This is a genomic window from Microcoleus sp. Pol12B5 (assembly GCF_036701335.1).
Classification (GTDB): Bacteria; Cyanobacteriota; Cyanobacteriia; order Cyanobacteriales; family Microcoleaceae; genus Microcoleus.
The window spans coordinates 1-40,523 of sequence record NZ_JAUBQQ010000054.1 but is presented as its reverse complement, the minus strand read 5'-3'; the positions used below and the strand labels follow the sequence as shown (position 1 = coordinate 40,523).

The window sequence follows — 40,523 nt, the reverse complement described above, 5'->3', positions numbered from 1 at the left end:
GTTTTAGGTCGGGGAGTTTTTCCATTCCTTGATCTAATGTCTATCTTGTCTTCTTGTCAAGGGGGTTGAGCAATTACGATTATACTTAGTCAAACCCCGATTGTAGTAAGGATGAGGATTGTAGTAATTAAGCTCGATAGCCTTAGTATAATCTGCGAGCGCCTCTGCTTTTTCTCCTAGAGCAGACTTGGCATTACCCCGATTGTTGTAGGCAACAGCTAGTTTGGGATTCAGCTCGATCGCCTGATTATAATCTTTGATCGCCTCTGCTTCTTCCCCCAGAACATACTTGACATTACGCCGATTGTAGTAGACATCAGCATAGTAGGAATCAAGGTTAATCGCCTTAGTATAATCTGTGAGCGCCTCTGCTTTTTCTCCTAGGGCAGACTTGGCTAGCCCGCGATTTAAGTAGGCATCAGCATAGTAGGAATCAAGGTCAATCGCCTTAGTATAATCTGCGATCGCCTCTGCTTTTTGCCCTAAATCAGAGTTGGCTAAACCGCGACTGACGTAGGCAACAGCTAATTTTGAATTAAGGTTGATAGCCTGATTATAATCTGCAACCGCCTGTTCTTTTGCTATTTCATACTTGGCTAAATCACGATTTAAGTAGGCCTCAGCATAATAAGAATAAAGTTCGAGCGCCTGATTGTAATCTACGATAGCCTCTTCTTTTCTTCCTAGGGCAGACTTGGCTAAACCCCGACTATAGTAAGCATCAGCATAATAGGAGTCAAGGTCGAGGGCCTGATTGTAATCTGCGATCGCTTCTTCTTTTTCCCCTAATTTATACTTTGCTAAACCCCGATTTAAGTAGGCAACAGCATCATTGGGATTTAGGTCTATCGCCTGAGTATAATCTACGAGTACTTCTTCTTTTTTCCCTAGGTCAGACTTGGCATCACCCCGATTGAAGTAGGTATTAGCAGAGTTTAAACTAAGGTTGATCGCCTGAGTATAATCTACGAGTGCTTCTTCTGTTGTCCCTAGGGCAGAGTTAGCTAAACTCCGAGTGTAGTAAGCATCAGCATAGTTGGGATTAAGTTTGATCGCCTTCGTATGATCTGCGATGGCCTCTTCTGTTTTTCCTAGGGCAGAGTTAGCTAAACCCCTAGTGTAGTAGGCATCAGCATAATTGGGGTTTAGCTCGATCGCCTGATTATAATCGGAGATCGCCTCTTCTTTTTCTCCAAGATCGTACTTGACATAACCCCGCTCGACGTAGGCAACAGCTAATTTGGGATCGAGGTCTATCGCCTGATTATAATCGGAGATTGCCTCTGCTTTTTGCCCAAGCTCATACTTGGTACTACCCCGATTGACATAGGCAAGAGCTAATTTGGGATCGAGGTCTATCGCCTGATTATAATCGGAGATCGCCTCTGCTTTTTGCCCAAGCTCATACTTGGCAGCACCCCGCTTACAGTAGGCATCAGCATCGTTGGGATTAAGGTCTATCGCCTGATTATAATCGGAGATCGCCTCTGCTTTTTGCCCTAGGCTAGACTGGGCAGCGCCCCGATTGACATAGGCAAGAGCATATTTGGGCTCGAGGTCTATCGCTTTATTATAATCGGAGAGCGCTTCTTCTATTTTCCCTAAGGCAGCATTGGCAGCGCCCCGATTGACGTAGGCTAAAGCCTCTTTGGGATTCAGGTCGATCGCTTTATTATAATCGGAGAGCGTTTCTTCTATTTTCTCTAAGGTATAATTGGCATTACCTCGATTGTTGTAGGCGTGAGAATCTTTGGGATTGAGGTCTATCGCTTTATTATAATCGGAGAGCGCTTCTTCTATTTTCCCTAGGGCATAATTGGCAGCGCCCCGATTGACGTAGGCATTACTATTTCTGGGATTAAGGTCGATCGCTTTATTAGAATCGGAGAGCGCTTCTTCTATTTTCCCTAAGGCATTATTGGCAGCGGCCCGATTGACGTAGGCATTACTATTTCTGGGATTAAGGTCTATCGCTTTATTAGAATCGGAGAGCGCTTCTTCTATTTTCCCTAAGGCATAATTGGCAGCGCCCCGATAGAGGTAGGCATCAGAATAGTTGGGATTGAGGTCGATCGCCCGATTATAATCGGAGATCGCCTCTTCTATTTTTCCTTGGTTATAGTTGGCATTACCCTGATTTAAGTAGGTCTCAGCGTCGGTATCGTGTTGATTGTAATAGACAGCTAAACCAGCTATTAGCCCAAACAGGAGCAAAAAGACTATCAAAAAGACTAATGTAGAGGTGGCGAGCGACCTATAAAAATCTATGCTCCAGTCTTCTTTTTTCCGTAATTGACCTCCCCGTAATTCATATTCGATCTCACTCCAACGGTAGGTAATAGCATAGTTGGGATTAAATTCAATTTTCTGATTATTATCAGCTACAGCACCCTTGAAATCGCCTTGATTGGTGCGAGCCATTCCTTGACTCAAATAGACAGGGGAACAACCCGCCGCCCCAAACAGGGTCAAACCAGCAGCCAGAACTTGCGGAATCAAGCGATGCGGTTTTTTAGTCATAGCCTTTGCAGTTAGTGAATTTTAATGAAAGTGCTTTTTTAACGGTTTAAAAAACTACGCCCAATTATATCTGAGTGTGTGAAATTATCAAAATATCGTAATAAAACAAAGAGTGTAGAACTATTGGCGGATATTAGTACACAACCATTTTATGAGATCGATGTTGATTGTGCGAGACATACCTAACAGGCGATCGACATCTACCACACGATCGCTTGAGTCTCTTCCAGAGACTCAAGCCACTGTCCCATGGAACATTTATCCTGCTGACAGAATAACGGCTGTTTCCAAACGAGTCTTAAATCTATACAACAATTAACATTCTAAATAAATAAAAATTTATATTTGGGTGCGTCAGATCGCGTTATATTATCTGGGGATTCAATAACTCTTGGCTGACACACCATCCAAGTTTTAGCTACTGTCAATCTCTGTGAAACAAGCATCCCGCCTGTCAATCTCTGCGGTTCAATTCCCCTTACTTAGCCCGCACCACTAACACGGAACAAGGAGCCTCAGCCACAACCTCCGCACTCACCGAACCCTCCAAAATCCGCTTTAAACCCGTCAAACCCCGACAGCCGATCGCAATTAAATCCGCTTTATAAATATTAGCCAAACGCAAAATTTCCTCTGCTGGGTCCCCGGACACAATTTCTAAATCGCTCTGGCAAGGCAACTTTTCCTGATAAGATTGCAGTAACTTCTCCACTTCTCGGTAAGCAATCTCATCCCCCTGACCGTGAGGTCGATCGACAACTGCGTCAAAATCCGACATACCAGAACTGACAACATGAACTAGAATCACTTTTGCCGTCGGTTCTAGCTGAAATTGTCCTACAACTTGCAAAACCCGTTCTGCAAGCTCTGAATTGTCGATCGCTACCAAAACAGTATTCAATACCATGGACCTTTAAATTTCAGATACTAGACTTTAAAATTTTCGATGATTCTCGCCTACTGTCTACAATTTAGCGCTCCCCACCAACATCATTATTACCTACCCAGAAACCCGGTTTCTTAACTTAATTGCGTCATTTCAGCAAGATACTTGAAGAAACCCGGTTTCTTAACCCCAGAGTGCGTCAGTAGATAGCTGGAAATAAACTTTGCCGCTTGTCACAGAAAGTAAAGCTAGGAATAATCGCCAGCGAATTGTTTCGTTTCACTGGCTTTTGACTAATTATGTATTTTGCCGCTCATCAACTTAAATCTCGATCGCCAATCTCAAATCTACCATCTAAAACTCACCCTCTCCCTCATTTTCAGTCCGCAGCCGCACCGAATCAGCGTGAGAAGGAAGCCCCTCTGCTTCCGCCAAAACATTAATCGCCCTACTCACCTTCTTAAGTGCAGCAGGTGAATATTGAATCAAACTCGAATGCTTCATAAAAGTTTCGACACCCAGCGGCGACGCATAGCGCGGAGCCCCAGAAGTCGGCAAAGTGTGATTCGGGCCAGCCAAATAATCACCTACAGCTTCCGGCGTCGAGCAGCCCAAGAAAATCGCCCCAGCGTGGCGAATTTGGTCGAGCAAAGCCCAGGGATCTGCAACTTGCAATTCCAAGTGTTCCGGGGCAAACTCGTTAGAGAGTTCCGCCGCCGCTTTGAGCGAGTCAACTACTACGACTAAACCATAGTTGGCGATCGCCTTTTCTGTTAAAGTTCGGCGCGGGTGATTTGCCAACTGTCTGTCTACCTCAGCCACCACCTTCCTAGCCAGCACCGAATCCGCCGTCAGCAAAATTGCCGACGCCATCGAATCGTGCTCAGCTTGAGCCAACATATCCGCAGCCACGTGTACAGGATTCGCCGAAGCATCCGCAATAATCAACACCTCCGACGGGCCAGCCAGAGAATCGATCCCCACAGTCCCGTAAACCAGTTTTTTAGCCAGGGTAACGTAAATATTCCCCGGCCCAGTAATTAAATCCACCTTCGGAATAGTTTCCGTACCGTAGGCTAAAGCTGCGATCGCCTGCGCCCCGCCTACCCGATAAATCTCATCAACTCCCGCTTCCTGAGCCGCTACCAGCACCGCAGGATTCATTTTCTTCTCCTGTCCGGGGGGAGTACACATCACCAGTCTCGGCACCTTGGCGACCTTCGCAGGAACCGCATTCATGATCACCGAGCTCGGATAGGACGCCTGACCGCCAGGAATGTAGATTCCCGCTCGATCGACAGGGGTGTAGCGCTTGCCCAAAACAATCTCGTCATCGCCAAACTGCACCCAAGACTTGGGTACGCGCTGTCGGTGAAACGCCTCCACCTGTTTGCAAGCTAGCCGGATGGCATTTAATAATTCTTTCGACACCTGCTGGTAAGCAGCATCCAATTCGGCGCCGGTCACGCGTAAATCTTCCACATTTAGGGTCATGCGGTCAAATTCAGCAGTGTAGTGCAGCACAGCCTGATCGCCTCTGCGCCTTACAGCTTGCAGCACCTCCCGCACGGTGGCTTCTTTGTGAACGACAAGTTCGTCATGGGTGCGATCGCAGATTCGTCGCAGTTCAGCTTGTGCCTCAACCCACTGAGTAATGATTCGCAGCATGGAGATTAGGAATGCCGTCTATAACTTCACTAACATTTGCTTGACAATTGGGGATTTTTGTGGGGGTTCTCCTAGAGAAGTAGGCCACCACCAGTCCACAAGCTTAAACCGCCAGAGTCGCGACATTTTCCAAGGCTTCAGTGCAGCGTTTAAATCTCTGTCGAGGATTTTGCAACACTGAGGACAAGTCACAACCTTCTCTAGGAATTGCCCGCCAGAGAACCGGGTGCGGAGGGAGAGGGTTGGAACGCAGAGGGGGAGAGTGTCCGACCCCGATAATATCTGAGAGGGAGAGTGTTTGATCGGGAGAATTTTGGTTCTGCCTTCTACCTTCTACCTTCTGATCCGGCTGTCTTCTACCTTCTACCTTCAGCTTTTTACCTTCTACCTTCGGTAAGTGCTTCTTGCCGAAGCTCAAATAACCCGTATTCTTTGTTATAGCTTAACTTGGATTTTTCAGAGAATGGGATTTTAAGCAGAATAGGTGCTATATTAGTTTTTCCAACACCTGATAATTTTTTTATAAAAAAACGCCAAATTATTGTATACTTGAAAATTGCGCGCAAGAAACCGTGACTTTAACTCGTGACGGTGGGAACACCGCAAAACGCCTCTGTAACACCCGTGTCATACCTTTGGGTATTGTCAGGGGTAAAAAACAGGCAGTTAGATGAGTCAATAAAAAATTATTGCGCGGGCGTCGCCAAAAAGTAGCCACAGACTCAGCTCAATCTGAGCGAAGGGAGAGTGGCTGTCTCACTCCGCCATTAAAAATCAAGCTTTTTGTGGATCGATCCCGAAAAGGTTGTCCTTCAAAATCCCCGTGTCTTGAGACTAGGGTGTATCAATGAATACCTACTTCCAGCAACAGAACTATGGCAAATATTAAGTCCGCCGTCAAACGAGTCAAAATCGCCGAACGTAACCGCTTGTACAACAAATCTTACAAGTCAGCGGTCAAAACTCTGATGAAGAAGTATTTCGCTGCCGTAGACAAGTACGCCGCAGCTCCGAGCCCTGAATTAATGCAAGAAGTCCAGCAGCGAATGTCTGAGGCATACAGCAAAATTGACAAAGCTGTCAAAAAAGGTGTACTCCACCGCAACAACGGCGCTCGCAAAAAGTCCCGCTTGGCAAGAACCCTCAAGCCACACGAAGTATCGGTAGCATCTTAAGGAAGCAGAAAGTTCGGCAACGAAGCAGTTTACAAGATTGAAGGGATGGATGTTGAGGGAAGAAGTCAAGCGTGAAGAAGTCCAGCGTGAAGCAGGAAGAAGGAAGAAAGAAAACGGAAGATTTTTCCCACACACTCTCTCCCACTCCTACTCCCAGACTCTCTCACTCCCCCCTCGCACTATCCCACCAGGACTCTCCCGTATCACCTCTAATCTGCTTCCCCCATGCAGCTCATCGACACTCACGTTCATATCAACTTTGAGACCTACAAATCTGAGTTAGAAGCCATTCGAGAACGCTGGCGCGAAGCTGGTGTAGTTCGGCTGGTTCATTCTTGTGTAGAGCCAGAAGAGTTTGCCGGCATTCAAGCAATCGCCAATCAGTTTGCAGAAGTCTCGTTTGCGGTTGGACTCCACCCCCTAGATGCCGAGAAGTGGAAAGACGAGACTGCGAGCCAGATTAGGGAATTAGCAAGTTCGGACTCTAGGGTAGTGGCGATCGGCGAAACCGGACTGGACTTTTATAAATCTGACGATCGAGAACACCAGTTTAAAGTGTTTGAGGCACAGCTTGCAATCGCCCAGGAACTAGACAAACCAGTCATTATCCACTGTCGCGACGCCGCCGCCCCAATGGCCGAAATGCTGAGAAACTTTTGGCAAACACGCGGGCCAGTGCGCGGAGTTATGCACTGCTGGGGAGGCACACCCGAAGAAACCCAGTGGTTTTTAGACCTAGGTTTCTACATTAGTTTTAGTGGAACAGTCACCTTTAAAAAAGCCTTGCAAATACAAGAATCAGCTTGTATGGTAAATAGCGATCGCATCCTAGTCGAGACAGATTGCCCTTTTCTCGCCCCGGTACCCCAGCGGGGAAAACGCAACGAACCAGCCTATGTCTACTACGTAGCCGAGCAAGTTGCTAAATTGAGAGGAGTTTCTCTCTTAACTTTGTCCCAGCAGACAACCGAAAATGCCTGTCAGCTATTCGGCTTTTCAGTTTAGTTATAGCAGAACAGAGAAACTAGGAAAACAGGTCGATTTAGGAGCCAGCGCTCAGGATAATCCCATTTCTATCCTGCCAGAAAAACCGGATTCATCCTTTATTGGAGATTCTTTTGGCGTTGCCTGTTGCGATCGGATTTGCGTCCTATAATAAAAAGAACCGACCGATCGGACGTTGGCTCAGTATCCGCGACTGCGATGTCGCCCACGAACTACCAACACAACGCGAGTACGCTAACCTTCGGGATCGGTCAAAACTTCACGCAATACCTCAAACTTACACATCAGAAGAAACTTGGAACCTCAGCAATTTGGCAATAGCTGTCAAGTCAATTTTAGGAGTCAAAAGTGTAGGGAATTAACCCCGGGATACCACGAGATCAGAGCTGAAAGCATCTCGATCGAAACTAAAATCCGCACAAAAATACTGCGAGCCACCAGCAAGAATAACCGTTGCATCAGTTGGCAGGCGATCGAAAACATCATATAAATTCTCTCACACAATCCATCAAAAAAACGCAACAAGGTAAAAAAGCCCAGCCTTGGCGCCATGTAAAAAGCTAGAGCCACTGCGGAAAAAGGACCCCCATGACCACTAAAGATTACACAGAATTCGCCTTCACCTTGCCCGATTTGATCGAAATCCAGCGGGCAAGTTTCCGCTGGTTCCTAGAAGCCGGACTGATCGAAGAACTCGACAGCTTCTCCCCGATTACAGACTACACGGGCAAGCTGGAACTCCACTTCATGGGCAAAGACTTCAAACTCAAGCGCCCCAAATATGATGTGGACGAAGCCAAGCGCAGGGACAGCACCTACTCGGTGCAAATGTACGTCCCCACCCGCCTGATTAACAAAGAAACAGGGGAAATCAAAGAACAAGAAGTCTTCATCGGCGACTTGCCCTTGATGACCGAGCGCGGCACATTCATCATCAACGGCGCAGAACGGGTAATTGTCAACCAAATCGTGCGTTCCCCCGGCGTCTACTACAAATCCGAAACCGACAAAAACGGTCGCCGTTCTTACAACGCCAGTCTGATCCCCAACCGCGGCGCTTGGCTGAAATTTGAAACAGACAAAAACGATTTAGTCTGGGTCAGAATCGACAAAACCCGCAAACTCTCAGCCCAGGTGCTGCTCAAAGCTTTGGGACTCACAGACGGCGAAATCTACGACTCCCTGCGGCACCCGGAATACTTCCAAAAAACGATCGAGAAAGAAGGACAATTCGGCGAAGAAGAAGCTTTGATGGAGCTCTACCGCAAACTTCGTCCAGGCGAACCCCCCACCGTGGCGGGAGGCGAACAGCTCCTCAACTCGCGCTTTTTCGACCCCAAACGCTACGATTTGGGACGAGTCGGCCGCTACAAACTCAACAAAAAATTGCGCTTGACAGTCCCCGATACCATGCGGGTACTGACATCCCAAGATATCTTGACGGCGATCGACTATTTAATTAACCTCGAATTCGACATCGGCTCCACCGACGACATCGACCACTTAGGCAACCGTCGCGTCCGCAGTGTCGGAGAACTGCTGCAAAACCAAGTGCGCGTCGGACTTAACCGCTTAGAACGGATCATCCGCGAAAGAATGACCGTCTCGGATGCCGACTCCCTCAGCCCCGCTTCTCTGGTCAACCCCAAACCGCTGGTAGCAGCAATCAAGGAATTCTTCGGTTCCTCCCAGCTATCGCAGTTCATGGATCAAACCAACCCTCTCGCAGAACTGACTCACAAACGTCGGCTTTCCGCCTTGGGCCCTGGAGGTCTGACTCGCGAACGCGCCGGGTTTGCAGTACGGGACATTCACCCGTCCCACTACGGCCGGATTTGCCCGATCGAAACACCAGAAGGCCCCAACGCCGGTCTGATCGGTTCCTTGGCAACCCACGCCCGCGTCAACCCCTACGGCTTCATCGAAACTCCTTTTTATCCAGTAGAAAAAGGACGGGTGCTGCGCGACAAAGCCCCTGTTTACATGACAGCCGACGAAGAAGACGATTTGCGCGTGGCCCCTGGAGACATCAGCCTCGACGAAGACAACAACCTCTTGGGCGAAACCGTAGCCGTCCGCTACCGCCAAGAATTTACTACCACCACCCCGATGCAGGTGGACTACATGGCGATTTCGCCGGTGCAAATCGTCTCCGTAGCGACATCGCTGATTCCGTTCTTGGAACACGACGACGCCAACCGAGCTCTGATGGGATCGAATATGCAGCGGCAAGCTGTGCCGCTACTGAAACCAGAACGGCCCCTAGTCGGTACGGGCTTAGAAGCTCAGGCGGCGCGAGATTCCGGGATGGTTGTAGTTTCCCGGATCGACGGCGAGGTGATTTACATCGACGCTACCCGGATTATTGTCAAACCCCTGGCTGTAGATGCCGAATCGAATTCCAGTGAAGAACATTTCCTGATTAAGGAATACGACGATCTCAAAGTCAAACAGCCCTCGGTTTGGAAGCAAAAATATGCTGGCTGCATCGAACATGAACTGCAAAAATATCAGCGTTCTAACCAGGATACTTGCTTAAACCAGCGTCCGCTGATTTATGAGGGCGATCGCGTCGTAGCAGGTCAAGTGCTCGCTGACGGTTCCTCCACCGAAGGGGCAGAACTCGCTCTGGGTCACAACATCCTCGTAGCTTATATGCCTTGGGAAGGCTACAACTACGAAGACGCGATGCTAATCAGCGAGCGTTTGGTGTACGAAGATGTCTACACATCGATTCACATTGAAAAATACGAAATCGAAGCCCGTCAAACTAAACTCGGCCCCGAAGAAATCACCCGTGAAATTCCTAACGTCGGCGAAGACGCGCTGCGCCAGCTAGACGAACAAGGAATTATCCGCAAAGGTGCTTGGGTAGAAGCCAGCGACATCCTAGTCGGCAAAGTCACCCCCAAAGGCGAATCCGACCAACCGCCGGAAGAAAAACTGCTGAGGGCAATCTTCGGCGAAAAAGCCCGCGACGTGCGCGACAATTCCCTCCGCGTCCCTAACGGCGAAAAAGGCCGCGTGGTGGACGTGCGGGTGTTTACCCGCGAACAGGGCGACGAACTGCCCCCCGGCGCCAACATGGTCGTCCGCGTCTACGTGGCTCAAAAGCGGAAGATTCAAGTCGGCGACAAAATGGCCGGCCGCCACGGAAATAAGGGTATTGTGTCCCGGATTCTGCCGATGGAGGATATGCCTTATTTGCCCGACGGGACTCCGGTTGACATAGTGCTCAATCCCTTGGGCGTACCGTCGCGGATGAACGTAGGTCAGATTTTTGAGTGTTTGCTGGGATGGGCGGGCGAAAATCTGTCGATGCGGTTCAAGATGGTGCCTTTTGATGAAATGCACGGCGCTGAAAAGTCGCGCGAAACCGTACACGGCAAGCTACAGGAGGCGCGCGAAAAAACCGGCAAGCCTTGGGTGTTTAATGAAAAGCACCCCGGCAAGACTATTGTCTACGATGGCCGAACTGGGGAACCGTTCGATCGCCCGATCACAGTCGGCATCGCTTATATGCTGAAGCTGGTTCACTTGGTAGACGATAAGATCCACGCCCGCAGCACAGGCCCTTACTCGCTGGTAACGCAGCAGCCTTTGGGCGGCAAAGCGCAGCAGGGGGGTCAGCGGTTCGGAGAAATGGAAGTCTGGGCTCTGGAAGCGTTCGGTGCAGCTTATACTTTGCAAGAGTTGCTGACTGTCAAGTCGGACGATATGCAGGGACGGAATGAAGCGCTGAATGCGATCGTCAAAGGCAAAGCCATTCCGCGCCCCGGTACGCCGGAATCTTTCAAGGTGCTGATGCGGGAGTTGCAATCTTTATGCTTGGATATTGCCGTGCACAAGGTGAATACATCTGACGAGGGCAGCGAGCACGTTGAGGTGGATTTGATGGCAGATGCTGGGGGCAAGCGATCGCCCTCCCGGCCTACTTACGAATCCCTTTCTCGTGACGAACTGGACGAGGATTAGGCATTAAAGATTTTAGATTAAAGATTAAAGATTTTTTGACAGCATTCAATTCTTTAATCTTTAATCGACAATCTCAATCAAATTAAAATGCCTCAGCAGTGTTCGTACCACTGCTGAGGCGAATCAACGCTCTTAAGAGGAGAGACGCTGACATGACTATTGTAACAGTTGGCCCGGGAATAGAAGGAGAATTTGACCTGAAGACTGGCTGTATTAATTGGCAAGGGAGTAAGCTCAAAAATGGTTACGGGCGCAAGTGGATCGAGGGCAAAACGGTATTAGTCCACCGATTAGTGCTCGAATCAAAGATACCAGGATTTCTAGATTCCGGTTATTTTGCTTGCCACACCTGCGACAATCCAAGCTGCATTAACCCATCACATCTCGTACCTGGAACTGCGGCTGAGAATACAGCGCAAATGATGGGGCGCGTTCGCAAAACTCCCCGACGCAAAAGTATTCCCGGTATTGGTAAACTATCGATCGAACAACTGCGGGAAATTCAGCGTAAATATTTAGCTGGAACCATCAAAAGCCACCTAATAAAAGAGTATGGCGTACAGTATGACACTCTTACTAAGATACTTCAGGCAAAAATTCCCTATAACTTCACTACAGTTCCCCCCGGTTTTGTAGGAGAAATTCAAGACAGCGGCTGCATAATTTTTCAAGGTGCAAAGGATGGTCAAGGTGGTTATGGCAGGTACTTTAAAAATGGGAAATCCCAATCAGTTACTCGTGCTGTTTTAGCAGAGAAATTAGGATGTGAAGTTCCCACTTCGATGGATGCTTGTCATACCTGCGATACTCCCAGTTGTATTAATCCAGAACACCTTTGGGGTGGAACTCGCACTCAAAATTTATTAGATGCTTCTAAGAAAGGACGCACTCAAGGCAAAAGTCATCCCCTTTCTAATGCCAAATTAGACTGGGAAAAGGTGCGAGAAATTAGGCAAAAACTAGCAGCAGGAGAGAGAGTGAAGGATGTAGCTCAAGAATACAGTGTTGGTCGCAAAACCATACACGATATTAAGTATCACGTCACTTGGAAGGAAGCAGGCGAAGAGGTTCCAGTTCCTCGCATGGGCGGATATCTTGATCGCAAATTGACTTTCGAGCAAGCTCTTGAGGTACGAAAAAGAATTAGAGGTAGAGAATCAATCTCTAAAATCGCTGATGACTTTGGAGTATCGTCAAGTGTCATCTCTGATATTAAAAACCACGTCACATATAGAGGAGTATAACATTGATTTAAGCAGTGAAACACGCAACCCAAAAAGATAAACAACAACAAATAATCGACTGTAAATTATTAATTGGAGTCAAAAATGGCTAAAATAGAACAACGCTTTGATTACGTCAAGATTGGGTTAGCATCACCAGAAAGAATTAGACAGTGGGGAGAGAGAACTTTACCCAACGGTCAGATTACTGGAGAGGTGACAAAACCGGAAACCATAAATTATCGCACGTTAAAACCTGAAATGGATGGCTTGTTTTGCGAGCGCATTTTTGGGCCTGCAAAAGATTGGGAATGTCATTGTGGGAAGTACAAACGAGTTCGCCATAGAGGCATTGTTTGCGAAAGATGCGGTGTTGAAGTCACTGAATCTCGCGTCCGCCGCCATCGCATGGGCTTTATCAAATTAGCAGCTCCAGTAGCTCACGTTTGGTATCTAAAAGGTATCCCGAGTTACATGGCAATTCTGTTAGATATGCCGCTCCGGGATGTCGAACAAATCGTGTATTTCAATGCCTACGTTGTCCTCAATGCAGGTAATGCAGAAAAGCTGCAATACAAGCAATTGCTGACGGAAGATGCTTGGCTGGAAATAGAAGACGAACTTTACAGCGAAGATTCCACGCTGACGGGCGTAGAAGTAGGCATAGGTGCTGAAGCTTTGCAAGTTTTGCTGCAAAATATTCCGCTAGAAAGTGAAGCGGAAAAGCTGCGGGAAGATATTGCTAATGCTAAAGGTCAAAAACGGGCAAAGTTAATTAAACGCTTGCGGGTAATTGACAACTTCATCGCTACGGGATCTCAACCCGATTGGATGGTGCTCAATGTGATTCCGGTGATTCCCCCCGACTTGCGGCCCATGGTGCAGTTAGACGGCGGGCGTTTTGCAACGAGTGACCTCAACGACCTGTATCGGAGAGTCATCAACCGCAATAACCGCTTGGCGAGACTGCAAGAAATTCTGGCGCCGGAGATTATCATCCGCAACGAAAAGCGGATGCTGCAAGAAGCTGTGGATGCGCTGATTGACAACGGTCGCCGGGGCCGGACAGTTGTGGGGGCAAACAACCGCCCGCTGAAGTCGCTGTCGGACATCATTGAAGGGAAACAAGGGCGCTTCCGGCAAAACTTGCTGGGGAAACGGGTTGACTACTCCGGCCGTTCAGTGATTGTGGTGGGGCCGAAACTGAAAATTCATCAGTGCGGTTTGCCAAGGGAAATGGCGATCGAACTTTTCCAGCCTTTCGTCATCCACCGCTTGATCCGCCAAGGATTAGTCAACAACATCAAAGCTGCCAAAAAACTGATTCAGCGCAACGATCCCAGCGTTTGGGACGTGCTTCAGGAGGTGATTGAAGGACACCCGGTAATGTTGAACCGGGCGCCGACGCTGCACCGTTTGGGGATTCAAGCCTTTGAGCCGATTTTGGTGGACGGGAGGGCAATTCAGCTTCACCCACTGGTTTGTCCGGCTTTTAACGCTGACTTTGACGGCGACCAAATGGCAGTGCACGTGCCTTTGTCTCTGGAATCTCAGGCGGAAGCGCGCTTGCTGATGCTGGCTTCTAACAACATTATGTCGCCGGCAACCGGAAGACCGATCGTTACTCCTTCTCAAGATATGGTTCTCGGTTGCTATTACTTGACAGCCGAAAATCCTGACGCTCAAAAAGGAGCAGGTCACTATTTCTCCAACCTCACCGATGCGGTTGTAGCTTATGAACAAGGGGTGGTTGACTTGCACTCTTATGTGTGGGTGAGGTTTCAAGGTGCTATAGAAAACACTGAACCTGAAGGAGAACCGTTGAAGGTGGAACGTTCTACGGACGGTATAGTGACCAAGGAATACAAGTTCCGCCGGGTTCGGGAAGATGGGGAGGGGAAGATGATCAATCAGTTCATTCGCACTACTCCGGGTAGGATTATCTATCACCAAACGATCGAATCGGTGATTAATAATTAGAAATGGGTAAGGGTAAAAGGTAATGGATAAGAGGTAAGAGGTAAGAGGTAATGGGTAATAACTGACAAATAATCGCTAACAAATAATAGTGATTGAAGCCGGACAAATTACCCATTAATACCTACCAATACTTCGGATACGCGGTTCCTGAGCGAAGTCGAAGGGCAGTAAAAGTTACCAATTACCAATTAAGTAGGTAGGTGGAAATAAACTTTACTATGGGAAGGGCAGGTGAGTGCATTAATCTCCTAGCTTAGCTCTCTTCCTTATACGCTAAACCCACCCCTAAAAAATGCTTGTTGTTTTTTACCGCCACTCTACTTATCAATTACCAATTACCAATTACCAATACTTCGGCTACGCGGTTCCTGAACCCTTCGGATTCGCTCAGGGGAACCGAAGTCGAACGGGAATAAAAGTTACCAATTACCAATTACCACTACTTACGAAAGATGACAGAAAATAAGGAAATTGTTTTTCGCAATCGAGTTGTTGACAAAGGTCAGCTCAAAAAATTAATCTCTTGGTCCTTCATGCACTACGGAACGGCCCGTACAGCGCAAATGGCCGATAAACTCAAAGACTTGGGTTTCCGCTTTGCGACACGAGCGGGAGTTTCGATTAGCGTAGACGATTTGCAGGTTCCCCCGTCAAAACGATCGCTCCTAGATGCAGCCGAAGAAGAAATCCGCATCACCGAACAAAAATACACCAGAGGCGAAATCACCGAAGTCGAACGCTTCCAAAAAGTAATCGATACCTGGAACAGCACATCAGAAGACCTCAAAGACGAAGTAGTCAAAAACTTCCGAGCCACAGACCCCCTAAACTCGGTCTACATGATGGCATTCTCCGGGGCGCGGGGAAACATTTCTCAAGTGCGACAGCTAGTCGGAATGCGCGGATTGATGGCTGACCCCCAAGGCGAAATCATCGACTTGCCAATTAAAACCAACTTCCGCGAAGGACTCACCGTCACCGAATACATCATCTCTTCCTACGGCGCGCGCAAAGGCTTGGTAGATACAGCGTTGCGGACGGCAGACTCTGGCTATTTGACTCGTCGTTTGGTGGATGTGTCCCAAGACGTAATTGTGCGGGAAGTGGACTGCGGCACTCAGCGGGGAATTCGAGTACGACCGATGACGGACGGAGCAACAGTGCTGATTCCCCTCAAGGACAGGCTGCTAGGGCGGGTGTTGGCGAGAGATGCGGTGCACCCCAAAACCGGGGAAATCGTGACCTACGGCGACGAAAAAGCCGTCCGAAATCAGCCAATTACCGATGAGTTGGCGACGGAAATTGGTAACGCTGGGGTGGCAGAGGTGTATTTACGATCGCCCCTGACTTGCGAATCTACGCGATCGGTTTGTCAGCACTGCTATGGCTGGAGTCTCGCCCATTTGAAAATGGTGGACATGGGAGAAGCGATCGGGATTATTGCGGCTCAGTCGATCGGGGAACCGGGAACCCAGCTCACCATGCGTACCTTCCACACAGGCGGTGTATTCACCGGAGAAGTCGCCAAACAAGAACGCGCCCCCTTCCCCGGCGTAGTGAAATTCAAGAACCTGCGTACTCGCTCTTTCCGCACCAGACACGGCGAAGAAGCACTGGTAGCCGAAAACAACGGCAAACTCGTATTTGAGGGCGACGGATTTGAAGAAGGAAAATCCGGTGCCAAAAATCAAAAACTGAAAATCGAATTAGCGATCGTCCAGGGTTCTACTCTGATGGTCAAAGACGGACAGCGCGCCATTCCCGGTCAAGTTTTGGCAGAAGTGCCGATCGTCGGTCGCGCCGCCCGCAAAACTACGGAAAAAGTGACTACAGACGTGGCTTCCGACTTAGCCGGAGAAGCCAAATTCGCTGATTTGGTGCCTGAAGAAAAAACCGACCGCCAAGGGAACACCACCCGCACAGCCAGCAAAGGGGGGCTGATTTGGATTCTCTCAGGAGAAGTCTACAACTTGCCCCCTGGTGCGGAACCGGCAGTGAAAAATGGCGATCGCATTCCGGCCGAAAGCGTGATTGCCGAAACTAAACTCGTCTCCGAACACGGTGGCGTAGTCCGCATCGCTGACCCCAGAGAAATCGAAATTATCACCGCCCAAGTCCTGCTAGACCAAGCAGTCGTGCGGGCTGAAAGTGCAGGCGGCCGCGACCACTACACGATCGAAACATCTTCTAAGCAGCGGTTTTCCCTGAAGACTGCTCCTGGGAGCAAAGTGATTAACGGGGAAGTCGTCGCCGAACTGCTCGACGACAGCTACCGCACAGCTACAGGGGGCATTGTCAAGTACGGCGGGGTGGAAGTCCACAAACGCGGCAAAGCTAAACTTGGCTACGAAGTCGTTAAAGGCGGCACTCTGCTCTGGATACCGGAAGAGTGCCACGAGGTGAATAAGGATATTTCTCTGCTGCTGGTCGAAGATGGTCAGTACGTAGAAGCAGGTACAGAAGTCGTTAAGGATATTTTCTGCCAAACCAGCGGGGCAGTGGAAATCACTCAGAAAAATGACATCCTCCGGGAAATTGTCATCAAACCGGGCACACTCCATGTAGTTGACCGCCCGCCGCTAACTTTCGGAGAAGGTCAAATCGTCAACGCGGGTCAAGAAATTTCCCCGGGATTGATTGCCGAAGAGTTGGGCTATGCGGAGTATATCGAAACTCCCGAAGGCCCGGCTTTGCTGCTGCGGCCTGTGGTGGAGTTTCCGGTGCCGGATAAGCCACCAGTGCCTTCTCAGACGGCGCTGAATGAGTCGATCTCTTTGAAAGCGGTGCAGCGACTTCCTTATAAGGATGGGGAGCGCGTCAAATCTGTCGAGGGATTGGAACTGCTGCGGACTCAGCTTATTTTGGAAATTGGTTCTGGAGCTCCGCAACTGGCGGCGGATATTGAGCTCCTGCCCGATGAAGATGATGCTATGGCTTTTGGAGCCGACGGTTCGGGCCCGGCTTGGGGTTCGCCTGAAGACGGTACGGAGTCGCAAGAATTGGCGATGACAGTAGCCGATGGGGGCGATCGAGTTTCCAAGACTTTCCGCTTGCAGCTAGTCATTTTGGAATCGCTAGTGATTCGGCGGGATGTGTCTGCTGATCCGACTCAGGGCAGCACTCACACGCGACTGTTGGTCGAAGATGGGCAGTCGATCGCGCCCGGAGCAGTAGTCGCCCGCACCGAGATTCTCTGCAAAGAAGCGGGTATCGTTCGAGGCATCCGTGAGGGGCATGGCGAACCAGTGCGCCGACTTTTGGTGATGCGAGATGCGGATTCTATTTCGATCTCTGTGGCGGGTACACCGGATGTGAGTCCGGGTCAACTACTGGTGGCTGGTACCGAAATAGCTCCGGGGGTTGTTCTCGAAGAATCCGGCCAAGTTGTGAAGGTTGTACCTGCGTCGGAGACAGAACCGGCGAAACTCTTGCTCAGGGTGGCTCGTCCTTACCGGGTTTCGGCCGGTGCGGTGCTGCACGTAGACGACGGCGACTTGGTGCAGCGGGGTGACAATTTGGTGATTCTGGTGTTTGAGCGGGCAAAGACTGGGGATATCATTCAGGGTTTGCCACGGATTGAGGAACTTCTTGAAGGACGGAAGCCGAAGGAAGCTTGTATTTTAGCCAAGCGGCCGGGGACGGCTCGTGTGGTTACGGATGACGATGTTGTGGAACTTGCGGTGATTGAGGATGATGGCCGAATTGAGGAGTATCCTTTGTTGCCTGGTCAAAACCCGATCGTTTCCGACGGACAGCGCGTAGGCGTCGCCGAAGCTTTGACCGACGGGCCTGCTAACCCTCACGAAATTCTGGAGGTGTTCTTCCACGTACTTAAGGAGCGACAGTCTACTTTTGAGGCTGCCTTGGAGAGTTTCCAACAGGTGCAGACGTTTTTGGTGAATGAGGTGCAGTCGGTTTATCAGTCTCAGGGCGTGGATATTTCTGATAAGCACATCGAGGTGATTGTCCGCCAGATGACTAACAAAGTCAGGATGGAAGATGGCGGCGATACTACTATGCTCCCTGGCGAGTTGGTAGAATTGCGGCAGGTTGAGCAGGTGAATGAGGCGATGTCAATTACTGGTGGAGCGCCGGCGGATTATACTCCGGTGTTGCTGGGGATTACTAAGGCTTCGCTGAATACTGATAGCTTTATTTCCGCTGCTTCGTTCCAGGAGACTACGCGGGTGTTGACTGAGGCTGCGATCGAAGGTAAGTCTGACTGGCTCCGGGGGCTCAAGGAAAATGTCATCATCGGCCGCCTGATTCCTGCGGGTACTGGGTTCAATGCCTATGAGGATGCTGGGGTTCAGGATGCGGGTTTTGATGGTGCTGTGTTTGATGAGGACATCCACGATTTGCAGGAGGATGTGGTACTTGATGACCGATCGGCGCGCCGTGCTTATACGATCGAGAGCGGTTTTGAGATCGGGCGCCCGTCTGATCTTGAGCCTGATGAGGATTTTGAGGAAGTTGAGGTTGATGATGATGATTTTGTCGCTGAGACTGAGGATGATGCCTTGGGACCTGATGTTGACGATGATGATGATATCGGTTTTGACTTCGATGAGGACGAAGAATAATCATAGTTTTGAGATTGCATGAATGAGTGAACAGCGTTGCGATCGCTGAGGATAAGTTGGTTCCTCGCCGCAACGCACACTTCGATTTCATGACTTGAAAAATCTCAAATTATCCTCACTAATTAACAGTCCGAACTCATAGCATTGTGCGATGAGATATCCAAAGGAAGAAGGAAGAAGGAAGATTCAGAGTTTAAGCAAACTTTGTAATTCTAGAGTTTTAATTGTTTGTTGGTTTAAACAAACAATTCTTTATTCCTTCTTCCTTTTTCCTTCTTCCTTCTGCATATATGGTTCACTCAATCAGGCAGCAAAGCCTTGATTTGATTAACAAACTCTTGATGGTCTACCACAGGTTTAGAGATGTAACCGTCGGCACCGCTTTGATCCAGAAATGTTTCTTTATCACCAGCCATCGCGTGAGCAGTCACCAAAATAATCGGCAGCGATGCCGTTTGTGGGTCAGCTTTGAGCAGTTGAGTAATCTTAATCCCGTCAACAGATTTGCCCTGGTACACGCTGCGCGAAAGAGACACATCCATTAAAATCAAATCAGCTTCGCCGTTGGCAGCAATCTGCATCACCTCTTCAACATTTTCCGTGTGCTTCACGGCTAAGCCCCCCCGCTTAGTCAGAATTTTGGAAAAAACCCGAGCATTAACCAAATCGTCCTCTACAATCAGAACGGTTTTCATAAATAAATATGGGAAGTATAGAAACTTTGTGACTTTAGTCCAAAGAGGAACACGACACGGGGACTACATTCCCCGTCAAAAATGCAGAGTTTTTAGCGCCATCAGCCGGGAACCCTGCAAAACCCGTATGTATATCCTTTAGCCACTAGCTGTGAGAGGGTTTACAGATGCTTAGAAGCATCCAGTACCATCATTTAGACTACTACACACAGACAGTTTAGTTCTTTTTTATAACTAGACCTGACAGTGGTGAGAGTCTCAAGATTCTCAGGTAGCAGGTTTCTAGTACAATCCTGGACGCATGGACGACGCCTCGCAACCGAGTTTTTGCTCGTTTCGGCGGACTAGAACGAACTATTGCTATGAAAACCCGGTTTCTGACTACCCGTGCGTCCTGGACTTATAGTATCCTCTCTTTCGGTCAAGCCCCCGGCTTCTACCATTTTAGATTTTAGATTTTAGATGGGAACTGATTGACTGGATATCAATTTGGATCACGGGTCTACAGTTGCATTATTTTTTGAACTGCTATTAGAGCCGGGAATGTGTGATAATTATTTTCCTTCTTCCTCACTAGAATCAAGCCATGTTTATTCACATACTCCCGTCGCCACAGCATTCGGAGTAGCGAATCTAGCGGGGATTGTTGGAGATTCCTAATTCTCAGTTTTAACCCCTCAAAACGGCTTAAAATATCGAGGCTTCCGTTCATCAAGGGGTTGTCAGACTAGGAGATATCGCCAGGAGAGCTTTTGACTGATGAATTCATCAATATCGGCATTTTTGACACTCTCAGCGAGTCAGGGCCACGTTCTGTGGTTGAATAAGCCCAAAACTTGGACTTCACTCATAGTCCAGTCGCCTCTACACGATCAGAACAAGTACCAGTCCCAGAGATATTCCAATTCCGCTTACTTTTCTTTTTTAATACTTTCGGAGTCCATCACGCTTCCAAAATACGATAAGCTCGATCGTCTACCATTGCTGCTTGATCCACGCTACGGCTGTACTGAGACGAGATCAATCTGGGGTTTCTCCTGAATAGAATATTTCTTCGTGTAGATGGTTATTCCTAATTGCAATTAAATTCTATCATGGATTGACGGGGACTCAAGTCCCTCGTGACGCTTTCCTAGGAAAAGCTAAAGCCTCACTAGGTTCTGAGTTTTAGGCATTCCGTGTTCTCCTGTGAATCAACCTTCTCACGGCAGAAGGTAAATAGACAGGTAGGCACAAATGAAGGCAACATAGAGGTTAGGGTAAGAGTGGAGAGTAAGAGGCAAGTGTTGCCCGTCTTCGGGACTCTGATTCTGCTTTCACAAGTTAAGTTTATTTTTATTCTTCAACTGGGCGGTTGGGTCGAACTTTCGGTTCGCCTGCGGCAAAGGCTTTTCAATCGAGACAGGGAACCTCGGCATTATTGACAGAGGCTGTTTTCACTCAGGAATTAACGGACACAAGGACTCATGGCTAAACAACTCAACCTACTTTCCGGACAAGTAATTTCTACGCCTCTGCACGCCGAGATGCAGCAATCGTACCTCGAATATGCCATGAGTGTGATCGTCGGGCGAGCTTTGCCTGATGTCCGCGACGGTTTAAAACCAGTTCACCGTCGAATTTTATATGCGATGCACGAACTCGGTCTGACGCCAGACCGACCTTACCGTAAGTGCGCCCGGGTAGTTGGAGATGTTTTGGGAAAATATCACCCCCACGGCGACCAATCGGTTTACGACGCTCTGGTACGCATGGTTCAGGAGTTTTCGAGCCGCTATCCTTTACTGGCGGGTCACGGCAATTTCGGTTCGGTGGACAATGATCCGGCCGCTGCTATGCGCTATACGGAAACGAGGCTGGCACCGATCGCCCACGAAGCTATGCTAACCCAAGTCGGCGAGGCAACTGTTGATTTTACTGGTAACTTTGACAGTTCCCAGCAGGAACCGACGGCGCTGCCTGCTCAGTTGCCGTTTCTGTTACTCAATGGCTGTACGGGTATTGCTGTGGGGATGGCAACTAATATCCCGCCGCACAATTTGGGGGAGGTGGTAGACGGTTTAATTGCTTTGATTGAAAACCCGGAACTACCCGACGAGAAGTTGATAGAACTGATTCCGGGCCCGGATTTTCCAACCGGAGGGGAAATTGTCGCTACAGAGGGCATTGTTGACGCCTACACTAAGGGTCGAGGCAGCATTGCGGTCAGGGGTGTGGCCGGGGTGGAAGAAGTGCCAGGTAATCGCAAGGTGCGTACTAAAACGGCGATCGTGGTGACGGAGTTTCCGTTTCAGGTAAATAAGGCGGCTTGGATTGAAAAGGTGGCGGAGTTGGTCAATGCTGGCCGCCTCGACGGTATTTCTGATTTGCGTGACGAGAGCGATCGCGAAGGGATTCGAGTGGTGATTGAACTCAAGCGGGAATTTACCCCAGAAGCGGTTCTCGCTCGCCTTTACCAGCAAACTGACCTGCAAACAAATTTTGGCGCGATTTTGCTGGCAATTGTCAACGGTCAACCGCGACAGTTGACCCTCAGACAATTGTTGCAGGAATTTCTGGATTTCCGGGAAGTGACTCTTACCCGCCGCTACAATTACGAGTTGCAGGCTGCTGAACGCCGCTGTCATATTGTCCAAGGCTTAATGTTGGCTTTGACAAATCTTGATACCGCGATCGACATTCTCAGAAATTCTCCTGACGGCTCTACTGCTAAGCAAACTTTGCAAGTTCGCCTCAATTTGAGCGAAAGTCAAGCTGATGCGATTTTGGCGATGCCTATGCGTAGGCTGACTGGTTTGGAAAGGCAAAATTTGCAGTCTGAGTTTGATGAGTTGATGGCTAATATTCAAGAATTGCAGCGGTTGTTGAGCGACAGGCGCGAACTTTTGAAGGCTTTAAAGAAGGAATTTCGCTCGCTCAAACGCAAGTACGCTGACCCCCGCCGCACTAAATTCGCCAATGGAACTGCACGGGCAGCAAACGCCGAATCACAATTTTCTGGTAAGAAAAATTCTGGGGTCAAGCAGTTGTCGCCGGCAACGATTCAGCCGAACTTATTGCCCGTTCTAGAGCCAGAGGAAACTATTGTTGAATTTTCGCACAAGCAGTACGTGCGACGGTTGCCAACTGGGGAAAAGCCACGCTCGAAAAGTCGCGAAAAATCGGTTTCAGCTTTAGAAAAAAATGAAGATTTTATTGTGACGGCAAATCTGACGAAAACCGATCGCACTTTGGTCGTCTTAACTCCTAACGGCAAAGCTTACCCGCTGAAAGTGACCGATATTCCTAGTAGTAGCGCCAAAGACCGGGGAACGCCGATCGTCAGTTTGTTGTCGCCGAGTGCTACTAAAGACAGTGCCGATCGCGCTTTGTCGGAAATCACAGTCGCACACTTTATTTTGCCGGAAAATTCGGAGGCGGCGGATTTAGTAACTCTGACTCAGCAAGGGAAAATTAAGCGCTTGGCGATGCAGGAATTTGCTGATTTGACTAATCGTGGCGTTACTGTTGTTAAACTCAAGGAGGACGATCGGCTGCGCTGTGCGAGTCTGGCTAAAGTCGGCGAGCAAGTGGCGATCGCCACTTCAGGAGGCCGAGTCCTTCGGTTTGAGATTGATGATGAACAACTGCCGCCAATGGGCCGCGCGGCCCAGGGATCTCAAGTAACCAGGTTGCGGAAGCAGGAACAGTTGGTGGGTTGCATCACTCTCTACCCGGACGACAGTCTGGTGCTATTTTCCGAGTTGGGTTGGGCAAAACGAATGCCTGCAGGTTCTGTCAGACTTACTAACCGGGGCGAAATTGGCACTCAAGCTTTTCGTTTCTCAGAGCCTAAAGATGCTTTAGTTGGCTTGCTCCAGGCTGTTCCGGGTACGGATGTCAAACTTTTTACTAATTCTGGCCGCGTGCTGCGATCGACTATTGATGCTATAGCTTTTTGGGGGAAAGATGCTGCAGGCGATCAAGTTTTTGACCTAAATCCAGGTGAAAGAATCATCAAAGTTATCAGCAGTCAATAGTCAATAGTCAATAGTCAATAGTCAATAGTCATGGGGCATTAATCTGATTTGTGACCTCTGACTTCTGACTTCAACATCCATCCGTTAAATCATTTAAATCATGTACACTGCTCGTTCCCCAACTTCCTCCTTCCTTGAATATCTCAATTACCAATGCCCAATGCCCAATTCCCCAATCTAAAATCTAAAATCTAAAATCTAAAATCTAAAATTGTTTAATGGCGCAAGTTGTATTAGAAAATATCTACAAAAGTTTTCCTCTCCGCCAAGGAGAACAGGAAAAAGAAGCAAACACTGTCGCAGAAAATGTCTCGCCTATAGCCGAGCGCCCTGCGTCTAACAGCGTTTTGCGGCGCATTAACCTAACGGTCGAAGACGGGGAATTCATGGTGCTGGTGGGGCCTTCTGGCTGCGGAAAAAGCACTTTGCTGCGATCGATCGCCGGTTTGGAAGTTTTGACTGCGGGCAATATTTGGGTTGGCGATCGGCTGGTTAACGATTTGCCCCCTAAAGACCGAGATATCGCTATGGTATTTCAAAATTATGCTCTCTATCCTCACTTAACAGTTTACGATAATCTCGCCTTTGGATTGCGCCGAACTGAAAGGGAGAAAGAAGAAGGAAGAAGGAAGAAGGAAGAAGGAAGAAGGAAGAAGGAAGAAGGTAGAGGGAAGAAAGTAGAAGGGATAAGGGGGAAAATACAAGGAGAAGAAGGAAGCATCCAGAATGGAGAAAAAATAAGGATTAAGGTAGAAGAGGCTATTAATTATTTAGCTTCTAATTCTTTTAAAACTCATCTAGCTTATCCTTTGTTTGAGGACTTTTTAGGAGGAGTGACTCGCAAGTTTCCTCTGGGTTTGCGCTATTTATCGGAACGGGAAAAGGCCGTAGGAGAACGAGTTCTGAAGGTAGCTGAATTATTGCAAATAGAATCTCTTTTAAATCGCTTGCCGAAACAACTTTCGGGAGGGCAAAAGCAGCGGGTAGCTTTGGGTAGGGCGATGGCTCGAAATCCTGAAGTTTTTTTGATGGACGAACCGCTATCGAATCTTGATGCGAAATTGAGGGCGGAAACTCGATCGCAAATTGTGCAGTTGCAGCGACAGTTGGGAACTACAACTATTTATGTGACTCACGACCAAACTGAGGCGATGACTATGGGCGATCGGATTGCTATTATGAATAGAGGCCAGCTTCAGCAAGTAGCTCGACCTCTAGAGCTTTACAATAAGCCTGCTAATTTGTTTGTTGCTGAGTTTATCGGTTCTCCGCCGATGAATTTTTTGTCGGTGGAATTTAGTGCTCCGCTGTTGATTTCTCACCCGCAATTTCGCTTTACTTTACCCGATATTTGGGCAAAAAGTCTACAACAATATGACGGGCGAAAGCTAATTTTGGGCATTCGGCCGGAACATCTGAGTATTAACCCTCCGGCTACCAAAAATCTTTCGGTACAAGTGGAAATTGTAGAGGCTTTGGGACACGAAACTTATTTGGGAGTTTGTTTGACGGATGCTCCGGCAGTGCGGATGCAAGTGCGGGTTCCTCCTGAGCGATCGATCCGAGTTGGCGAGGAGCTTTGGTTGGCCATCGCCCATGACAAAATTCACTTGTTCGATCCTGATACAGAGTTGGCTATTTTTCCTGTTAGGTAAAATCATCAAGGTCGATCGACCTTGATGACCGATATCACTAATCACAAGCTTGCATTTTTATCAAGGAATGTTATATTTATTCACATAAGCCTTAAACAAGTTAACGAAAGGAGTTCGCACTATGCAAGAACAAAAACGCAACGCTTGGAACTGGGGCTTCAGCGAGGGAGCCGAAAATTGGAACGGTCGTCTGGCGATGATTGGTTTCTCTGCCGCTGTCATCATCGAATTGGTTTCCGGTCAAGGCCTGCTGCACTTTTGGGGTCTGATGTAATTTTGTAGTTAAGAATTTTGTGACACTGCAAAGTTTGGGAGTTCCGTAATGGACTCCCTAATTTTTGGCAGCGGGATTTGGGCGGCAAATAGCCACTTGCTCCGGGCAGCTAGCAGCACAAAATTTAACCGCTATAACTCAAACCGGGGCGGGGGGTCTCCCCCCCAAAAAAAAGAGTGCGAATCACTCTTTTGGGTGATGCTAGCAAATTACTCTAGCGGATATATTCTTTTAAGATGCTGTTGCGGTTAGGATGGCGCAACTTCCGCAGGGCTTTAGCCTCGATTTGGCGAATTCGCTCACGAGTGACGTTAAAGATTTGACCAATTTCCTCCAAGGTCTTCATCCGTCCGTCATCTAACCCATAACGCAGCCGCAGTACATCTCGTTCTCGGGGGCTGAGAGTATCCAAAACGCTTTCCAAGTCTTCCCTAAGCAAGTTTTTCGAGACTTGATCTTCTGGTGTTTCCCCGTCAGATTCAATAAAATCTCCCAGACGTGAGTCTTCCTCTTTGCCGATCGGAGTTTCTAGAGAGATGGGCAACTGTGCGGACTTAGCAATGAACCGCAACTTCTCGATCGTCATCTCCATGCGGGTAGCAATTTCTTCTTCCGTAGGCTTGCGACCCATTTCCTGAGACAGGAGTTTGGTAGTTTTTTTGATCCGCGAAATGGTTTCATAAAGGTGAACCGGCAGGCGGATAGTGCGCGATTGATCGGCGATTGCCCTGGTAATGGCTTGACGTATCCACCAAGTTGCGTAGGTAGAAAACTTGTAGCCTTTTTCGTGATCGAATTTTTCCGCGGCCCGGATCAGACCCAAAGAGCCTTCCTGAATCAAATCTTGGAAAGACAAACCGCGATTCATGTATTTTTTGGCGATCGACACCACCAAACGCAGGTTTGATTGCACCATTTTTTCCTTGGCCCGACGACCGACGTGGAGTCGGTGACGGAATGCAGGAAGTGCCATATCTACAGCATTCGCCCATTCGCTGTCTTTGGGTTCGCGGTTATACTCTTCGAGCAGTTGTTCTCGAACTCGCTCTAATTCCAGCAAATCTGCAATCTTGCGTGCTAGTTCAATCTCTTCGTCAGCTCGCAGCAGTCGAATCCGACCGATTTCTTGCAGGTAAAGACGAATAGAGTCTTCAGTATAATGCTTTTTCTTTGCCTGTGCCCGACGGCGGGCTTTGGCGCCTTTGCCAGATTTAGGATCTTCCTCAGATTGAGAGTCTAAGAATTCTTCTCGATCGTCTTCTTCGTCGATAAAGAGTTCTAACTCGCTCTCAGGTAGAACGCTTTCGGCGCTGCGAAGCAACTCGATTGTTTCCATTTCCGGTGTAATTGTGGTTGCGAGTACGGTGTTAGCTGGGATCATGCCGTCTTCCTCATGCTCCTGAATTAAAGAATAAATAACAGTGGAATAGTGTCTGTTTGTAGTTTAGACAAGTTAGCCAGTATTGACATTCCCGCAGGAAGAAATAGTGGGATTTTTGGTCTGCTAGCTGAATTTGTTACCGAAACTGCACCTGTTTTATGAGTCACGGTTCGAGTTCTGGTTTGAAGCAGTCAGCGCATTCAATTGATCGCAGATTTTAACATCGCGACCTTAAATTGAGCTAGCGGCTTTTTCTTTCGGAGCGAGTTACCACATCATCTGCAATACCTTGCCCAGAGAAGCAAACCATGAAGTGCGATCGATCACACTTCCAAAAATACTGGCTTTTTTACTCGGTACTTCGAGCTTTTACCCGTACAAGTTTTCCCGCACGGAACCCTCTAACTTTTGTATTGGAGGTGTCGAACTTTTGATTCGCCTTGCTTTCACTCTGGTTGTCAGACATGACAGTTGCACGGCAAGTTTTCGCCACCTTGGATGCCGGTCTGCTGCCTCAAATGCAACAGCAGAGGGTTGAAGCACCAAACGGGGAGAATCGGATCTTGCAAAGACCTTCCCGATTGTAGCCTTTCTCACAAAAAATGGAAGTTGTTTTCCATTGTTGGTCAAGAACTAGGAAAACTCTGTCAGCTTAGCTTGACAATACTAACTCATGTCCGGCTCTGCTAAATCCTGAGAACGGCCCGCAAAAACTTTGGCACGATCAAACGGCCCTGTTTTCTGCGTATATCTGGGTGAACGGCTGCGGCGTAGTTGGCCAGACAGTTAGCAGACAATTTTTGAGTTGCCCAAATGGGAACCAATACAATCCGTGTAGATACACCCATCATTACCCTGTTTCCCTGAATTGAATCATACGCAATCTGCGATTGAATAAAGCTCGTAGCTTTAGTTTTAAGTCGGTAACTCTGGATTAAAGACCGACTCTGACCCCCAATGAAGCGTTGCGGGTTGAGTAGTGCAACAGGGGCTTTCATTGTTAAGTTAGCTCAAATCTCAGAAATTGGGTTTAATTTTCACGTTAAATCACATTAAGTTCTTAACGTCACATTCTTATTTAAGCAGTTCGACACGAGTTTGTCGCGTCCATGGCAAAAACCACCAGGATAAATTCTACTGAGAGTTAACCCGCCGCCCAACTCTAGGCTGCGGACTTCTCTAAAATTTTTGGCTTTCGGTTCGCACTTGCGCGATCGCACGGTCTCACAAACAATACAATTCGACATCTCCCGGAAGTATAACTTCACGATTCCTTTAAATACATTGTGACAGTGTGAAGATTCAATAAACTCATTCCATCAATTTTAGGTACTATTCCCGAATTGTCTTGATAATTTCAAGCAGACGGAAAAAAAGCCACAGCCGACGTTGCTGCAACTGCCTGCCGATGATAACTCTGCCAGGGAAGAAAAATTTATCCAGTTAGCGATGTGCTTGCTATGGTTAGAGAAGGCCTCAACTTCAGGATACTTAAAGCAATGGAACGGTAGGACGTTAGTGCGATGCTCAAAATTTTGTTATTATTTACAGCGTGTCCTCCGAAAGCACAGAGTCTCGCTTTATCCTCTACTCTGGTTTAAATTATGTGGCTTGACCGTTAGGGGATGACGCTATCAAGAAAAATTTCGGCTCCCTGTCTATATTGACAACCTAACGAAGGTTTACTAGAAAGAATTAAACTTATTGAGAGAAAGATTTAGTAATTAATTAATCGGGCTGATATTACCATCTCTTTAGAGCGTGTGTTTGTAGTCAGGACTTCAGTTTTTGTTATATTGCTGAATAACCACTAAAGTCCTAACTGCGAACTTAATTTAACCCCAAGACAGATTACTGCTGATTCCGCAGGCGAGGATTAACAAACTCGTTTAATCCTTCCCCCACCAAAGACAATCCCACCACCATTAAAGTCATCGCCAAACCGGGAAATAAAGCCGTCCACCAAACGCCAGTAGGTAGCGCATCTAAAGCTAAACGCAAGTCGTGTCCCCATTCGGGAGTTGCTTCGGGAAGTCCCAAACCGAGAAATCCCAAACCTCCTAATGTTAAAATTGCATCGGCAGCGTTGAGCGCAAACAGCACCGGTACGCTCTGAATCACATTGAGAAACAGGTAGCGCGAAAGCACTGTCCAAGTGTCAGCACCCATTGCTCGCGCGGCTTCGACAAATAATTCGGTTTTGACGCTGACGGTGTGATTCCTGACGACGCGGTAGTATTGAGGGATGTAGGAAATGCTCAGGGCGATCGCAGCATTCAAAACTCCTTTTCCCACTACAAATGCTAGCGTCAAAGAAAGCAGCAGCCCCGGCAAAGTATAAATTGTATCCATTAAAAATAACAACACTCGATCGAGCTTACCGCCCAAATAACCGCTAACCAAACCCAGTGGCACACCGATAAACAAACTCAAAGCAGTGGCTAAAATTACCACTTGCCAAGCCGCCCGAGAAGCAAACAGCGTGCGGGAAAACACATCATAGCCGCTGCGGCTAGTACCGAACCAATAATTCGCCGACGGCGGTTCGTGGATGGGGTTAATCAAAGCCTCAGTAGGATTTTGCAGCCATCCCCAAGCTTGCATAGCTGGAGACAAGGTGGCTACTAATACAAACACGGCAGTTATTGTCAAACCTGCCCACATCATTTTCATTGACAGGCTTGACGGTGAGGCACTGTTGAGAAATCGCGGCAGTCGGAGGCGGCTTTGAGCCATAATGACGATCGACCAATATAAGAAAGACTTTTAGATTTTAGTAGCACTCAGGCGAAAAAACCCGGAACAGTCAAAAATCCTCTTTCTCATTCGCCAAACACTCGCGACAAACCGGGGTTTTTTCGCGCGATGGGGCTAAAAAAAACCCAATTTCTCCCCTGCACGGGACTGACGCGCAGGGGAGAAACCGGGTTTTTGGCAGGTGGGACGCAAGTTGAGTTTAGGAAAAATCTCTCTTGGCACACCTCAAATCTAAAATCGATCGAATTCCTACAAATTACTGGCAATTAACTCGCGGTACTGGCTTTTCGGCTTAACTCCCTTGAGCTCAGTCACCAAAGCTTTGTCTTTGAAATACTGAATCGTGGGCGTACCCATCACGCCAGCATTTTCAGCAATTTCTGGATCTTCTTCGATGTCAATTTCCACGTAGTGGATTTTGCCCTCGAACTCATCTACTACTTTGCTCAAAATCGGCTTGAGGCTGTGGCAAGGGCCGCAACTCGGAGAGGCATATTTGACCACAATCAGTCGATCGCTATCGTGGAACAACTTCCGCAAAGCATAACCTCCTTCGTGGCGCGTGTCTTGGATATCAAAGTTCTCGCTGGTTTTGCGTACTTTTGGAGCTTCCGGCGCTGCTGTGGGTTGCTCGGATTCCTCGGTTTGATGGAATTCTTGCGTTAAACCGTTGACTGACAGCCAACGTTCTGCCAGCATCGCACCCATACAACCGCTGCCGGCTGCGGTGATGGCTTGGCGAAACTCGTGGTCTTGCACGTCGCCGACGGCGTAAACTCCCTCGACGCTGGTTTCTACCGAACCGTGTTTTGTGGCGATATAGCCTACTTCGTCGAGTTCTAGCTGACCTTGGAAAAGTTGAGTGTTGGGAGTGTGACCGATCGCATAAAACAATCCTTTCACCAGCAAATCGCTCTCAGCGCCCGTCACGATATTTCTAAGTCTCACCCCGTCCATTTTGCCGCCCGCTTCGCCCAAAATATCCAGTGCTTCGGTGTTCCAGTGCACGGTAATTTTGGGATTACTCAGCACTCGGTCTTGCATGGCTTTGCTGGCGCGCATTTGATCGCGCCGCACCAGCATATGTACGTGAGAGCCGTATTTTGTCAAATAAATAGATTCTTCCGCTGCGGTGTCGCCTGCGCCGATGACAGCTAAATCTACGCCTTTAAAAATTGGGGTAGCGCCGTCACAAATCGCACAGGCAGAAATGCCGTGACTCCAAAATACGTGTTCGCTAGGCAGCCCCAGCCTTTTCGCCGTCGCGCCTGTAGCGATTACTATCGTGTGGGTTTTAATTTCTCTGTCTTCCGATCTCACTGTAAACGGCCGCTTGGTCAAATCCACCGCAATCACATCTTCTGTGTATAATTCGGCACCCCAGCGCACTGCTTGAGCTTTCATCCGATCCATCAGTTGCGGCCCGGTGATGCCTTCGGGAAAGCCGGGGAAGTTTTCGACTTCTGTGGTGGTCATCAGTTGACCGCCGGGAATACCTCCCATTTGGTAGCCTTCAAACACTACGGGTTTCAGGTTGGCTCTCCCGGCGTAGATTGCTGCTGTGTAGCCTGCTGGGCCTGAGCCGATAATTACTAGGTTTTCTACGGTTTCGTTGGTCATAGCTATTTAATTAAACTCATAACGACTTCGTTTTACTAATTTTAGCAGAGTTCGATCGAGTTTGGTTGGATGCCATTGTGCGATCGAGGATCTGTATCTATTGTTGAGGGTCGATCGGTCTTCGGGGCAATTCCAGCTACTTTAATAAGTAAAAACAATCTAAAAGTTGATTTAGTTTTAAATGTTCGATCTATTTTGACGGCTGAAATCTTAAGAAAATCTAAAGGCGACCAAAATTATTGACTTCATTCTCAATTATTTTACCTATTTACTTGCTTTGAGGCTTGTGGTACGATTTTCACAATCCAGGGGCATTATGACTAATTTGACTTTTGGACGCTGCAAGCTTTTAAAATCGTAAAATTAACGAATTCGCAAATGTAATAAGTACAATTTTTTATGCAAAATCCGCATTTTATGGTTTAAGAATTGTAACGCAGATTTTGCCAAATTTGACAAAATACAGTATTTGTGGTATGCAAGGTGCGATCGGGGGAAAATTAGAAGGAAATTTTTAACCGCTTTGGAAGCACAGGCGGGACGCCTGTGCCACGATAAACATAGAATTTTGTAATTGTGTCTAGATGGATAAAACCAAGATATTGTTTGTGTGCAGCCAGAATAAATGGAGAAGTTTGACTGCTGAGAAGATATGCGAGAATGTTAGCGGCTACAGCGTGCGATCGGCGGGAACGGAAAAAGGTGCAAGAATTAGAGTAACTGAGGGTTTGCTGGGCTGGGCGGATTTGATATTTGTGATGGAGAAGAAGCACGGCGATCGACTTCGCAGCAAATTTCCGGAAAGTCTCGAAGGCAAGAAAGTTATTTGCCTGCAAATCCCGGACAATTACGAATATATGGAACCGGAGTTAGTCGAGCTTTTGCAGGAAAAACTCAGCCCCTATATGGAAATGCCAGATAACGAGATAAATTTTATGCAGCGAGTTTTGGAACCGGAAGTGATGGATTCCTTGGAAGAGGCGATCGAATACGATTCGATGGACTTTACTGAGGTTAATGCTGCTTTTGCTCAGAGTGCTGCGGCGTTGGGGCCGGTTTTTGGAAACGTTTTGGATGCGGGGACGGGTACGGCGAGAATTCCGATCGCCCTTTGTCAACTGCGGCCAGTATGGAAATTGACTTGCATCGATTTGTCGGCAAATATGCTGAAAGTGGGGGCCCAAAATGTGGAAAAGGCGGGCGTGCGATCGCAAATTAAGCTGGAACTGATCGATGCTAAAGCCATGCCGTATCCAGACAGTTATTTTGACATGGTGATTTCTAACAGCATTATCCACCATTTGCCCGATCCCCTGCCGTTTTTCCAGGAAGTCAAGCGGGTGTTGAAGCCGCAGGGAGCAATTTTTTTGCGGGATTTGCTGCGGCCGGAAAAAGCGGAAATCAGGGATAATTTAGTCAATCTGTATGCGGGAGATTGCAACGGGCATCAGAAACAGTTATTCAGCGATTCGTTGCAAGCAGCATTTACGCTGGATGAAGTTGAGGAGATGATCCAAAATGCCGGGTTGGATGGGTTGAGGATTTATGAATCTTCAGACAGACACTGGACGGCGGAGCGTGCTTGGTGTGAGTCTTTGTAGGCACGGGGCGATCGTCTGATATATCTCCTATTCATAAAATTCTTAGACTCGTGACTGCCAAGTTTTCGGCTCTCGCTTGCTGTGAAATATCGCGAGAATTCAGGAAGAATCAGAAGTAGATAATCTTCTCCGAGGAAGGAAGTAAGATGCTTAAGCATCTTATATAAAAAATGTGCGATCGAGGATATGCCGAAAAAGCCCGTTCCGCGACCTGAAGATGAAGAGTCGCATTTGAAGAAGCTCAGGGAAGAACTGGAGATGAGTCAGGAAGATTTGGCGCGAGAGCTTGGCGTTTCGTCGCAAACAATCAGCCGTTGGGATTTGGGGAAGAACGTACCCACGTTCACCGTCAAGCAGATGAAAGCTTTGGAGAAATTGCTGGCTAGCATCGGCAAGTCGATCGGCGATTTGCCAGACAATCTGTGATGGAAACCATTAAACAAGCCACGGATAAATCCGTGGCTCACTTTTTCCAATCTAAAATCTAAAATCTAAAATCACTCGATCGCGCCCTCGGTCTTTAGCTTGATAAAGTGCGCGGTCTGCCGCTGCAATCAAGTTTTTTTGTGCTGCGGACGATCGAGGAACCGTACTCGCTACCCCCAAACTCAGCGTCACGAGAGAACACACCTCTGAATTAACGTGTTCAATTTTTAGTTCTTTAATCCACACTCGAATTTTCTCTGCAATCCAGACAGCTATTTCCGGTGAAGTCCGAGGCAAAATCACTGCAAATTCTTCGCCTCCGTAACGGGCTACCAGACTCTCGCCCGAAACTTCGCCTGTTGAGTAATTTACCGCTTCCAAAATAGCTTGGGCTACCTGCTGCAAGCAAGTATCTCCCGCCTGATGTCCATAAGTATCGTTGTATTTCTTAAAAAAGTCTACATCGCATAAAATTAAAGATAGTTCTGATGCTGCTTCAGCCAATTCTTGCCACTTTTTCTCTAAGTATTCGTTAAAACAGTGACGGTTGGCAACCTGAGTTAAGCCATCTAAGTTGGCAAGGCGATACAATTCGGAATTAGCTGCTTTTAATTGAGAATTAGCTGCTTCTAACTCGGATTGTGTGAGCGATAAATTGTAATAAAGTTCGCTCATAGACCAAGTAGCTTGTTGGTGAATTTGGGATAAAGCTACCCAGAGTTGATGCACGTCTAAAAGTTGGTAAACTTGAGGTTCTAACTGCACAACAATCGGCTCGTAAAGCAGTTCCGGCGGTCGCTGCACGGAGCGCTGAGCTGCCATGACAATTAAGGCTACTCCTGGTAAAATTAAAATATCGCTTTGAGCTATTTGATACAAGGCTATAATCGGTCTGCAAGCAAATATATCTACTCCGTAAGGGCGGCTCATGCGTTCCATAAATCGCCGACGCGATATCATCCCTAAAAATTCCCCATTTACGGTTAAGATAACTCCCGGAAGCAGCGGGTGAGATTGGAACAACCGAGCTACTTCTTTGGCGAGATATGAGGAGTCAACCTGGAAATTGAATAGAGCTATATCCTTAAGAGTAGACTCTAAAGATAAATTTTGGGGTGAGTTTTCGGGCGAGTTAGAGGGTTCAATAAATTCAACAGACACAGCGCAGATCCGAATAAACAATAAACCAGCAACAAAGCTAGTGTCAGCTATTAAATTATATAATTATTTATTTATTGCCAGTACCTGTAATCTTTACTATACTATTTTTTAATAATGGAAGAAGCTGCTGCGTTAGTTTTTGCGGTAGCTGCCTTGCCTTGATTCATGCTCACTAAATTCCCGATTTATTGAATTATTCGGGATTTTTTACTCAATTTTTTACTAGGATTTTTACGGCGTAAAAAAAACAATTTTTGCGCCATTCCTCAACTCATTGATGGTGCAGGCAAACTCAAGAAACCTGGTTTTGAAACCGAGGTCGAGGCTGTAACGAGGTTTTGCGTAAAAAAAACGCGGTGTCTGCCACTGTCCTCAACTCAAAACTCAAAACTCCCTCACCACCCCCAAGTTCCTTCCCCTCCCTTAAACGGGCCGACAATATCTTTGGTAATCCAGCCGCCGTAAAAATCCCCTGGTTGAGATTGCACTAATTCCCCGTCCACATAACAGGCATCCATTTTGCTTGGATAAAAAGCCACATAATCTTTAATAGCTGCAAAAACCTGATTAGGATTGGGATAAAACCAAGCCGCATTTACTACTTCTTTCGACTCTACCGTCACATTGTAATAACCGGCTTGTCCCTTCCACTCGCACCAAGAACCCCGTAAAGTTTTGTGCAAATATTCCATTTTGATGTCATCGGGGCAGATATAGTAGGCAGGAGGGTGACTGGTCTCCAATACCCGCTGAGGACGGCGCGTGTCGGCGATCGTCACTCCATTAAAAATTATCTGTACGTGTTTGGTCGATGCCTCAAGCCGAGGGGGACGCGGGTAATCCCAAACAGACTCTTCACCAGGGCCGGGCTCTATTCGATCGAAGTTCATTCGCACAATCTCCACTGCAAAAAAACACTTAGCGACTTAGCATTACAATTTAATGTACCCTTAATCGAGTCGCTGCTTCAGAGCAAACCAGCTTTTATCAACTCTTGGTAATATGAGTATCCGCGGTATAGATGTTTCCGACTACCAGCCCAATGTCAATTGGCCAGCCGTTGCGCGGGATGGTATTACCTTCAGTTTTGTCAAATCGACCGAAGGTGCAACGTTCGTTGCCCAAACTTTCACTCGCAATTGGGCGGCGATGAAAGCGGCGGGGATTCAACGCGGTGCTTACCACTTTTTTCAACCTGCAAGCAGCATTCAAGGACAAATAGATTTGTTCTTGAAAACTGTAAAACTCGAACCGGGGGATTTACCGCCAGTCTTGGATATGGAAACTACAGGGGGTTTGAGTGCGACTCAATTGTGCGATCGAGCCGCAATTTGGTTAGAAGCAGTCGAAAAAGCCACCTTGATGCGGCCGATTATCTACACTTACCCCGGTTTCTGGGACAACCTGGGGACAACACGGTTTGCCGATTACCCACTGTGGATTGCTCACTATACCAGTGCTGAGGAACCTTGGGTGCCCGGTGGCTGGAAAACTTGGACTTTTTGGCAGTACAGCGACACAGGCACCGTGTCAGGCGTATCGGGCAATGTAGACACCAATATTTTTGAAAGCGTCCGAGAAGGCGCCGTAAGTTATAAAGTTGCAGACATCCAGAAGGAATTAAGAATTAAAGGTTTCTATCAAGGCGCGATGGACGGCAAATTTGGAGCTACCACCACAGCGGCGCTCATCTCGTTTCAGAAATTTCAAGGTCTCAATCCAGACGGTATTGCCAGCCTCAAAACCTGGGCCGCTTTGATGCGAAAATCTCCCAAAGTAATTGTTCCCCCTCCAGCCCCGACACCCACTCCGCAGCCGACTCCCACTCCGACTCCTCCTCCCATATCAGACGTGCGGCTGACTCAGGTATTCTCGTCTTATCAAGCTAAGGCTAGCCAAGATACTGCCTTAATTTGGCTGCAAAGTCAAGTTTCTACCTCTGTTTTAGGGGAATTTGCTCAAAAATGGCGGGCAACTACCTTACCTCAAGACAGTAATTTGCGATTGATAGATGTGGGCAAATTTTATCGCGGTTTAGCACAACAAGACCAAGCTTTAGATTGGCTGCAAAAACAACTTTCTCCGGCTATTATTAACGAGTTTGCACAAAAATGGCGATCTCAATCTATTGTCACTAATTCTCCGATTCGGCTGATAGATGCGTGCAAATTTTATCGGGCCGCACCCCAGCAAAACCAGGCTTTAGATTGGCTGGAAGGGCGAATTTCGCCGGCCATTCTCTCGGAGTTTTTTCGCAGGTGGCAGAATGCCAGTCGATTATAGATTATAGATGGGAGATTTTAGATGGGAGATTGACTCCACAGATAAATTTGGGGGTTTGATCGCTCTGTAATTGGAAAGCCGACAACTCTTGCTATTTGAGATTTGAGATTTGAGATTGACAAGCGAATTTCAAAGGTGGTACGCGCCACGTGATTTATCCGTGGAATCAATCCCAAATCGAAAATCTAAAATCCTCAAGCCTCCGAATTTATCCGTGGGGTCAATCCAAAATCTAAAATCTAAAATCGAATGACTCCCCATCAAAATTCGTCAAATCCTATCCCTCTGTGCCCGCATCCCCGTCCAACTCTCTAACATAACAGACAATCTCTCGCTTAGCTACAGCTTACTGCCATCTTTGACGCCAATAGAATTATCTGATAAAGTTATAGCGACTATCAAGTTTTTTTAATCTTATTGGGAAAAATCCAGGGCCGTGCCGAGTTTGTAAGCTGCGCCGAAAATAGCGCCTGCACTCCAATTACCCGCGATCGAACATTTAAAACTGAGCGGGCAGCCTGTAACAATTATATCTATGGAAATCCCCTTTAACATCACCCAGTTGATGGTCATGACCGTCATCTGTGGCATCAGCGCTCAAGTTCTCGCCGCCTATCTGAAAGTTCCGGCGATCGTCTTTTTGCTGTTGTTTGGCATTTTAGCCGGCCCAGACTGCTTGGGAGTGCTGCACCCGAATCTGCTGGGCAGCGGTTTGGAAGTTATGGTATCCCTTTGCGTAGCTTTAATTCTGTTTGAAGGCGGCTTGAATTTGGAATTGCGAGATTTGGGCAAACTTTCCGGCAGCATCCGCAATTTAGTTACCGTAGGCACTTTAATTACGCTAATAGGCGGCGGAATGGCCGCACACTGGTTGGGGGAATTCCCCTGGCCGATCGCATTTCTGTATGCTTCTCTAGTAGTCGTCACAGGCCCGACAGTAATCGGCCCTTTGCTCAAACAAGTATCCGTTGACAAAAAAGTTGCCGCCTTGCTAGAAGCAGAAGGCGTTTTAATCGATCCAGTCGGGGCAATTCTGGCAGTATTGGTGCTGAATATTATTTTAAACGGCAATGCTGATTTGCTCGTTTTGTTCCGAGATTTAATCGTGCGACTCTTCGTTGGCGCACTCGTCGGAGTTGTGGGAGGTTGGCTGCTGGGATTCCTTCTCAAGCGATCGCAATTTCTCTCCGAAGACCTCAAAAACTTAGTAGTGTTAGCCAGTTTATGGGGATTTTTCGGCTTAGCAGAAGAAATCCGCAGTGAATCGGGACTGATGGCAACAGTCCTCTCCGGCATCGTCCTCAGAGCCGCTGCTGTGCCGGAAGAAAGGCTGCTGAGGAGGTTTAAAGGTCAACTGACAGTCCTGGCTATTTCCATGCTGTTCGTGCTGCTGGCGGCCGATTTATCCCTCGCTAGTGTGGTCGCCCTCGGTTGGGGAAGTTTGTTTACAGTTTTAGCTTTAATGTGGGTAGTGCGGCCGATAAACGTTTGGGTGTGTACTTGGAACAGCGGACTGAATTGGCGGCAGAAATTATTTGTTTGTTGGGTAGCGCCGAGGGGAATTGTCTCAGCGTCGATCGCATCTTTATTTGCAATTTTGCTCACCCAGCGGGGAATCAACGGCGGCGACTCGATTAAAGCCTTAGTTTTCCTAACAATTATTATGACAGTTTTCGTCCAGGGACTAACCGCCGGACGGATGGCTCAACTGTTGGGCGTCACCTCAAAATCGGCAACCGGTGCTGCAATTGTCGGGTCAAATCCTTTGAGCAGATTAATTGCTCGCTTGTTTCAAGAACGCGGAGAATCGGTGGCAATTATTGACACGAACCCGGAAGCTTGTGCACAAGCAGAACGAGAGGGTTTGCGGGTGTTTTTGAGCAGTGCTCTGGATCACAGTGTGTTAGAAGAAGCCGGACTGGAATCGATGGGAACTTTTTTGGCAATGACTAACAACGGCGAGGTAAACTTAGTGTTAGCTCAGCGAGCAGCAGAAGAGTTTGCACCGCCGAGGGTTTTGGCAATGTTCCCCAAAGATCCGCAAGCAAATACGCCTGCAAATCCGACTAAAATCAATCAAGCCTTTGTCTCCGATTTATCGCTGAAGGATTGGAACGAATATTTAAGCGACGGTGAAGTGAAATTGGGGGAAACTGAGTTAAAAACAGAGGGATTGCAGTTTCAGATTGCTCACTTACAAGCTTTGGTTAAAGCCGGGGAGTTGGCGCCGTTGCTGGTGGAAAGGCAGGGATACTTGCAAGTAGTGTCGGCGACCCAGATTTGGCAAGCAGGCGATCGAATTATTTATTTGCTGTACGATCCGACACCGAAATTGTTGAAAAGATTGTCTGGTTCGTCTCAGTCTCGTTTGACTTTGGAAAAGCATCAGGTAGTTGAAGAAGTGCCGATTCCTTCTCCGGTTTTAGAGGAGGTTTTGGAGTCAGCGGAAATAGCAAAGGATGCTAAAGTTTTGCAGCCGCCAGTTTCGCGGTAAGGGTTAGTATCCCGATCGTACTCTATAATCTGCTTGTCGCGATCGTCCTTACTCTGCCTCCCCAATTAAAGTAAATGCCGCCCAATTTCGTGGCTGGGGATGAGTTTTCATCGTGGTTAACATTGCCTGCCGCAATGCCTGCGCTTTGTCGGGATTATTTTGCAAATTTTGGTAAAACGACTGCATCAATTCGGATGTCGGCGCATCGGGAACCGCCCATAAAGAAACAATTACACTCGGCACTCCTGCCGAAATCAAAGCGCGCGACAAGCCAATCACCCCATCCCCGGTAATTCTGCCTTCTCCAGTGTTGCAGGCACTCAAAACGACTAAGCTTGCTTGCAGTTTCATATCGAAAATCTCTTCTGCGGTCAATAAGCCGTCATCGCTACCAGAAGGAGCCATAGCGATCGCACTTCCCAATCCGCGCACATCATCGAGCAATCCATGCGTTGCCAGATGAATAATCGATGCTTGGGGCATTTTTTGGACGATCGCAGCTTTTGTGCCTTGAGCGCCTAAGATCGCTTGAGTATTGAGCAGAGGCGCGATCGCTCTAGCTTCTGCTTCAGCCCCAGGTAGAGGAGACAATTGCTGTTTGGGAGCTCCCAGATAGGCAGACACGATCGGCATCGTGGGATTGCCCAATACTAGAGCGCTGCCGCTGTGGGATTGCTTCTGTGCTAGCTTCTGTCGTTGCTGTCGAGTCAAATCCAATACTTGAATCGAAGGGGCCGTGAGAATGGTGTGTTTTTCGATTAAGTAAGTGCCGCCTTCATCTTGCAGGGCGGGGAAGGGCACTTGGAACAGGGAACCTTGGGGAATGAAAATGACGCGGGCATCGGGATCTTTGGGTAAGAGGCTGGCAATCGGCTCGATCAGCAGTTGATGCAGTGTTGGTAAGTCGGGTTGGGGTTGGGTGGAGCCAAAACTGCTGCGACTGCGGACAGCGAGGAATTCTTGATTGCCAATAATTAAGCTGGCTAGAGAGGCGTTGTGTTTTTGCCAAAGGGGTTGGAGGTCAACTTGGCGGAACGTGATTTCGCCCGTGGGTTGAATTACCCAGATAAGTAGTTAGACAGAATTAATTACACAAATACATAGTAGAATGATATTCCAGGCAAAATTATGAGTTAATTAGA

General features: G+C 47.9%; 23 protein-coding genes and 1 pseudogene. 14 read left to right on the top strand and 10 right to left on the bottom strand.

The window, feature by feature from the left end:
- Positions 1-33: 33 nt before the first annotated feature.
- From QUA24_RS20040 to hisD, 3 genes are all read right to left on the bottom strand, one after another.
- Positions 34-2,520 carry a tetratricopeptide repeat protein gene (locus tag QUA24_RS20040; protein ID WP_333231536.1) on the bottom strand — a complete coding sequence of 829 codons (2,487 nt, stop codon included), beginning with the start codon at positions 2,518-2,520 and terminating at the stop codon, positions 34-36.
- Positions 2,521-2,998: 478 nt separating this feature from the next.
- On the bottom strand, positions 2,999-3,427 hold the full coding sequence (locus tag QUA24_RS20035) for a universal stress protein (protein ID WP_333231534.1): 429 nt from the start codon (positions 3,425-3,427) through the stop codon (positions 2,999-3,001).
- Between the two features lie 333 nt (positions 3,428-3,760).
- Positions 3,761-5,074, bottom strand: coding sequence for a histidinol dehydrogenase (gene hisD / locus QUA24_RS20030; protein ID WP_333231533.1), 1,314 nt, complete (start codon positions 5,072-5,074; stop codon positions 3,761-3,763).
- 875 nt (positions 5,075-5,949) lie between these two features.
- Here hisD and rpsT point away from each other — a divergent pair.
- The 7 genes from rpsT (at position 5,950) to QUA24_RS19995 (ending at position 19,015) form a co-directional block, all read left to right on the top strand.
- Positions 5,950-6,249, top strand: coding sequence for a 30S ribosomal protein S20 (gene rpsT, locus QUA24_RS20025; RefSeq protein WP_006632886.1), 300 nt, complete (start codon positions 5,950-5,952; stop codon positions 6,247-6,249).
- Between the two features lie 225 nt (positions 6,250-6,474).
- On the top strand, positions 6,475-7,254 hold the full coding sequence (locus QUA24_RS20020) for a TatD family hydrolase (protein WP_333231531.1): 780 nt from the start codon (positions 6,475-6,477) through the stop codon (positions 7,252-7,254).
- 113 nt (positions 7,255-7,367) lie between these two features.
- Complete coding sequence (locus QUA24_RS20015) at positions 7,368-7,616, top strand: hypothetical protein (protein ID WP_333231529.1); 249 nt, start codon at positions 7,368-7,370, stop codon at positions 7,614-7,616.
- Positions 7,617-7,842: 226 nt separating this feature from the next.
- Entirely contained in the window at positions 7,843-11,229 is a 3,387-nt protein-coding gene (gene rpoB, locus QUA24_RS20010) for a DNA-directed RNA polymerase subunit beta (RefSeq protein WP_333165192.1), read from the top strand.
- 152 nt (positions 11,230-11,381) lie between these two features.
- Entirely contained in the window at positions 11,382-12,473 is a 1,092-nt protein-coding gene (locus QUA24_RS20005; protein WP_333231527.1) for an HNH endonuclease, read from the top strand.
- An 84-nt stretch (positions 12,474-12,557) separates the two neighbouring features.
- Entirely contained in the window at positions 12,558-14,432 is a 1,875-nt protein-coding gene (locus tag QUA24_RS20000; protein WP_333231526.1) for a DNA-directed RNA polymerase subunit gamma, read from the top strand.
- Between the two features lie 452 nt (positions 14,433-14,884).
- The gene (locus QUA24_RS19995) at positions 14,885-19,015 is read left to right on the top strand and encodes a DNA-directed RNA polymerase subunit beta'' (RefSeq protein WP_333231524.1); all 4,131 of its coding nucleotides are present in this window, start codon (positions 14,885-14,887) and stop codon (positions 19,013-19,015) included.
- Positions 19,016-19,314: 299 nt separating this feature from the next.
- On the opposite strand, the gene QUA24_RS19990 is transcribed toward QUA24_RS19995, so the two are convergent.
- On the bottom strand, positions 19,315-19,710 hold the full coding sequence (locus QUA24_RS19990; RefSeq protein ID WP_006632892.1) for a response regulator: 396 nt from the start codon (positions 19,708-19,710) through the stop codon (positions 19,315-19,317).
- 1,466 nt (positions 19,711-21,176) lie between these two features.
- Between QUA24_RS19990 and QUA24_RS19985 the strand changes: the two genes are divergently transcribed.
- The 3 genes from QUA24_RS19985 to QUA24_RS19975 all read left to right on the top strand — a co-directional run bounded on the left by QUA24_RS19985 (position 21,177) and on the right by QUA24_RS19975 (position 25,658).
- Complete coding sequence (locus QUA24_RS19985; protein WP_333231522.1) at positions 21,177-23,729, top strand: DNA topoisomerase (ATP-hydrolyzing); 2,553 nt, start codon at positions 21,177-21,179, stop codon at positions 23,727-23,729.
- A 218-nt stretch (positions 23,730-23,947) separates the two neighbouring features.
- Positions 23,948-25,384 (top strand): ATP-binding cassette domain-containing protein, encoded by a 1,437-nt coding sequence (locus tag QUA24_RS19980; RefSeq protein WP_333231521.1) that lies wholly within the window; start codon positions 23,948-23,950, stop codon positions 25,382-25,384.
- A gap of 121 nt (positions 25,385-25,505) precedes the next feature.
- The gene (locus tag QUA24_RS19975; RefSeq protein WP_172186457.1) at positions 25,506-25,658 is read left to right on the top strand and encodes a chlorophyll A-B binding protein; all 153 of its coding nucleotides are present in this window, start codon (positions 25,506-25,508) and stop codon (positions 25,656-25,658) included.
- Between the two features lie 214 nt (positions 25,659-25,872).
- Here QUA24_RS19975 and rpoD read toward each other — a convergent pair whose 3' ends face one another.
- The 3 genes from rpoD to trxB form a co-directional block, all read right to left on the bottom strand.
- A complete protein-coding gene (gene rpoD / locus QUA24_RS19970) occupies positions 25,873-27,039 on the bottom strand; it encodes an RNA polymerase sigma factor RpoD (RefSeq protein WP_333212954.1) in 1,167 nt (388 codons plus the stop codon).
- Positions 27,040-28,890: 1,851 nt separating this feature from the next.
- Positions 28,891-29,775, bottom strand: coding sequence for an ABC transporter permease (locus tag QUA24_RS19965; protein ID WP_333231520.1), 885 nt, complete (start codon positions 29,773-29,775; stop codon positions 28,891-28,893).
- A 270-nt stretch (positions 29,776-30,045) separates the two neighbouring features.
- The gene (gene trxB / locus QUA24_RS19960; protein ID WP_333231518.1) at positions 30,046-31,416 is read right to left on the bottom strand and encodes a thioredoxin-disulfide reductase; all 1,371 of its coding nucleotides are present in this window, start codon (positions 31,414-31,416) and stop codon (positions 30,046-30,048) included.
- Positions 31,417-32,000: 584 nt separating this feature from the next.
- Between trxB and QUA24_RS19955 the strand changes: the two genes are divergently transcribed.
- Both QUA24_RS19955 and QUA24_RS19950 read left to right on the top strand, forming a co-directional pair.
- Entirely contained in the window at positions 32,001-33,017 is a 1,017-nt protein-coding gene (locus QUA24_RS19955) for a methyltransferase domain-containing protein (RefSeq protein WP_333231516.1), read from the top strand.
- A gap of 186 nt (positions 33,018-33,203) precedes the next feature.
- Complete coding sequence (locus tag QUA24_RS19950) at positions 33,204-33,443, top strand: helix-turn-helix transcriptional regulator (RefSeq protein ID WP_333165168.1); 240 nt, start codon at positions 33,204-33,206, stop codon at positions 33,441-33,443.
- A gap of 51 nt (positions 33,444-33,494) precedes the next feature.
- On the opposite strand, the gene QUA24_RS19945 is transcribed toward QUA24_RS19950, so the two are convergent.
- Positions 33,495-34,604: a diguanylate cyclase gene (locus QUA24_RS19945; protein ID WP_333231514.1), complete on the bottom strand. Its 1,110-nt coding sequence runs from the start codon at positions 34,602-34,604 to the stop codon at positions 33,495-33,497.
- 395 nt (positions 34,605-34,999) lie between these two features.
- On the bottom strand, positions 35,000-35,494 hold the full coding sequence (locus tag QUA24_RS19940; RefSeq protein ID WP_333231513.1) for a DUF427 domain-containing protein: 495 nt from the start codon (positions 35,492-35,494) through the stop codon (positions 35,000-35,002).
- A gap of 112 nt (positions 35,495-35,606) precedes the next feature.
- Here QUA24_RS19940 and QUA24_RS19935 point away from each other — a divergent pair, with 112 nt between their 5' ends.
- Together QUA24_RS19935 and QUA24_RS19930 are read left to right on the top strand one after the other, a co-directional pair.
- Positions 35,607-36,887 (top strand): GH25 family lysozyme, encoded by a 1,281-nt coding sequence (locus QUA24_RS19935; protein ID WP_333231511.1) that lies wholly within the window; start codon positions 35,607-35,609, stop codon positions 36,885-36,887.
- A gap of 535 nt (positions 36,888-37,422) precedes the next feature.
- Positions 37,423-39,381, top strand: coding sequence for a cation:proton antiporter domain-containing protein (locus QUA24_RS19930; RefSeq protein WP_333231509.1), 1,959 nt, complete (start codon positions 37,423-37,425; stop codon positions 39,379-39,381).
- Between the two features lie 48 nt (positions 39,382-39,429).
- On the opposite strand, the pseudogene QUA24_RS19925 reads toward QUA24_RS19930, so the two are convergent.
- Positions 39,430-40,455 (bottom strand): annotated as a pseudogene (locus tag QUA24_RS19925) (CHAT domain-containing protein); the annotation flags it as partial.
- Positions 40,456-40,523: the final 68 nt, after the last annotated feature.

Bases quoted from the DNA above. Each gene is read 5' to 3' on its own strand.
- QUA24_RS20040 (WP_333231536.1), bottom strand. From the start codon at position 2,520: ATGACTAAAAAACCGCATCGCTTGATTCCGCAAGTTCTGGCTGCTGGT.
- QUA24_RS20035 (WP_333231534.1), bottom strand. From the start codon at position 3,427: ATGGTATTGAATACTGTTTTGGTAGCGATCGACAATTCAGAGCTTGCA.
- hisD (WP_333231533.1), bottom strand. From the start codon at position 5,074: ATGCTGCGAATCATTACTCAGTGGGTTGAGGCACAAGCTGAACTGCGA.
- rpsT (WP_006632886.1), top strand. From the start codon at position 5,950: ATGGCAAATATTAAGTCCGCCGTCAAACGAGTCAAAATCGCCGAACGT.
- QUA24_RS20020 (WP_333231531.1), top strand. From the start codon at position 6,475: ATGCAGCTCATCGACACTCACGTTCATATCAACTTTGAGACCTACAAA.
- rpoB (WP_333165192.1), top strand. From the start codon at position 7,843: ATGACCACTAAAGATTACACAGAATTCGCCTTCACCTTGCCCGATTTG.
- QUA24_RS20005 (WP_333231527.1), top strand. From the start codon at position 11,382: ATGACTATTGTAACAGTTGGCCCGGGAATAGAAGGAGAATTTGACCTG.
- QUA24_RS20000 (WP_333231526.1), top strand. From the start codon at position 12,558: ATGGCTAAAATAGAACAACGCTTTGATTACGTCAAGATTGGGTTAGCA.
- QUA24_RS19995 (WP_333231524.1), top strand. From the start codon at position 14,885: ATGACAGAAAATAAGGAAATTGTTTTTCGCAATCGAGTTGTTGACAAA.
- QUA24_RS19990 (WP_006632892.1), bottom strand. From the start codon at position 19,710: ATGAAAACCGTTCTGATTGTAGAGGACGATTTGGTTAATGCTCGGGTT.
- QUA24_RS19985 (WP_333231522.1), top strand. From the start codon at position 21,177: ATGGCTAAACAACTCAACCTACTTTCCGGACAAGTAATTTCTACGCCT.
- QUA24_RS19980 (WP_333231521.1), top strand. From the start codon at position 23,948: ATGGCGCAAGTTGTATTAGAAAATATCTACAAAAGTTTTCCTCTCCGC.
- QUA24_RS19975 (WP_172186457.1), top strand. From the start codon at position 25,506: ATGCAAGAACAAAAACGCAACGCTTGGAACTGGGGCTTCAGCGAGGGA.
- rpoD (WP_333212954.1), bottom strand. From the start codon at position 27,039: ATGATCCCAGCTAACACCGTACTCGCAACCACAATTACACCGGAAATG.
- QUA24_RS19965 (WP_333231520.1), bottom strand. From the start codon at position 29,775: ATGGCTCAAAGCCGCCTCCGACTGCCGCGATTTCTCAACAGTGCCTCA.
- trxB (WP_333231518.1), bottom strand. From the start codon at position 31,416: ATGACCAACGAAACCGTAGAAAACCTAGTAATTATCGGCTCAGGCCCA.
- QUA24_RS19955 (WP_333231516.1), top strand. From the start codon at position 32,001: ATGGATAAAACCAAGATATTGTTTGTGTGCAGCCAGAATAAATGGAGA.
- QUA24_RS19950 (WP_333165168.1), top strand. From the start codon at position 33,204: ATGCCGAAAAAGCCCGTTCCGCGACCTGAAGATGAAGAGTCGCATTTG.
- QUA24_RS19940 (WP_333231513.1), bottom strand. From the start codon at position 35,494: ATGAACTTCGATCGAATAGAGCCCGGCCCTGGTGAAGAGTCTGTTTGG.
- QUA24_RS19935 (WP_333231511.1), top strand. From the start codon at position 35,607: ATGAGTATCCGCGGTATAGATGTTTCCGACTACCAGCCCAATGTCAAT.
- QUA24_RS19930 (WP_333231509.1), top strand. From the start codon at position 37,423: ATGGAAATCCCCTTTAACATCACCCAGTTGATGGTCATGACCGTCATC.